The following is a 57,671-nucleotide window of genomic DNA, read 5'->3' on the forward strand; positions in this document are numbered from 1 at the left end:
GTGGTTAATATGAAACGAATTATGGCCTTAATAAATACAAAATAACCGAGGAATTCGCTCAAATTGATGAGTGATTCCTCGGTTTTCATTTCATTAAAAGTAAGAGAGCTCCTTTTTCAGTGGGCTTCTTCCTTTATGGAGGGACTTTCTTCTTGATTCCTTATTTTATTCTTCTGTGTTATACTAGTAGGAGTAAATGCTTTGAAAGAGGAAATTCTATGAAAATCCATAAAACTGTGAACCCCGTTGCTTATGAAAATACCTATTATCTTGAAGGAGACCAACACCTGATTGTTGTTGATCCTGGTAGCCATTGGGAAGCTATTCGCAAGACTATCGAGAACATTAACAAACCGGTCTGTGCGATTCTCCTGACCCACACCCACTACGATCATATTATGAGTCTGGACTTGGTCAGAGATACTTTTGGAAATCCTCCAGTGTATGTAGCGGAAAGCGAAGCCACTTGGCTCTACACTCCAGTCGACAACCTTTCTGGTCTCCCTCGACATGACGATATGGCAGATGTCGTATGTAAACCAGCTGAACATACCTTTGTCTTTCATGAAGAATACCAGATTGAGGAGTTCCGCTTCACTGTATTACCAACTCCAGGCCACTCTATCGGAGGAGTTTCCTTCGTTTTCCCAGATGGACACTTGGTCTTAACGGGTGATGCACTCTTCCGAGAAACTATTGGACGAACAGACCTACCTACAGGTAGTATGGAACAACTCCTTCATAGTATCCAAACCCAGCTCTTTACTCTCCCAAACTACGATGTCTATCCAGGACATGGTCCAGCTACGACCATTCCTCACGAAAAAACCTTTAATCCATTTTTCTAGCAAGCTAAAAACCAAGGACAATCATCCTTGGTTTTTTTGATTACCAAATAATCACACGGTCTTCTGGTGAGCGCCACATACCGTCGCCTTCTTTGACATCGTATGTTGTAAAGAAGTCATCAAAGTTTGGCACTTGGACGTTAACACGAAGTTTAGCCGGCGCGTGTACGTCAACACTGGCCATGAGTTTCATCAACTCTGGGCGGCCTTTCATACGCCAGATACGCGCAAAGTTATGGAAGAATTCTTCGGCTGAGAAGTCTGGTTCTCTCTTAGCAGCTTCTAGCGCTGCAGCAATTCCTCCTAGGTCCGCAACGTTTTCTGATACGGTTAATTTCCCGTTAATGGTTGCTCCGTAAGATTCTTGACCATCAAATTGGTCGATAACCTTCTGAGTTTTCTCTTTGAAAGCTGCATAGTCACTCTCTGTCCACCAGTCTTTGAGGCTACCATTTTCATCAAAGGAAGCTCCGTTGGTATCAAAGGCATGAGAGATTTCATGGGCAATAACCGCTCCAATTCCACCGTAGTTGGCAGAAGATGACTGATGCAAGTCATAGAATGGAGCCTGTAGGATAGCGGCTGGAAAGACAATCAAGTTCTTTTGTGGATTGTAGTAAGCATTGACCATGTGAGCAGGCATGCCCCACTCCTTGTAGTCAACTGGCTGGTTCCACTTGCTCCAACTGTGCTTGATTTCCACGCGCGCAAAGGCAAGAGCATTCTCAAAGAGGCTAGCGTTTTCGTCTACCACCTTATCCTTGTAGCGAGCTGGCAATTCTTCTGGATAACCGATATAAGGCTTGATGACATTGAGTTTGACGATGGCCTTGTCACGAGTTTCAGGAGTCAGCCAGTCATTTTTGGCCAAGCGTTCCTTATAGACATCTATCATGGTTGCCACTTTTTTCTCTACATCCGCCTTTGCTTCTGGAGAGAATTTTTCATGGGCATACCAAAGTCCAAGGGCTTGTTTGAATGGTCCTTGCGCTAAGTGGTAAGCAGCCTTGCGTTTATCTTGGGCTTCTGGAACACCTGAAAGAGCACGACCATAAGCACCTGACAAGATACGAATCTCATCTGTCAAATAGCTCGTTGAAAGGTTGATCACACTCAAGATCAAGCTTGCCTTGAGCAAAGGCCAAGCTTCTTCACTATAGAATTGCTCTGCCGCTTGCCAGAAACGTTCCTCATCTACGATGAGCTTATCAGGTACTTGCCCAATCACAGCTTGGAAGAAGTCGTCGAGAGGTAAAGCTGGTGCAAACTTTTTGAAATCTTCATAAGAGTATGGATGGTAGAGTTTAGCGTATTCTGAACTCTCTTCGTTTGAAAGTACGACCGCTGCGATACGACGGTCTAATTCCAATCGTTTCTCTAGCAAATCTGCGATTTCTTCATCTGAGAAGTTATAGGATTTGAGTAGATTAGCAGTACTTTCTTTCCAAAGGTTCAATAATTCTTCGCGCTGTGGATGGTCTTCAGCATAGTAAGTCGTATCAGGCAAGATTGTTCCTGGAGCACTGGCCCAAAGAACATTGGTTCTAGCATCCATAAAGTCTGGTGATACGCCAAATGGAAGGAAGTTTGGTTTACCAGCTAATTCAAACTCTGCTAATTTGCTTGCGAAATCCGCAAAACTTTCCAAATCTTGGTATTCCTTAAGCATAGGAAGAACTGGTTTGATTCCATCTGCTTCTCGTTTGTCAAAATCTCTGACCATACGATGGTACTTAACAAAATTTGCTAAGATGGCATCTTCTGGCACATCTTCACCTTCCAACCATTTGTCGGTTGTCGTTAGCATCAACTCTTCAATTTCTTCGTCAAGGTCGATAAAACCACCTGTTCTCGATTTATCAGCTGGAATGACGGCAGTCTTTTCCCACTCACCATTTATAGCATCATAAAAATCATCTTGATAACGTGTCATCTTGTTCTCGCTTTCCTAATTTCACTTATTCCTAGCTTAGCAAAATTCCCTTGGGATTGCAATTAAAAATGCCGAGTTGCCCTCTTATTTTAATCATTAATATTTTAAGTTTTTACAAAAATTAACTTGACTTAAAAATAAAATTAAGGTATATTAAAAAATAGGAGGAATATAACTGTATGATACGTATCGAAAACCTCAGTGTCTCCTACAAAGAAACGTTGGCACTTAAGGATATTTCTCTAGTGCTCCATGGACCAACAATCACCGGTATCATTGGTCCAAACGGTGCTGGGAAATCAACATTATTAAAAGGGATGCTGGGAATTATCCCACATCAAGGTCAGGCATTTCTCGATGACAAGGAAGTGAAAAAATCCTTACATCGAATCGCCTATGTCGAACAAAAAATCAATATCGACTACAACTTTCCCATCAAGGTCAAGGAATGTGTCTCTCTAGGACTCTTTCCCTCTATCCCTCTCTTTCGCAGTTTAAATGCTAAACATTGGAAGAAAGTGCAAGAGGCCCTTGAAATCGTCGGTCTAGCTGACTACGCAGAACGGCAAATCAGTCAACTGTCTGGAGGTCAATTCCAGCGGGTCTTGATTGCCAGATGTTTGGTGCAAGAAGCCGACTATATCCTCTTGGATGAGCCCTTTGTTGGGATTGACTCTGTCAGTGAGGAAATCATCATGAATACGCTGAGAGATCTGAAAAAAGCTGGGAAGACGGTTCTGATCGTCCACCACGACCTCAGCAAGGTTCCCCACTACTTCGATCAAGTCTTGCTTGTCAATCGAGAAGTGATTGCCTTTGGTCCAACCAAAGAAACCTTTACCGAAGCCAATCTCAAAGAAGCTTACGGTAATCGACTCTTTTTCAATGGAGGTGACCTATGATTGCAGAATTTATCGATGGATTGCAAAAATTCCATTTCTTACAAAATGCCTTGATAACAGCCATTGTCATCGGGGTCGTAGCTGGAGCTGTAGGATGTTTCATTATTCTACGCGGGATGTCACTCATGGGAGATGCCATTTCACATGCTGTCTTGCCAGGTGTAGCCCTCTCCTTTATCTTGGGCCTTGACTTCTTTATCGGAGCCATTGTCTTTGGATTGCTAGCTGCCATCATCATTACCTACATCAAGGGGAACTCGATTATCAAAAGCGATACCGCCATCGGCATTACCTTTTCTTCTTTCTTAGCCCTCGGTATCATCTTGATTAGTGTCGCTAAAAGTTCAACTGACCTTTTCCATATCCTTTTTGGTAATATCCTAGCCGTCCAAGATACGGATATGTTTATTACCATGGGGGTAGGGGCAGCCATTCTCTTGTTAATCTGGATTTTCTTCAAGCAACTCTTGATAACTTCCTTTGATGAACTCTTGGCTAAAGCCATGGGAATGCCTGTCAATTTCTATCACTACCTTCTCATGGTACTCCTAACTCTTGTGTCTGTGACAGCCATGCAAAGTGTCGGAACTATCCTGATTGTAGCCATGCTGATTACCCCAGCGGCAACTGCTTATCTGTATGCTAATAGCCTGAAAAGTATGATTTTCCTTTCCTCAACCTTTGGAGCGACTGCTTCAGTTTTGGGACTCTTTATCGGTTATAGCTTTAACGTTGCGGCAGGTTCTAGTATCGTGCTTACAGCCGCTAGTTTCTTTCTCATTAGCTTCTTTATCGCTCCAAAACAACGATATTTGAAACTGAAAAATAAACATTTGTTAAAATAAGGGGCAGAACCCCACTAAATTGGAGGATCTAATGAAAAAATTAGGTACATTACTCGTTCTCTTTCTTTCCGCCATTGTTCTTGTAGCATGTGCTAGTGGAAAAAAAGATGCAGCTTCTGGTCAAAAACTAAAAGTTGTTGCTACAAACTCAATCATCGCTGATATTACTAAAAATATTGCTGGTGACAAGATTGATCTTCACAGTATCGTTCCTGTTGGTCAAGACCCACACGAATACGAACCACTTCCTGAAGACGTTAAGAAAACTTCTCAAGCTGATTTGATTTTCTATAACGGTATCAACCTTGAAACAGGTGGCAATGCTTGGTTTACAAAATTGGTAGAAAATGCTAAGAAAACTGAAAACAAAGACTACTTTGCAGTCAGCGAAGGTGTTGATGTTATCTACCTTGAAGGCCAAAATGAAAAAGGAAAAGAAGACCCACACGCTTGGCTCAACCTTGAAAATGGGATCATCTTTGCTAAAAATATCGCAAAACAATTGAGCGCTAAAGACCCTAGCAACAAGGAATTCTACGAAAAAAATCTCAAAGAATATACTGATAAGCTAGACAAACTTGACAAGGAAGCTAAAGAGAAATTTAACAACATCCCTGCTGAGAAAAAACTCATCGTAACCAGCGAAGGATGCTTCAAATACTTCTCTAAAGCCTACGGTGTCCCAAGTGCCTACATCTGGGAAATCAATACTGAAGAAGAAGGAACACCTGACCAAATCAAGACCTTGGTTGAAAAACTTCGCCAAACAAAAACTCCTTCACTCTTTGTAGAATCAAGCGTGGATGACCGTCCAATGAAGACTGTTTCACAAGACACAAACATCCCAATCTATGCTCAAATCTTTACAGATTCTATCGCTGAAGAAGGCAAAGAAGGCGACAGCTACTACAACATGATGAAATACAATCTTGAAAAGATTGCTGAAGGTTTGTCTAAATAAATTTCTAAAAACGTCATTCTCTGAACTGCACCCCAAAAGTTAGACATAAAAATCTAACTTTTGGGGTGTTTTTATTATGAAATTAACTTATGATGATAAAGTTCAGATCTATGAACTTAGAAAACAAGGATATAGCTTAGAGAAGCTTTCAAATAAATTTGGGATAAACAATTCTAATATTAGGTACATGATTAAATTGATTGATCGTTATGGAATAGAGTTCGTCAAAAAAGGAAAAAATCGTTACTATTCTCCTGATTTAAAACAAGAAATGATTAATAAAGTCTTACATGAAGGCTGGACTAAAGATAGAGTTTCTCTTGAATACGGTCTCCCAAGTCGTACGATACTTCTTAATTGGCTAGCACAATACAAGAAAAACGGGTATACTATTGTTGAGAAAACAAGAGGGAGAGTACCTAAAATGGGACGTAAGCCAAAAACGAGACCTGAAGAGAGGACAGAATTAGAACGTCTTCAAGCAGAAAATGAGTACCTGAGAGCGGAGAATGCTATCCTAAAAAAGTTAAGAGAACTCCAATTGAAGGAGGAAAAAGAGAAAGAAGAAAGACAGAAATTGTTCAAGAATTAATGACTGAGTTTTCGTTAGATATTCTTCTAAAAGCCATTAAACTAGCTCGTTCGACCTACTACTATCACTTGAAACAGCTAGACAAACCAGATAAGGACCAAGAGCTTAAAGCTAAAATTCAATCCATTTTTATCGAACATAAGGGAAATTATGGTTATCGTCGGATTCATTTAGAACTAAGAAATCGTGGATATCTGGTAAATCATAAAAGAGTTCAACGCTTGATGAAAGTACTCAATTTACAAGCTAAAATGCGACAGAAACGAAAATATTCTTCTCATAAAGGAGACGTTGGCAAGAAGGCAGATAATCTTATTCAACGCCAATTTGAAGCAACCAAACCAATGGAAAAGTGTTATACGGATGTGACAGAGTTTACCATTCCAAATAGCACTCAGAAACTCTATTTATCGCCCGTTTTAGATGGTTTCAACAGCGAAATCATCGCTTATCATCTTTCTACTTCACCGAACTTGGAACAAGTGAAGAGCATGTTAAAACAGGCCTTCACAGAGAAGTACTATGAGAATACGATTCTCCATAGTGACCAAGGATGGCAATACCAACACGATTTTTATCATCATTTTTTAAAGAATAAGGGAATCCAACCATCTATGTCACGTAAGGGGAATAGCCCAGATAACGGTATGATGGAATCTTTCTTTGGCATTCTTAAGACTGAAATGTTTTATGGTTATGAGAATACGTTTCAGTCACTTGAGCACTTGGAACAAGCTATTGTAGACTATATTGATTACTACAACAACAAACGAATTAAGGTAAAACTAAAAGGACTTAGTCCTGTACAATACAGAACTAAATCCTTTGCTTAAATTAATTGTCTAACTTTTTGGGATCAGTACACTCCTTGAATTGGCGTTTTTGTCTAATCAATTTTCAGTCAAACTATTGGAAAAGTCTGAACATTTAATGTAGAATGAAAGAAAAAAGATTGGAGTAGCTTATGACTACATTCCTTGGAAATCCTGTAACTTTTACAGGAAAACAACTGCAAGTAGGAGACAAGGCTCTTGACTTCTCTCTAACAACAACTGACCTTTCTAAAAAATCACTGGCTGACTTTGATGGTAAGAAAAAGATTTTGAGTGTCATTCCTTCTATCGACACTGGTATCTGTTCTCTTCAGACTCGTCGCTTTAACCAAGAATTGGCTAGCTTGGACAACACTGTTGTCCTTGCTGTTTCTATGGACCTTCCATTTGCTCAAAAACGTTGGTGTGGCGCAGAGGGAATTGAAAATGCCATCATGCTCTCAGACTACTTCGACCACTCTTTTGGACGTGATTACGCGCTCTTAATCAATGAATGGCATCTGCTTGCACGCGCAGTCTTTGTTCTCGATACAGACAATATCATCCGCTATGTCGAATACGTGGATAATATCAATTCCGAGCCAAACTTTGAAGCAGCCATTGAAGCAGCAAAGTCGCTTGACTAAAAGAAAGCCCACTTATAACAAGGCAGAAAGCTAGAGAAATCTAGCTTTTTTTGGTATACTAGATGGAGATAATAAACAAGGAAATGCGAATGACACCAAATAAAGAAGATTACTTAAAATGTATTTATGAGATTGGCATGGAACTTCCTAAGATTACCAATAAGGAAATCGCTGCTCGAATGCAGGTATCTCCTCCTGCGGTAACAGAGATGATCAAACGCATGCAATCCGAAAATCTTATCCTAAAAGATCAGAAAAAAGGCTACTTACTAACGGATATTGGTTTAAAACTTGTATCTGACCTTTACCGAAAGCACCGACTCATTGAAGTTTTTCTGGTTCACCATCTGGACTATACCAGTAACCAGATTCATGACGAAGCTGAGGTATTAGAACATACGGTTTCAGACTTTTTTGTCGAGAGATTAGACAAAATGTTAGGCTTTCCAAAGACCTGCCCTCATGGTGGTACCATTCCTGCCAAGGGAGAACTTTTGGTTGAAATCAATAACTTGCCACTAGCAGAAACCAAAGAAGCTGGAACCTATCTCCTGACTCGCGTTCACGATAGCTTTGACCTTCTCAAATATCTGGAAAAACACAGTATCCATATTGGAGACAAACTCCAAGTCAAGCAGTTTGATGACTTCTCTAATACCTTCACTCTGATTCACAAGAATGAAGAACTCCAAGTCAGCCTAGAAATTGCCAAGCAGCTCTATGTTGAAAAACTGAACTAAATACATTACAAAAAAACCAAGCCCGCGAGCTTGGTTTTTCTTATCTATTTTTAGTATCAAGGATGATGGTTACTGGGCCATCATTGACCAGTTCCACCTGCATATCTGCTCCAAAGACTCCTGTCTCAACAGGAACTTCCTTGGCTAGTTCTTGGTTAAATTCTTGATAGAAAGCTTCCGCCATATCCGGTTTAGCTGCCCCGGTAAAGGCTGGGCGATTGCCTTTTTTGGTATCTGCAAACAGAGTAAACTGAGAGATGGAGAGAATTTGGCCTTGAATATCCTTAACCGATAAGTTCATCTTGCCTTCAGCATCTGAGAAAATTCGCATATTGACAAGTTTTCTCACTGCATACTCCAAATCTTCCTGCTGATCCTCAGGTCCAACACCTACTAAGAGTAAGAGCCCCTGCTGGATTTTCCCATATACTTGCCCCTCAATAGAAACTTGAGCTTTCTTGACACGCTGAACGATAATTTTCATAGCAATCCTTTCTGATGATATCAAGCCAACTTAACCATTGGTACGTTTAACCGAGTAGACTTCTGGTACACTCTTAATCTTATCAACTACGGTGGTCAGCATTGAAAGGTTTGAAATTCCAAAGGAAACATGAATATTGGCAAATTTCATATCCTTGGTTGGTTGGGCATTAACTGTTGAGATATTCTTAGTTGTATTTGACAAGACTTGCAAGATATCATTCAATAGACCAGAACGGTTGAGTCCGTAGATATCGATGTGAGCCATATATTCCTTGTTTGAGAATTGGTCTTCCCATTCAACATCGAGTAGACGTTGTTCGTAGTTTTCCTGTGAACGAAGGTTCATACAGTCTACACGGTGGATGGCAACTCCGCGTCCTTTGGTAATATAGCCGACGATATCATCACCTGGAACAGGGTTACAACATTTGGCAATCCGGATCAAGAGCCCAGAAGCACCTTGGATGACTACTCCACCCTCATGCTTAACCTTAAGCGTGTCCTTGTTCTCTACTTTGACTTCGCCACCCTTAACCAATTCTTCAGCCTCTGCCTTAGCCTTGGCACGCTCTTCTTCACGACGTTCTTTCTCAGTCAAACGGTTAAAGACTGTGATGGCTCCGATTTCTCCAAAACCAATCGCAGCAAAGAGAGCTTCTTCTGTCTTGTAACTGGTTTTTTGAAGGACTTCATCCATGTGGCGTTTGTCCATAAATTTATTGGCCACATAGCCATTTTCTTGGAGCTGACTAATCAGCAATTCACGGCCTTTATTGATGGACAATTCTTTGTCTTGGTTTTTAAAGAACTGACGAATTTTGTTACGAGCCTTGCTGGTCTTGACCATATTGAGCCAGTCACGGCTTGGTCCAAATGAATTTGGATTGGTGATGATTTCAACCTGGTCACCCGTTTTTAACTTGGTCGTCAATGGAACCATGCGACCATTAACCTTGGCACCAGTCGCTTTTTCCCCAATCTTTGTATGAATTTCATAAGCAAAGTCAATCGGACCTGAATCTTTTGGAAGTGAACGAACCGCTCCATCTGGAGTAAAGACATAAATCTCCTCAGCCAGATAGTTTTCTTTGACAGTATCTACAAACTCCTTGGCATCATCTGCTTGATCTTGGAGTTCCATCATCTCCTTGATCCAGTTCATTCCAATAGCAGATTCCTTACTATTAACCTGACCCTTGATTCCTTTTTTGTAAGCCCAGTGAGCCGCAACCCCGTACTCAGCAACCTCATGCATTTCCTTGGTTCGAATCTGGAATTCAATAGGTCCCTTTGGTCCATAAACAGTTGTATGGATGGACTGGTAACCATTGGCCTTACGGTTGGCAATATAGTCTTTAAAACGTCCCGGCATCGGTTTCCAAAGCTCATGAACGTAGCCCAACATCGCATAGACATCACTCTGAGTGTCTAGGATACAACGAATAGCAATCAGGTCGTAGATCTCTTCAAAGCGTTTTTTCTTATCCTGCATCTTACGATAGATAGAGTAGATATGCTTTGGACGACCGTAGATTTTTCCTGTAAGATGGCGCTCAGATGAGTATTCCTCGAGTTTCGTCACAACTTCATCGACCAAGGCTTCACGCTCTTGACGTTTTTCCTTCATCATGTGACTAATCTTGTAAAATTCAGTTGGATTGAGATAGCGGAAAGAGAGATCTTCCAGTTCCCACTTCACACTTGAAATCCCCAAACGGTGAGCAAGTGGTGCATATATTTCCATGGTTTCTCTAGAAATACGTTCCTGCTTGTCCTTACGAAGGTGCTTAAGGGTGCGCATATTATGCAGGCGGTCAGATAGTTTGACCAAGATAACACGGATATCTTCTGACATAGCCATGAGCATCTTGCGATGATTCTCAGCCAGCTGCTCCTCGATAGACTTATACTCAACCTTACCAAGCTTAGTAACACCGTCTACAATCACTCGAACATCGTGACCAAACTCTCTCTCTAAATCATCCAAAGTCGTTTCCGTATCTTCAACCACGTCATGCAAAAAACCACAGGCAACAGTGACAGCGTCTAGCTTGAGCTTAGCCAAAATACCTGCTACCTGAATAGGATGGATAATGTAGGGTTCGCCAGATTTACGATATTGACCACTATGGCATTCTACAGCGTAAACCAAGGCTTTATGTACAAAAGCCACATCTTCTTTCGATAAATATTTCTGTGTTAAAGCGACAACTTCATCGCCTGAATAAATTACTTCTTTGGGCATGCATACTCTCCAGTTCTTCCTACCATTTTAACACTTTTTTGACAATATGAAAACTAGAAAAGCCTAGTTCTGTAAGAGTTTGCTTATCTTAGCAAAAAAGCACTACTAGAAAACTCTAGCAGTGCTAACACATTTAAAATCTATCTTAGTAAACTGTTCTTTCAGTTTCTACATCGAAGAAGTGAGCTTTGTTCAAGTCAAATCCAAGTTCAACTGTTGCACCAGCTTGCAAGTAGTCACGAGCGTCAACTTTTGCAACGAACTCATCTTTACCAACTTGGCAGTATAGGTGAGATTCTGAACCAAGCAACTCTGATACAGAGATCGTTGCTTTCACAACTGATTCTGGGAATGTTTCAAGGAAAGCAGGCTCAGCGTTCACGTCTTCTGGACGGATACCGAAGATCAATTCTTTACCTTCATAGCCTTTTTCACGAAGAACTTTCAAGGCACCTTCTGGAACTTTCAAGTTAAAACCGTCAGCAACGATGTGGTCACTGTTCAATTTAACGTTGATGAAGTTCATAGCTGGGCTTCCGATAAATCCTGCTACAAATTTGTTAACTGGGTTTTTGTAAACTTCTTGAGGAGTACCGATTTGTTCAACACGTCCGATAGTACCAGTACCAGCAGGGTTTTTAGTAGCTGACATGATAACGATACGGTCTGCAAGTGTCATCGCTTCTGTTTGGTCGTGAGTTACGTAGATAGTTGTAGCTCCGATACGACGGTGGATTTTAGCGATTTCAGCACGCATTGATACACGAAGTTTTGCATCCAAGTTTGACAAAGGTTCGTCCATCAAGAATACTTTTGCATCACGGACGATCGCACGACCCATGGCAACACGTTGACGTTGACCACCTGAAAGGTCAGCTGGTTTACGATCCAAGAATTCTTTCAAACCAAGAATTTCAGCTGCTTCTTGTACACGTTTGTCAATGTCTTCTTTGCTGTATTTACGCAATTTCAAACCGAAGGCCATGTTATCGTATACAGTCATGTGTGGGTAAAGAGCGTAGTTTTGGAATACCATGGCAATGTCACGGTCTTTTGGAGCCACGTCGTTGACAACCACGCCATCGATAGATGCAGTACCTTCTGTAATGTCTTCAAGACCTGCAATCATACGAAGAGTAGTTGATTTACCACATCCTGAAGGTCCTACGAAAACGATAAATTCTTTGTCTTTGATGTTCAAGTTGAAATCTTCAACTGAATAGTGTTCGCTATTTGGATATTTTTTGTAAATATTTTTAAGATTTAATTCTACCATTTCGGTGAACTCCTTTTGTCATTTGATAGTTTTATTATAGATGAAAACGCTTTATATTTCTATGGCAAGGTGACCAAAAAAATAAAAAAGTTCTGTGCAACTTGCACAAAACTTTAGAGAATATCTGGTAAAATCAACTGATAACACAAGGTCAAATCTGTCAATTCTTTCAACTGCAGTCCTGTCAGTTCTTCCCACTTATCAATCTTGTATTGGAGAGAATTGCGGTGTAGATAGAGTTGCTGAGCTGTTTTCGTAAGGACTGCACTGTTTTCCCACAGTGAAAGGATGATTTCCTGAATCTGATCCTGGTCTACAATCATCTGATGCAGATATTCTTTGATAACTCGGAGATCCACAATTCTTTCACCCATACTCCAAAGATAGAGTTGAGAAAAAGTATGAAATCCTTGATGTCCTTGTCGCCACCAGTTTTTGAACAAGTCACGTTCTGCTTTGATGAGATCTGACAGAGCCTGATGTCCAGTTTGTGACCAGACCTGACCTAACATGATGGATAAACGTACTCCAAAGTCATATTCTACGGCTTCCAAGGTATCTGTCAGGATTGAGCGAACGGATGTGTACTTATCCTGTTGGAGAACAAAAATGTAATCCTGCGCTCCAACCTGAAGAACTGTTTGACAATTTGGAAAGAGGGTTTTCATCATCTCTAACCAAGACGTTAAATTCTCCTGTTGAAAATAAGATAGGTGGCAGTAGACAAGTTGCAATTTTTTAAAGTTTTGCGGTGCCTGTCCTTTGCCTTCAATGAGATAACTATACCAGGGATTGAGGGAAATGGTTTGCTCCTGTTTGGTTAAGAGAGCCACCAGTTGTTTTTCACGCTCACTAAGACTAGCTTCCTCAAGCAAAAGCCACTGATAATTTGACAGAGGTAGACTTAGATAGCCCTCTCTATCAACTGGCTGATCTAAGATTTTACCATCAGGAAACCAATCCAGTAGTTCTTTTGCAATCATTCCTAGCCCTCCACTTTTTGGATGCACCAAGAAATCAAGGTTTCGAGGCGTTCCACATTTTCAGTCATATGAAGATAGCCCATGACCGCTTCAAAACCAGTAGACATACGATAGGTTACCACATCTGCATTCTTAGCCTTGGTATGGCTGTTGGTGTTGCGACCCCGTTTATAGATTTCTTCTTCTTTTTCCGTTAAGACTTCTTCTTCCAGCATGAGGGAAATCAAGTGTGCCTGAGCCTTGGCCGACACATACTTGGTTGCCTCTTGGTGAAGTTTATTGGGCTTGGTCATGCCTTTGAGAATGAGATGGCGACGAATATACATAGAATAAACTGCATCTCCTTCAAAAGCTAGCGCAATCCCGTTAATGAGATTGACATCAATCACGTGTCCACCTCACTCCATCCTTGGTATCAAGTAGCTTAATCCCTTGTGCAGCTAGTTGGTCACGGATTTGATCCGCTGTCGCAAAGTCTTTATTTGCACGTGCTTCTTGGCGTTTTTGAATCAAGGCTTCAATCTCTTCATCCAAAACTTCTTCGACAAATACCACTCCAAAGACTTCTAACATAGCTGCAAGAGTTTCCTTGACAGCTGCATCATAGTTTCCCGAGTTGATCCATTTAGCCATTTCAAAGACAACTGTGATTCCATTAGCTGTATTGAAATCCTCATCCATAGCCGCTATAAACTTATCTTTAAATGCCTGTAACTCCTGAGCATCTACAGTTCCAGTAAATGGTTGTTCATAGGTGTTCTTCAAATACTTGAGATTAGTCTCCGCATCACGCACTGCTTTTTCCGTAAAATTGATAGGCTTACGGTAGTGCTGAGTCGCAAAGAAGAAACGCAATACTTGACCGTTGATAGTTTTGAGAGCATCGTGTACCGTAATGAAGTTGCCCAAGGACTTGGACATCTTGACATTGTCGATATTGACAAAGCCATTGTGCATCCAGTAGTTGGCGAAGGTCTTGCCTGTTTTAGCTTCTGACTGGGCAATTTCGTTGGTGTGGTGCGGAAACTCAAGGTCAGCTCCACCACCGTGAATATCGATAGTATCACCCAAAATTTCAGTCGACATGACTGAACACTCAATGTGCCATCCTGGGCGACCTGGTCCCCAAGGACTGTCCCAAGAAATCTCACCTGGTTTGGCAGATTTCCAGAGGGCAAAGTCTACAGGATTTTCCTTGCGAGCAGTTTCTTCATCTGTACGACCTGAAGCCCCGAGCTCCAAGTCTTCCAAGGTTTTATTGGCCAACTTAGCATAGTTGTGGGATTTTTCTACACGGAAATAGACATCCCCTTGACTCTCATAGGCATAGCACTTTTCAATCAAGTCTTCTACAAAACGAATAATATCATCCATAAACTCGACTACACGAGGATGACGAGTTGCAGGTTTCACCCCCAAAGCCGTCACATCCTCACGAAAGGCAGCAATGTACTTGTCCGCTACTTCCTGAGGTGTGATGCCTTCTTCCTTGGCACGGTTGATAATCTTATCATCCACATCAGTGAAGTTGGAAATGTAGGCTACTTCATAGCCACGATATTCAAAATAGCGACGAATGGTATCGAAGGCTACTGTTGAGCGGGCATTCCCCACGTGGATATAGTTATAAACTGTCGGCCCACAGACATACATGCGAACCTTGCCCTCTTCAATGGGCACAAATTCTCGCAAATTACGAGACATAGTGTCATAGATTTTAATCATAAAATAATAGTCAGGAAAGCTAAAATTCATAAACAGATATTTTCATAACTAATCTGTTCAACTAAATTTTAGTCCGATTACCTGTCACAAATCGGATTTCCTTGCTCCTTTCTAAACATAAAAGAAGAATACAGTAAAAAGATGAAGGGAGTCACTACGGAAGTTTTATTGCTATGTTTTCCGTTAGGCTCCCTTTCTTGTTTCGAATTTATCGTAAAGACTAGTCTAAACTAACTCTTGAGCAATGACTAGGGCAATCTCAAAGAAAGTTATAGAATCCGCTTTTCTATCCTCGCGTCTAGCATCCCATTCGTGATTGTGATGGTCGACATAGTCAGCTGTGTAGAAAAATTGATAGACATTGGCTTGTCGATATTGGGCCCAGGCCATGATAGCTGAAGCTTCCATATCTACAACTCTAGCTCCTGCTGCTAGTCTTCGTTTGACCTTAGCAGCTGTCTCACGATAGAAGGCATCTGTGGTCCAAGACTTTGTTCGAATATGCTCAATACCAGCTTTATCCAAGGCTTTTTCCATAGTTAAGAGTAGAGATCGCTCATAGGCTATTTCATCACTTGCTGTAGCATAGTGATAACTAGTACCTTCATCACGTAAAGCCGAGCTTGGTAGGATAATCTTATCTGCTTGAATAGACTGGTCCAGAACTCCGCAAGATCCCAAAACAATAAAGTTCTTAAATCCTCTTGCTTTGAGTTCTTCCAAGAGTCCAACAACCATTGGAGCTCCAATCGTAGCCATAGCAACTGCTACCTTACTCCCATCTTTTTCATAGATATACCAGGGCAGTTTGCCATTTAGATTGGTAAGATAGCCACCTTCGTAGACACCATCTATCTGCTTAACTCGTTCAAGGATTTCTCCATTAAAAGACAAAATAATGGTATCACAAACTTCTCCACCACTAAGGAGACTTCGATCAGTTGGCTCGATAACAGCAGGTACATTTTCAAATTCTTCTAATAGCATTTATTACTCTTTCGCATTCAGATAAACCACTTGGGTTTGTTTGACAAAGCCAATCTTTTCATATAAGCGTTGGGCACCTACATTGCTATCTTCCACTGCAATCTGAAATTCCTTGTCGTTTTGCTCAATTAGTTGGTTGACAAGGGATTTTGCTAAGTAACTGCCATAGCCTTTCCCACGTTCAGGTTCAGATATTGCTAACCCGTAGAAGTAATTCGTATTAGTCGATAAATCTACTGTGCAAGTTCCAATAACCTGACTGTCTTTTAACAAAATATATAAGCGACTTTCTGGATCCTTCAGAGCTTCAGCGACATATCTATCCACAATCTCTCTAGACTCATGCTCTTCTGAGAATGCCTGAAATTTTAACTGACTAATTTGCTCCTGATACGAGCTATCTGCTAACAAAACTTCAAGATTAGAAAGGTTTGCTAACGGGTAAGGGTTTCTATCCTTACCTAACCAAGTTTCTGTCTCTTCATCCTCAATTAGTCCCCAGTTGCTGACAAAATCAGGATGACGGTCTAGAAAAATACGTTCTGTCTGAAAAGTCACTGAACGAATAGGGAAAGAAGTCGTTTCTTTCTCAAAGCTAGTAAACAAAGCACGTGCAATTCCCTGACGGCGATGATTGGGATGAACCAGTATCGTCACTTCCACATCTTGGTCATCAGCATAGACAGTTAACAAACCAACCAGTTCGCCTTTTTCGTAAAAAAGGAAAAATGCAGGCATGTTTGGATCAAAATTAAGCATGTTAGAAAGATAAGGATCACGATAAGTTCCATCATAGGCTTGGCAACAGTTAATTAGTTTTTTCGCCTCAAATAACTCCTCTTGGCTTAACTTATTTCTTGCTTGAATCATATAGATATCCTCTACAGCCCAGACGACCTATGACTGGCATCTCTCGCTTGCTCGAGTTTATTGACGTAGTATTCCCGTTTTTCTTCTACTTCATGAATGGTGGGTTCATCCTTTTGCCCATGCACTCGGACAATCTTGGCTGGAATACCGACAACCGTTACATCGCTAGGAACATCTGCCACAACAACTGCTGCAGCACCGACCTTGGCATTTTCACCGATTTCTACAGGCCCGATAACTTGGGCATGTGCAGATATGAGAGCTCCCTTACGCACGGTCGGATGGCGTTTGCCAACATCCTTCCCTGTCCCACCAAGAGTTACCCCGTGGTAGAGAAGAACCCCTTTTTCAACGATAGCCGTCTCCCCAATCACAAGGCCAGAACCATGGTCGATAAAGACACCTGAGTCGATCTGAGCACCCGGATGAATCTCGATTTGTGTCCAAAAACGCCAAAACTGGCTGTGCATACGAGCTAAGAGCTTAAAGCCATTCTTCCAGAGAAAATGAGAGAGACGGTGGGCAGCCAAGGCTTTCACACCAGGATAGGTCAAAAGAACCTCCAATGTGGTGCGAGCCGCTGGATCATTTTCTTTTACGATATCAATGGTTTCACGCCACCATCCCATACAATTCTCCTTTTCTTATTCTGAGTCTTTTGGTGTTTCTGTAGTTTCTTTCTTAGGTTTGTTGTCCTTGTGGTGGTGACGAGGACGATCGCCATGACGATGACCCTTTTCACCTTTTTCTTCTGAATGTTCAGGTTTCGGTGGACGTGGCAAGAGTGCTTTCATCGAAGCATCTACACGACCTTTTTCGTCAATCTTGATAATCTTAACATCCACTTCATCACCAATGGCTACCAAGTCTTCGACACGGTTAGTGCGAGTCCAAGCCATTTCAGAGATATGAACGAGGGCATCTGTCTTGTCAAAGAGGTTGACAAAGGCACCGAATTTCTCGATACGAACCACTTTGGCATGGTAAACTTCATCCACTTTCGCTTCACGAACCAAACCAGCAATGATTTCTTTAGCGCGGTTAATGGCAGCTTGGTCACTAGAGTAGATAGACACGTTTCCTTCTTCGTCGATATCAATCTTAACGCCTGTTTCAGCGATGATCTTATCGATGGTTTCCCCACCCTTACCGATAACAATCTTAATCTTATCCACATCGATCTTGATGGTATCAATTTTCGGAGCAGTTGGAGCTAATTCTGGACGAACTTCTGGAATGGTAGCTTCGATGACGTCAAGGATTTCAAAACGAGCTTTCTTGGCTTGAGCAAGAGCTTCTGTCAAGATTTCTGCAGTAATCCCTTGAATCTTGATATCCATTTGAAGGGCTGTAATCCCATCACGAGTACCTGCAACCTTGAAGTCCATGTCTCCAAAGTGGTCTTCCAAACCTTGGATATCTGTCAATACTGTATAGTTGTTTCCATCTGAGATAAGACCCATAGCAATACCAGCTACTGGCGCCTTGATTGGCACACCACCAGCCATAAGGGCAAGTGTTCCCGCACAGATAGAGGCTTGAGAAGAAGAACCGTTTGATTCCAATACTTCTGCTACTAGACGAATCGCATATGGGAATTCTTCCAAGCTTGGCAAGACTTGAGCAAGGGCACGCTCACCGAGAGCACCGTGACCAATTTCACGACGACCAGGTGCACCGTAACGACCAGTTTCCCCTACAGAGTATTGTGGGAAGTTATAGTGGTGCATAAAGCGTTTCTTGTACTCTGGATCCAAACCATCGATGATTTGCGTTTCACCCATTGGCGCCAAAGTCAAGATAGAAAGAGCCTGAGTTTGTCCACGAGTGAAGAGACCAGAACCGTGTACGCGAGGAAGGAAATCAACAACTGCATCCAAAGGACGGATTTCATCAACCTTACGGCCGTCAGGACGAACCTTGTCTTCAGTGATCAAACGGCGCACTTCAGCATGTTCCATTTGTTCCAAGATTTCAGCCACATCACGCATGATACGGTCAAATTCTTCGTGGTCTGCATATTTTTCTTCGTAAACTGCTGTGACTTGGTCTTTTACTGCTTGTGTTGCAGCTTCACGAGCCAATTTTTCTTCAACTTGAACAGCTTTTTGAAGGTCACTGTTGTAGGCTGCGATGATTTCAGCTTGCAATTCAGCATCTACATGAAGCAATTCTACTTCTGCTTTTTCTTTACCAACTGCCGCAACGATTTCTTCCTGGAAGGCAATCAATTCTTTGACAGCTTCGTGCCCTTTCAGAAGAGCTTCTAACATGATTTCTTCTGACAATTCTTTGGCACCAGACTCTACCATGTTAATAGCGTGCTTAGTACCAGCTACTGTCAATTCAAGAAGCGATTGCTCTGCTTGTTCTTGACTTGGGTTGATGATAATTTCTCCATCAACATAGCCTACTTGTACCCCAGCTATTGGTCCGTCAAATGGAATGTCTGAGATAGACAAGGCCAATGATGAACCGAACATCGCTGCCATTGGTGCAGATGCATTTTCATCGTAAGAAAGGACTGTGTTGATAACTTGCACTTCATTACGGAAACCTTCCGCAAACATTGGACGGATTGGACGGTCAATCAAACGCGCTGTCAAGGTCGCATCTGTTGAAGGACGTCCTTCACGTTTCATAAAGCCACCAGGAAATTTCCCAGCTGCATACATTTTTTCTTCGTAGTTGACTTGAAGTGGGAAGAAATCTCCAGTTGCCATCTTCTTAGACATAACGGCAGCAGTCAAGACAGTTGACTCACCGTAACGCACGACAACAGAGCCATTTGCTTGCTTAGCAACCTGACCAGTCTCTACGATCAACTCACGACCCGCAAAAGTCGTTTGAAACACTTGTTTTGTCATTGTAATCCCCTTTGGATTGATAAAATTATACGCCTTGCCTACAAAAATCAGGATACAAAGGGCGTTAAGAATCCCGTATGAAAATAGGAGATTGACGCAGTGTGCGATGCACACCAGGAAATCTATCTTTTTCACTAGGGATTTAGCCCGTGTTCAACTCCGAAATTACTTTAGTTCTGATTCTTTAACTTACATCTCTTTGACATAAGATTAAGACTGCTTAAATATCGTTTATACCCTCATCTTTGTATCAAGTACGTACAGAGTCTATTTTATCATATTTTTCTTAAAAAGTGCTGGCTTTTCTATTAAAAAGGAACCATTCCTCCATGAAAAGAAGAATGGTTTGCTTTTTATTATCCTAAAGATTGGTGATTAAACAAGGCATGGGTTGCTTGATGAATGTACTGAGCAGTATCTGCATTGTTCATGGTGTAGAGGTGCACGCCTGCTACGTCTTGCGTTACCAAGTCCACGATTTGATCCACGGCATAGGCAAGTCCTGCTGCTCTGAGTGACTCAGGGTCATTCTCATACTTGTCTAAGATAGCTTTAAACTTACGTGGGAGATGGATATTCTCACAAGTCTTCAAGAGACGAAGCGCTTGGTTACGATTGAGGATTGGCATGATACCCGCATGAATCGGTACATCAATACCAGCCAAGGTGCACTTATCCTGAAAATCGTAGAAACGCTCATTGTCAAAGAAAAGCTGAGTGACAAGGCTTGAACAGCCTGCATCTACTTTTTTCTTGAGATTTTGAATATCTGAGATTTGGTTTGGTGAATCAGGGTGCCCTTCTGGGTAACAAGCTCCAATAATTTCAAAGTGTGGCGCCTGCTCCTTGATGAATTCAATCAGGTCTGTCGCATAACGGAAGTCCTTTTGTGGTTCCACATCAGGGATGAGATCTCCACGAAGAGCCAAGATTTTCTGAACCCCAACCTTATCCAAATCTGCAATGGTCTCAGCCACCTTATCCTTAGTCAGATAAATAGCTGGCAAGTGAGCAATGGTTGGAATCTCCAAGTCATTTTGGATATAGTCTGCCAAACGAACCGTCGTCTCTTTGATATTAAATTTATTATTGCTGGCAGTCACACTGATAAAGTGTGGGGCCAAGTCCTGCATATCTTTCAGGGCCGCAATAATTTTGTCATTGCCTACTGCTGGGTTTGGAGGGAAAACTTCAAATGAGAGGGACGGTGTTTGACGTGACATATTTATGAACCTTTTCTAGTTGATTTCTTACTGATCAACCATGTATGGAGAACTGTCTTTTCTTACAATTTCTCACGCGCAGCTTTCGCAGCTTCTACAAGGCGGATCAAGCTTTCTTTTGTTTCTGGAATACCACGTGTTTTCAAACCACAGTCAGGATTGATCCATACTTTCTTGCTTGGTACTTTCGCAAGGATAGCTTCGATTGTGTGGTCGATTTCGCCTTCGTTAGGCACACGAGGTGAGTGGATATCGTAAACCCCAGGTCCAACTTCTGTTTGGAAGTTTTTCGCTTTGAGTTCATCCAAGATTTCAAGGTTTGAACGGCTAGCTTCAAATGAGATAACGTCCGCATCCATGTTGTCGATAGCTGGAATGATATCTGTAAATTCTGAGTAACACATGTGAGTGTGAATTTGAGTATCTGGTGCTACTGTTGAGTGTACCAAGCGGAAGGCTGGAATAGCCCAGTCAAGGTAGTCTTCATACCAGTCGCTACGACGAAGTGGCAATTTCTCGCGAAGAGCAGCCTCGTCGATTTGGATGATCTTCACGCCTGCAGCTTCAAGGTCAAGAACTTCATCCTTGATTGCAAGAGCGATTTGAAGAGTAGAATCCTTGATAGAGATGTCTTCACGTGGGAATGACCAGTTAAGAATCGTAACAGGTCCAGTCAACATACCTTTAACAGGTTTGTCCGTACGGCTTTGTGCGTAGCTAGACCATTTAACAGTGATTGGGTTGAGACGAGTTACATCACCCCAGATGATTGGTGGTTTAACCCCACGCATACCGTATGATTGTACCCAACCGTTCTTAGAGAAGAGGTAACCTGACAAGTTTTGACCGAAGTACTCAACCATGTCGTTACGCTCAAATTCACCGTGAACAAGGACATCAAAGTCGATATCTTCTTGCCATTTGATCCATTCGTCAATTGTTTCAGCAAGGAAAGCGTCGTACTCTTCTTGAGACAATTCACCTTTACGGTAAGCCAAACGTTTAGCACGAACTTCTTTTGTTTGAGGGAATGAACCGATAGTTGTTGTTGGAAGAGCTGGAAGTTTGAATGCTTCTTCTTGAATAGCTTCACGTTCTGCAAAGGCTGGCAAACGAGTGTAGTCTGCGTCTGTCAAACCAGCGATACGCGCACGAAGTTCAGCATTTTCACCCACACGCTCAGTCGCAAAGAGTTCTTTGTTGGCTACAAGTGCTTCTTCACCTTGACCATTGCGGATAGCATCCAAATCACGAATCTCATCCAATTTTTCAACTGCAAAGGCAAAGTGGTTCAAGATTGCTGGTTCAAATTCTTCATTAGCAGTTGTAAATGGCACATGAAGAAGTGAGCATGAGCTTGTCAAGACAATGTTTTCAGCTGGAATTTGCTCAAGAACAGCCAAGCTCTTTTCGTAGTTGTTGCGCCAGATGTTTTTACCATTGACAATACCTGCATAAAGAGTCTTGTCAGCTGGGAAACCACCTTTAACCAATTCAAGAGTTTTCTTACCTTCAACGAAATCAAGACCGATAGCATCTACTGGCAATTTCACAAGGTCAGCGTAAACGTCACGAACATCACCGAAGTAAGTTTGAAGCAAGACTTCAAGACCTTTTTTGTCAGCCAAGAGTTTGTTGTAGAGGTTCAAGAAGAGAGCTTTTTCTTCGGCAGTCAAATCTTTCACAAGAGCCGCTTCATCCAATTGGATGCGAGTCGCACCAAGTTCAGCCAATTTTGCAAAAACTTCTTGGTAAGCAGCCACTAAGCTGTCTACGAAGTCTTCTGCTTTCACACCTTCTTCAAAGTCTGATAATTGAAGGAAAGTGAATGGACCTACAAGGACTGGACGAGTGTTCAATCCAAGTTCTTTGGCTTCTTGGAATTCATCAAAAATCTTGTGACCTGCAAGTTTAACTTGAGTGTCTTTTTCAAATTTAGGAACGATGTAGTGATAGTTGGTGTTGAACCATTTCTTCATTGGAAGGGCGCGAACGTCTCCTTTTTCTCCTTGGTAACCACGACCCAAAGCAAAGTAGCGCTCAAGGTCAGACAAGTCCAAGTTTTGAACTGAAGCAGGTACCACGTTGAAAAGGAAAGCTGCATCTAGGAAGTTGTCATAGTGAGAAAAGTCATTTGATGGGATTTCAGTGATGCCTTTTTCTTTGACGATGTTCCAGTGTTTTGCGCGCAAGTCTTTTGCTGCAGCAAGGAGTTCTTCTTCTGAGATTTCTTTTCTAAAGTATTTTTCAGTTGTAAATTTTAATTCGCGGAATTCGCCCAAACGAGGGAAACCGATGATTGTAGTTGACATGATGTGTCCTCCAAAATTTGTTGTTGAAACTATCTTAACAGAAAAGGAATCATCTGTATAATTGTAAAAAATTAGGATTTGATATAGTTTGAAACTATATCTCCGTTTTAGACAAAAGAAAAAGACCTGAGACAAATGCCTCAAATCCTTTGTGTAGCTTGTTTTTAGCTGTATTTTAGTTAGACTGGTAAAACGCGTTATTAGTAACTCTTATAAGTGACTATGGCTTGTTATTAGAAAAGACTATAGGTTGATTTTTCTTTTGTAATTCTGATATTTCCCTGAAAAGTGCGGACGGGAGCAACTTACTTCGTAATTTCATCCCTAATTTTTGAGCCAGAATGTCTCAAAAATTCCGTTCTAGATAATAAATTATTATCTAGAATACCACTATAGCGGGAAATATCCGCTAAAAGCTCACTTCGTTCGCACTTGATATAAATAAAGCATAATTTTTCTATATTATACACTTGAGGCACTATAACTGTTAAATTTGTTAAAGTTTTCCAACTTCTTCCTATCAACTCTTTCCCTGTTCGAGGGGGATGACTGCTAGTGTCTTTCCTAAACTGGCTAGGACTTTTAAGACTGTGTCCAACTGGGGGCTAGTCTTACCTGTTTCCATCCTAGCTATAACAGGCTGGCTTACTCCACTAAGTTCTTCTAGCTTTTTCTGACTGATTCCTTGCTCATGTCTGGCCTCAATCAACTCGCTCATGATAGCCACTCGCATATCACTTTCAAGTATTTCCTCCTTGGTAAAGAGTTCTGACCGGACATCCTTCCAGTTACTCCCAATAGCACTATTCTTCATCACTTAACCTTCTTTCTTTTAAGTCCTTTAGTTCACGCTTGGCTTTTTCAATTTCTCTTCTAGGAGTTTTCTGAGTCTTTTTGACAAAATGATGTAAAAGAACAAAACTACCATCAACCCATGCTACAAATAAAATTCGATCTCTCAGAGGTCTTAGTTCCCAAATCTCATCTTCCAAATGTTTGATGTAGGGTTCCCCAGCTCTCGTCCCATGGTGACTAAGCAACTCGATATAGTCATTTAGTTTATTGAGTTTGATGCGACTATCCTTACTTTTCTGACTAGCCAATTCTCTCATATAATCCAAAACTGGCTCGTTTCCATTTTTGTCCTTATAGAAGTAAATCGTATGCACCAAGCAACCTCTTTCTAATTAAATTATAACTCAAAAGTTATTAAAAGTAAATCTGAACACTCATAAAAAGAAGACCTTAGAAAAACTCTAAAGGTCTCATCTTTATTATTCGAAAAAATTACGAAAAGAGTTACAAATCGAAGACAATCCTTACTATTATTCCAGCTCGATCCCCTTCTCTCGAAGATTAGTCAGACACTCCTCATAGTAGGCATCGTCATGTTCGCTGTATATAGGACTAGTCAACTTCTCCTCTGCTAAATCTTGATAAAGAGGGCAGGTCTTACCTCGGTAGTTCTTGTCCAGCCACTCTGGACTAACCTTATAGTCTCGGTTAGCCATCTCCTTCATGATCAAGTCATGATAGGCATAGAGACGATAGGGCGAGTGGGTAAAGACATAGTCAACCGTCGCATGCTTTCTGCCCCAGCCATTGCCACGGAGGCCACAGCACTCTCGATGCTGCCCCAAGAGTTGAGGACGGGGAAGTTGTGAAATCAAAGCCTCATGCCAAAGTCTCATGGGAGTCTCCTTTCAGTAAAGTCGAATGTTGCAAATAGGTATTTGGATAGCGATCAAGCAAGTCTCGAGTCTTAGTGATCAAATCTTCCTTAGAAGCCTGACCAAAGCGGTAGCTATCCAGCAATAGCATATAATCTTTGCGCTCATTATCTGTTGCTTGCTTTTTAAAATAGCCCCAAATATGCTGAAAGGCATTGCAAACCTGACCCCTGTGTTCTGGGATTTGACAGGCACGGTCAATGAGGTTTTGAACATAGCTGACTTCCACCTCTTCATTCTTCAAATATTGGCGAATTTCATTGTAAATATTGCTGGAATGACTCAAAACAAGGTATTTGTTTCTAGCCCAGAGTTGCTGGCAAAGGGCACATTGATTGTTATTATTCATATTTGAGATTATACCATGTTTACTCTATGATTTCCGCAATTTTTACATCGTAGGCATTTTGAAGATTGAGCCAAGTTATTATCGAAATATTAGTAATCTTTGCTAACTTCCGAGCAATATCATTACTAATTGATTCCTCACCATTCACTAATTTATAGAGCTTAATTTCAGAAATTCCTAAACGCTCCGCAAATTCTTTCTGCGTTACGTTATAATCTTCAATCAACTCTTCAACGTACTGACCTGGATGAAAAGCAATCAGGTCTTTGTATTCCACAATTTTATTACTCATAGTGATTGCTGACCTCCTCTATTTTTAGGATTTCGATTTCTATTGGACTCTAGGATACCTTCTCCATATCCTCGTTACAAATTCTACGATCAAACGATAAGAAACATAATCTATTAATTAACAAATTGCTTTCTAGATTATATTATCAACAATATTGAGATTTTCAAGTACTATAAACATTATCAATAGAAAAATTTTGAGCAGTTTCATTAATAACAATTCTCTTATTGACACATGGATTTATACTAACACAATCTATACTTTCATGATATACATACTCCAAGATAAATTGAACAAAATCATTTGGAAAAAAAATTCTCTTAACTGGCAATCTAATTTCATTTATAAAAGTTTCTAAATCTGATTGTCCCGAGTAACTATCATCTGTTCCATTGTTTTTATTCCTTATATTTAAACCTTTGTGCATATGTTGTAGCTCATGTACTCTTTCTTCATATCCTGTTTCATCAAAATCGATTCTTATATAATTCATGAAACAATATAGTAAAGCTTCATATCTATCTGACTTAGAAGGTCTACCTGCTAATACATCGTCATTAATAGATGGAATATAGGATAAACTACATTTTACAACACTACCCTGACTATCAAAACAATAATAAAAGCTAATAAATGAATCATCTAACAATTTCAACTGCCAGTTTCCATTGTTTTTTATCTCTCTATACATTTCATCATAATTTTCATAAGTAAATTTACCCGTTTTTTTCCCAATTATATAATTATGATTTATTAGAGTCTGACGATTAATATTTTCATACTTTTGAAATTCTAAAATATAAGGAGAAACAAGTTTTAGATTAGATAAACATTCTAATTGTTGCCTAATTAATTCCAATTCAGTCATTTTTTTGAACCTAATTTTTGTTTTAATAATTGTTCTAGAATTTCAATCGGAAGTTCTTGAGCAGCAATAATATTATTTTCTAATTTCTCATCACTATCTCCCATAATTCTAATTGACTCTTTTTGTTGCTCTGTAGGATAAATAAATTCAAGCTTATAATCATGTTCTCTAGTTGCTTCAATCTCATCTTTCAAAAAATCAACTGTTTCTCCATATAGCCAAACTTTAACTTTAGCTCGAGTCATTGCTGTAAAAATTTCATTTCTATATGTACTATTTCTATTTGAAGTTTGAATTTTATTACAATTTATTAAAAACACTAAATTCGCTTCATTACCTTTTGCTCTAAAAACAGTGGTATAAATAATAGAAGTTTCTGATTTTGTCATCGAAGGCGTTTTTCCACTTACAAGTTTTATATGGACATTTTTATTTAATTCAGTATTATATAACATTTTGTCAAATATTAAGCTAAATTGATTGTAGTTCTTCGTTAAATTATTTCCATCCATATCAATTAACATAATATCACTTGGCTTTACATCTTCTTCTTTTAACAATCGAAGCACTTCCGCGGCAACGATATTATTTTGTAATGACTTACCAATCACATGAATGGGGGCATCTATCTCTATTCCAGTATTATTCTCTTTAGTTCTTTCCAACGTAATATAATTTCCTGCTTTGAAATCTTGTCCCATATTTTTATATCCCATATCCAATAGTGTAGTTTCATCTACAAAATTTACCAAGGGTGTTTCTGACGAATCATCAACCTTCCTATAAACACCTAAACCTATCGCATGAGCTGTAGTAAGTATTTCTTTAGGCGCTCTATAACTAATATTCAGATTAATATCCTTACATCTAGAACTTTCTCCAAATATATCAACTTTCGAAGGTATAGAAACTTGTGCTCTCAGTGATTGTAGTTCGTCATAAGCATAAATTAAGTACCCCGTACGAACATCCCTTTTAAGTGTTTCTAACGCCAAATGAAAAAAATTAATCCCAAAATCTTGTGCCTCATCAATAAAAATATAATCGTAAGTTCCCTTATAATCCATCTGTTTCTTTAGTTCTTCATGTAAATTTTTACATACAAACTCAAAAGGATCCTCTCCACCAGACTTTTCTACAGCTTCACCATAATTAAAATACTCACTATCAGTTTGTTCACAAATATCAGAATAAAATCCTCTACTTCCTTTCCCTCCCCAAGAATGAAAAATTTTAATATTTTCAAAATTTGGCTCGTTATACCTATCATAATCTTTATAAAAATCGGTAAACATTTTTATCATACTACTTCGTAAAGAAGTTGTATAGAAAATAAAAGCAATCTTTAAATCTGGCTCTTGAAAATGTAAATAAGCCATTTTTTTTAGCATGAGAATAGTTTTCCCACTTCCAGCAAGTCCTCTAATTCTCTGATGAGAATCAATTGTACTATGAACCATATTGAATTGTGTTTCATCATATTTTCCAATATAATTATTTCTTTTTTTTATTAAACTACCTAAAGTAGTTTCTGAACTTGTTTCTCGCTTATCAGTCTTTGTTAAATTAAAGGATTGCTGAATAGCCCGATTAATTTTTAATAACGTTTCGTCAGATAAAATATCATTACCTTCAAATGTATCGACACTTAATTCTGTAGAGGTATTTAGCAACTTCACATATTCTTTAAAGTTTAAAGTAATGTCTACTAAGCTAGAATCCTGCGCCAGATAATAGATAAGACTATTTGAAAATACTTTTTCTTCAATATCATTCTCATAGAGGAGATAAATTCCAGATCTTAACAATATAATTGCTTTTAAAAAATCTTTTCTACCATTTTCATTTATAATCGGATAACCGCAATATATATCCCCACAATATCCATTGCTTTCTAAGATTATTATGATATTTTCTATCACTGACTGAGTTTTTTACTCAATCTTTCAGTTTCACCAAATTTACTAATCATTTTTTCCCTCTATTCTTTTCTAAAACCTGTCCATTCATCAGCATTGGCAAGAGCCAATCGCGAAGTTGGGTGAGTTCTTGGTTTTCAAAAATGTTATTCCTAATCTTTTTATAAATCACATCTGCTTTATTTGCGAATTGTAATGATATTTTTTTGTCAGGAACTATAACTAATTTCTCTTTTAAAAATTTAAAATGTCTAGCATACCCATAATTCGATAAATCAAAATCTTCAATCATGTGATAAAGTAATATATTAGAAATATTCTCATTATTAGAAATCAATACCTGAGTCCCATCTGCCCCTCTAGCATAATCAAAATTTATAAATTTTACTACTCTGGTGTGATCGCCAAAAATGACATGTCCATTTTGAGGCTGTATTAAAGAGCTCTGGTTATTCGTAAAACCTGCAATATATTTTTGACTCTGATCGATAACAGGTATTCTCCCTACAAATTCAATCGAATTATTTTCAATTTTTTCAGCTTTAGTAACTTTATCTAATAAATTACCAACACTCTCCACTCCCCACCCCTCTGGGATTTCGCGTTTGAGTTCAGGGTTATAGACCATCTTTCCGCCTGATGATTTGTAGGGTTTGCCATTCTGGTCTGGGAAATCAAACTGGACAAACCAGTAGTCATAGAGGGTCTTAGCCATGGCTTCCAACTCTTGGTTGATTTGGTTGTTGATTTGTATTTTATCATCAATTGCTGAGAGAATATTTGCAATTTTTCTTTGTTCTTCTAAATCTGGAATCAAAAAATCTGAGATTTTCAAAGCATTTTCATTTACTCTTTTTCGACCTGAAGTTCCTTCCATCAGACTAATCGCTTGTTTTCTGAACTCCGGGCTAATTGATAGATAGTACAAAAAACGCTCATCAATATTTTCTTTAGCTCTTAAAACAATAAATTCTGTGGACCCAAAGCCTATTTCATCCTCTTGAAGACAATTGACGAATGCTGTTTTCCCATTTTCTAAACATGGGGTAATTTTTGCTAAAAGGGTATCACCATTTCTAAACTTAGTTCCACCCCTAAATTCACCATAATCAATTTTTACAACATCTCTCTGAAATTCTTTAATGTTTGCCATCGGTATGTTGGGAGCAATATCCCCTTTTTTTAGATTTTCCGTTGGTTTTAAAAAAGCAATTTCTTGTAGTTGTTTTTTTCTCCACTTACTCATACTTCAACCCCTTCATCTGCTCTTCAATCTCCTGCTCCAAGGCATGTGATTGCTGGAAGAGATCTGTGAGTCTATTTTGAAAGGCGGTCATCTTAGCTTCAAACTCTTCTTCTGTAATATCGACATAGTCGATCTTGATGTCAAAGTATTGACCTGCGCTGAGAGAGTAGTTTTTCTCCTTGATTTCCTCATAAGAGACAGTGACTGAAAAGTCCTCAACGGCTTCTTTCTTGATAAAAGTCTCGACGATTTTCTGCTCTTCCTCTGGAGAAAGCACGGTCTTTTGGTTCTTACCTTCCTTAACCTTGGTTCCGAGATTTGATGCATCGATAAGGACGACATCACTCTTGTTTTTCTTATCGATAAAGAGGATGGAAACGTTGGTACCTGTCGTCGCAAAGATATTAGACGGCATGGAAACGACACCAGCAAGCATTTGATTATCCACCAAGTGTTGGCGGATAGACTTGTCAATCCCTGACTGGGCCGTGATAAAGCCTGTCGGTAGGACTACGGCTGCTTGACCGTCTGGCTTCAAGGAGTAGATGATATGCTGGACAAAGAGCTCATAGATAGCCATCTTATCCTTAGACTTAGCTGGAACCTTGGGCACACCTGCAAAGAAACGCTCACTGGCTTCTGGCAAACTTTCCACTCGATCACGCCACTCTGAAAAGTCCAGCTTGAAAGGAGGGTTAGAGACGATATAGTCCATCTTTTCAGGATGACGGTTAGCGATAATGGTATTCCCCTGTACGATATTATGTATAGAATGTTGCAATCCGTTCAAGATGAGGTTGAGACGAAGGAGATTGGATGACTTTTGCGAAATATCCTGACTGTAAACAGTGGTCTTATCCACACCGATACGACTAGCCAGGTTCATCAGCAAGGTTCCAGAACCAGCAGAAGGGTCATAGATGCGCACGTTTGATGGTTGGTCATTCCCCACAAGAATATCAGCAATAATCTTAGCAACTGAGTGAGGCGTGTAGTACTCGGCATACTTGCCACCACCGTCTTTGTTGTAGTCCTTGATCATGTACTCAAAGAGAGTAGAGAAAAAGTCAAAGCCTTGTGAAAAAATGGTCTCATCAAACTTGACGCGTGCAAGGAGATTGATGATGGCTTTTGCCACTTCGTTACGCTTACTGCTATCTGATATTGTGTCGGTAATCAAGCGTTCATCAAATAGACGAATAGCTGTGTCGCCGTCTGTGTGCACAGAGAAAATATCGTTATTGTCAATAGCTATCTGATTAAGAGTATTTTCAAAACTCTCGTAAAAAGTCGCTTCATTTTGCTGACGGTGAAGCGTTTCGATCAACTGGTCTGGCTTGAGCCAAGCCGTACTTGTACCGATATCCTCCAAGAGCCAGTCATAATCATCTTCACCCATTACCAACAAGTTTTCATAAGTGTTGGATTCATCCAGCACCTTGGCTTGATATAAAAACTTATCATTTAAAAACTTGTAGAGGAAAGACTGGGTGAGGAGTTTGTACTCACCCGCTTCTCCTCCTAGTCCCGCATGGGTAAAGACCGCTTTCAAATCATCTACCAAGTCTTGGACTTGGACTTTATATGTTTCATTCATTAGTGTTGGTATTCCTCTTCATATCCTTCAAATAAAGACTCGACGATATAATTAAAATCCTGTCTTGTCAAACTACTTGCAGATTGGTTGGTTTTCATTTCAATCCGAGCTTCTTCTCGAATCATCTTCTTAAGAAAGTCCTCGTTATCGAGCACTCCTTGATTTTGACCGATTTTACGGTCTAGTCTAACTTTAGAACCCTTGATGACATGGTAGATAGCAGGAAACTCACTGACCGTGGTTGAGTTGGTCACGTGCTTGTAGGAACGAGCTGCCATCTCATCTCCGTTAAAGTTCATGGTTAAGCGTCTCATACGAGTATGATAGTCCTCCACGGACTTAAAGAGTTCTTCATAGTCTTTTTGGGTTTCTTTGATATTGTCCATGGTGAAGCCTTCTTGGCCATGGATCAGGTGTTTTTTCATGATGCGCTGGAATTCTTCGTAGAGAGAGACCCACTCAGGATCCTTTTCATCACGTTGTTTTTTAATGCCACTTGCAACTCGACGTTTCAAATCTTCCAAGTCATTGGCTGCTAGACGGAGTTCTTCCTCTGCAATCTTGACAAAGCTAAAGCTAGTCTCAGACATGGCAAGATTTAAGAGAGTCCTACTGGAGAAATCGTCTGGTTTATCGATCAGAGACAGTGTCAGCATCCTTCTAGAGAGGACATTGAGCAGGGTTGCAATCTGGGCAATGTCAATCTGCTGGAACAGGTGTTGGTAGCCAAGGAGACGGGCGATATTGTAGTACTGCTTGATAGACTCCAAGGCCTTACGAAGATCGATTAACTGCTTCTTATCCTTGATATCATTGATAGCTTGGGAGAAGTATTCTAGATTGTCCGTTGGATAGTCGATGAGGATATGCTCGGTCTTGCTCAACTCTTGAGAAATCTCATCTGCTGACACAAAGAGCGAGCCAAAAACATCCTCACCATTTTCCCCAGTCAGGGTCGAATCATACTCTTGGTTGAGCTCTTCCAGATAGGCACGATTGGTCTTGTCAAACTCCTTGGAAATATCTGCAAAGTCAATGACATAGCCAAAGAGGTAGTCCTTGTAAGGACGATTAACACGGGTTAGTGTTTGCAAAAGATTGTGAGCCTTGATCTTGCGCCCTAGATAGAGTCGTTTGAGACGAGGCGCATCAAAACCTGTCAGGAGCATGGAGTAGACAATGATAAGGTCAATCTTGCCTTCCTTGTAGGCGTCTACCTTGTCCTTCTTCTCTTCCTTGTCTCCCTCGTCATGGAGGATAAGAGCCGAAGTCAACTTGGTTGAGCCGGCTTGACGACGTTCTTCCAATTGCTTTTCAAGCTCACGCGCCTGCTTGGACGAATCACAGACAATCATGCCACCAATAGTCTGGTCATCAAATACCAAATCACGAGCACGATTGAAGTCCTCGATGATAAAGTCTAGCATAGGCTCCACATAGTGAGGATGGGCAAAGATATCTTCCTTGGACAGGTCACCTCGTTGGATCTCTTCGTTGATGGATCTGAGATTGTCCCTATAGGAGGTCTCGATATCCTCTCGCATCAGGCGTAGGGTAAAGCCATCATCGATAGACTGGTTGTAGTAATATTTATGGATATAGTCCCCAAAGATATCACGCGTGGTCGCATGACTTTCCTTGGTCTTGCCATCTTTCTTATAGGTGATGAGGGGCGTTCCTGTCAAGGCAATCTTAATTGCCTTGGTATCTGCCTGATAGAGATTTGGCAGGTAGGAACCTCGTTCATTGTAAGAACGGTGGGCTTCATCGATAAAGTAGACATTTTGACGATTGAGGTCATAACCAGAGCGGTCTGTCAGATCTGAATCATCCTTAAACTTCTGGATATTAACCACAGCGACATCATAGCCGTCTTGTTTTTGATTGAGTTCTTGTGGGTTATTGATGCGCTTAACCTTGAGGCCTCGTTTGGTGAATTCCTTAAAGGCCTGGTCTGCCAAGTCCAAACGATCGACGACAAAGTAAAACTGAGGAACGATTCCCTCTTTTGAGAAATAGTTGGTTAGATAGCGGATATTAAAGAAAGCCAAGGCAGTCTTACCTGAACCTTGGGTATGCCAGATAACCCCTTTCTTGACACCTTTTGCAATTGTTTCTTCGATAGCACGTGTCGCAAAATACTGAGGATAGCGCATGACGTGCTTCTGCAACTGCATCTGACCGTCCTTGCTTTCTTCTTCGACATAGACCAGACCAAAACGAAGCATAAAGAGCAAGCGTTCCTTCTGATACAAAGAAGACAAGAAGGCATTGCAAGGTGTATCAGGATTTAGGTTTGTTGTAAATTCTGGCTGAGATTTGAGGACAAAACGCTTCATGTCTTCTAGGACGAAGTCAATTTGGTTCTCCGTTAGCGTGGCAAAGGAATGAAGGAAATCTTCTTCTCTTTCTTCCTTGAAGGCATTAAACTTGGTTTTTGAATAGGCGTTCGAACCGTAATAAGAACCCTGTTTTTGCTGACCTTGGCCACTGATGTAAGGCAAGTTATCAGAGAGGGCTATCAACTGGGTGATATTGTTGAAGCGACGGAACTTACGATTTTCAAAACGGTATCTGGTTCTGTCTTGCTCAGACTGGATTCCAGTCTTCCCATCTCGGACAGCATTTGGCTGTTTGACTTCGATATAAGAAAGAGGCAAACCATTGATAAAAATAACAATATCTGGGCGGAATTCATCCTGACCATTTTGGCAAGTAACTTCAAGGGCTAGATGGAAGGTATTAGCTTCAGGATTTTCCCAGTCAATATAGGTCGTGCTTGTTTCTCCACTGATTCGTTTGTAAAAAGCCCGTCCCAAATCATTTTGATCCAACTCTAGCTTGATGTTAGCAAGTTCTCTCTCGAAGTCTTCCTCTGTCAAGTAGTTATTAAATTTTAGAAATTGCTCCCTAAAAACAGATACAAGGATGTTGGTATCTGGATCTCTTTCTGCAATCTCCTTCCCATTCCGAGAAAGATAAGTATAGCCCAAGCGTATAAGGTGCAGGGCTGCTGGGATTTGGACCCTGGTTAGTTCAGAAAAATCTTTTCTTTTTGCCATCGAAAACCTTCCTTCTTCTGTATACAGAACCATCTATTCATACAGGTATTTTCAGATTATCTGTCATCACTATCAACTATTCCCTTTTCATAAAAGGTTACTATCTCTATTATTATATCATATTCCAAGTGAAATAAACTTCTTCTCCCTCCCTACTTCAAGGCACTTTTGACCTTCTTCTTGGTGAGGAGGCGGTCGTTTTTGTTGGCTAGGGATTTGAGCCGGGCTTCGAGTAAGATTTTTCTACCCGCTTCATTACGGGTGTAGACCAGCTGATAATCACCTAGCTGTGGTGCGACGGCATTTTGAAAGAGCTGGGCATCTTCCTTGCGTTTTTCAAAGAGGCTAGGAACTACAAAATACTTGGATTGACCTGCTGGTGCTTTTTTTGCTACTAAGAGGTAGCGTTGATTGTCCACTGGCGCAAAGAATTCACCCAAGGTCTGAGAGAAGAGCTCCTTATCTCTCAAACTGCCCCCCTTAAGATAGGCAAAAATGCTATAACTTTCCTTATCTTCCTCTACCTGCACGCGCGACTGGTCATCGGACAAATGCCCCATCTTTAGCATGGCATTACGAATACCTTCACCCGCCTGCCGTAGGCGTACATAAGGACTCTTGTAAAAGAAATAGCGAATCACAGTGTAGGCTAGAAAGAGGATGCTCAGTCCAAACAACCAGCGAATACTAGTTCCACGGACCCTAAAGATATAAAAGAGGAGATTGAGAGTCGTTAGCATAAAGGAATAACGGAGCCATTTTTCAGCATCAACAAGAGTGAGCAGAGGGATCTGCTTGCGATCTGTTGCTACCTCATTGACAATCTCTAGCTTATCCGCAACTACCAACGCCTCCTGCCATTTTTTGCGAAGGGTGGTACGGTCCTTGGACAATTCCTTGATTTTCTGATTATAGGCTTGAATCTTATTTTTCTTAAAGGGTGGTTTAGGGAAGTCCAAGCGATCCAGACCTGTCTCGATGGTATCCTCCTTATAGGACAAGCCAAGGAAGTGGTCCATACGACGGGCAAGAGTTTGCAGGTCCTGATATGGATTGAGGTCTTGTTCTTCTTGATCCTCCTTAGAAAAGGCTGGATTTTTGTATGGTTTGATAGCTACAAGGTGCCAGATATTGCTGGTCTTATCTGGATGTCCTGGCCAGATACGGATAGCACGGCCTCGCATCTGATTACTGAGCATAAAGCTTCCGACAAAACTTCCTAGGATGAGAGAGTTGACGCAAGGCGCATCCCATCCTTCTCCCAAGAGTGACTTAGTTCCGACCAAGACCTGGATGGCACCCCTCTGAAAGAGTTCAGTTACAGCCCCTACCATACCTTTACAGGTTGAGGGGAAACCTACCTGAAGATAGGCATCTGGATCTAGTTGACCAATAGCTGAGAAGGTCAAAGCGACTGTTGGCAAGAGTGCTTGGAGTTCCTCCCTAACACTAGTTGGCACGATAACCACACTTCCCGAAAGCACTGCTAGGGGAACAGAAATCCCCTGTTTCTGAGCACTGCGGCGAATAGTTTCAAAGTAAGGGAGGACACCTAATTGCGTGATTGGTGCTTGGTCATCTCCCAGATAACTAGCAAAATCCTTGCGGATATAGTCCGCCAAGACTAACTGTCTCAAGTCCTGACCTAGACTAGCATACTCGGTTTCAAAGATAGATGCGATGCCAGCCAGTTTTCCTAGAGATTGATTGAGAATTTGGTCATTGGCCTTGGATTTGACCAAGAAGACCTGACGTTTTTCAATCAATCCTCTTGATTTCAACTCAGCTTCTATCTTTTTCTTTGTCTCCTGTGGATCCTCATACCAGTCGGGTGTCTGATAGAGAAGGCCTTGCAAGAGGACTTCGAGCCAGTAGTAATTAAGAGCAGGTAAGCCTTCAGCACCTAATAAATCTCGTAAGTGCTTAGGAATTTCTAGCTTTTGAGCCTGTAGATAAATGAGTAGCGCTGAAAGATACTTGGGATCTTCGAGGAGCATATCCGCAGAGATTTCCCCTTTGAGAACCTTGGAACTCTTAATCAACTCTTGAAAATCAGAATCAACGACTAGTTGGCTGACATACTGCCACTTGGTATCCTCAAATTCTTCCAGTTTCTTGTCTTCTTCCTTGGTCGGAAAACAGATATAGACAAAGTCCTGGTGAGGGCAGAGGGTGTCTTCCTTGACTAGTTCTGGCACCGTGATTTCTTGGTCGATTTCGCCACACATTTGGAGATAGCGATCCCAGAGTTCTGGCTCACTATCATAAGGAGGTGTTGCTGTGAGAGAGATAATTTGCAGTTGTTGGTAATTTTTACGGAAGTCTTCTAGGCTTTTCCACCATTCATTTCTCAAGTGATGGCATTCGTCCAGACAGAGGGTTTCAACACCCCTTTCCTTGAGGTTGGCAATTAGGTCAAATCCGACAAAGTCCTCAACCTCTCCATTATCTTCTTGCGATTGTACTTGTTGCATGGCACTGTGAAAGGCTTGATAGGTGGCGATGGTGATTTGCTTCATGTCCTTGAGATTTTGAGATACGAGACTTGTGATCTGGTCCTCATCCTCTAAAAAGGCCAGGCGAATCCTATCTACCCATTGTTCCCGAATGGTAACAGTCGGCACCAAAACCAGAGCTGGCTTATCAAAGCGAGCAATCAACTCGATACCAATGGTTGTTTTACCAGAACCTGGTGCTGCCACCAAGTGGACATGGCCATCTGTTTGATATTCCTGAAAGTTATCCAAGACCTGTCTTTGGTAGTTGCGCCAAGTGCCATTAAACTTCAATCCTAACATGATTTTCCTCATTCTAAGCTGCCATTTTCTTACTCCCATTTTACCATACTTGAGGCAAAGTCACATGAAGTACCCCATATAGTCTTTCTCCTTAAAATATGGTATAGTAGAATCATACTACTCAAGAGGAGTTTACATGTCACACGATAAACAAATGAAAGCTGTTTCTCCCCTTCTACAGCAAGCAATTAATATTTCCTCCATCATCGGTGGAGTTGGTACTTTGATTTTCTGTATCTGGGCCTATCAGGCTGGAGTCTTGCATTCCAAGGAAACCCTATCTGCCTTTATCCAACAGGCCGGTATCTGGGGGCCACCACTCTTTATCTTTTTACAGATTTTGCAGACGGTTGTTCCTATCATCCCAGGTGCTCTGACCTCTGTTGCAGGTGTCTTTATCTACGGGCATATCGTTGGGACGATCTACAACTATTTCGGTATTGTTATTGGTTGCGCCATTATCTTTTACCTGGTTCGCCTCTACGGAGCACCCTTCGTTCAGTCTGTCGTCAGCAAGCGCACCTATGATAAGTACATCGGTTGGTTAGACAAGGGTAATCGCTTTGATCGATTCTTTATCTTTATGATGATTTGGCCGGTTAGTCCAGCGGACTTTCTCTGTATGTTGGCTGCTTTGACCAAGATGAGCTTCAAGCGTTACATGACTATTATCGTCTTGACCAAGCCCTTTACCCTGGTCGTTTACACATACGGCTTGACCTATATCATTGATTACTTTTGGCAAATGTTCGCCTGATCACTAAAAAAAGTTGATCAAAAACTCAATTTTATACTCAATGAAAATCAAAGAGCAAACTAGGAAACTAGCCGCAGGTTGCTCAAAGCACTGCTTTGAGGTTGTGGATAGAACTGACGAAGTCAGTAACATATATACGGCAAGGCGACGTTGACGCAGTTTGAATTTGATTTTCGAAGAGTATTATCAGAAAATGAAAAAAATAAAACGCATAGTATTGAACTGAACCCCAAAAGTTAGACAGAAAAAATCTAACTTTTGGGGTGTTTTTATTATGAAATTGACTTATAAAGATAAAGTTCAGATCTATGAACTTAGAAAACAAGGATATAGCTTAGAGCAGCTTTCAAATAAATTTGGGATAAACAATTCTAATCTTAGGTACATGATTAAATTGATTGATTGTTACGGAATAGAGTTCGTCAAAAAAGGAAAAAATCGTTACTACTCTCCCGAATTAAAACAAGAAATGATTGATAAAGTTCTACATGAAAACTGGTCTCAAGATAGAGTTTCTCTCGAATATGCTCTCCCAAATCGTGGTATGCTTCCAAATTGGATGGCACAATACAAGAAAAACGGGTATACTATTGTTGAAAAGACAAGAGGGAGAGTACCTAAAATGGGGCGTAAACGTAAGAAAACTTGGGAAGAAATGACAGAACTAGAGCGACTCCAAGAAGAGAATGAACGCTTACGTACTGAGGTGGCTTACTTAAAAAAGTTAAAAGAGCTAGAAGACAGGGACGAAGACATACAACGAGAAAGGCAGAGACAATTAGAGAAATGGCTTCAGGAGGATTTCGACTAGATTTACTTCTTGAAGCGGCTCGTTTACCTCGCTCAACTTACTACTATCAGTTGAAGCAACTGGATAGGCTTGACAAAGATAAAAATCTTAAAGCTGAAATTCAAGTTATTTTTACTGAGCACAGAGGAAATTATGGCTATCGCCGAATGACTCTTGAATTGAGAAATCGTGGTTATATGGTCAATCACAAAAGAGTCCAACGCCTGATGAATGTCCTTGGTTTAAGTGCTCGAATTCGTCGTAAACGGAAGTATTCTTCTTACCAAGGAGAGATTGGTAAGAAAGCAGATAATCTTATTCAACGCCAATTTGAAGCAACCAAACCAATGGAAAAGTGCTATACAGATGTGACAGAATTTGCCATTCCAGCAAGCAGTCAAAAACTCTACTTATCACCAGTTTTAGATGGCTTTAATAGCGAAATTATCGCCTATAATCTTTCAACTTCACCAAACTTAGATCAAGTGGAAGCTATGTTAAACCAGGCCTTCAGTGAGGATCATTACACAAATACTATTCTCCATAGTGATCAAGGATGGCAGTATCAACATCAGTATTATCATCATTTTTTAGAGGGTAAAGGAATCCAACCGTCCATGTCACGTAAAGGAAATAGTCCAGATAATGGCATGATGGAGTCCTTCTTTGGCATTCTTAAGTCTGAGATGTTTTATGGTTATGAGAAGACCTTTCACTCACTTGAGCAATTGGAGCAAGCTATTGTAGACTATATTGATTATTACAACAACAAACGAATTAAGGTAAAACTAAAAGGACTCAGTCCTGTGCAATACAGAACTAAATCCTTTGGATAAATTAATTGTCTAACTTTTTGGGGTCAGTACAGTATCAAGGCTTTTCAAGACCTGATATTATGCGTTTTTCTGATTGTAATAACTTTTTGCCCAGCCTCTTTTTGTTAACCTTCTTTTTTCAATAGGAGAGAAACAAGGACTGATGTGACAATCATCCATGCTCCTAGAATGATAAAGGTCATTCGACCATTCGTTGTTACTAAGCCAATTCCTGAAAGAACAAAGGGTGTTAATGACGCACCAAAACTACATCCCAAAACAGTATAGGAAGTTGCTTTGTTGAGGAGTTTTGCTGGGATTCTTTCAGATATCAATTGAAAGACTGTCGTAAGAGCGATGCTGTAGGCAAATCCTCCTAAGACCGAACCTGCAACGACTACCCAGAGAGAAGGTGAGAGAGCAATGATGATTTGCCCGATACCAAAGGTTACACCCGCAACCAATAAAAGTTTTTCCTTAAAGGCAGAGATGAGGAAAGAAAAGCTAATTCCCGCCAGAATCCCAACCAACTGCATGGCACTGAGTACCAGGCTTGACAATTGAGCATCTCCAAAGCCTGCCTCAATCATAAGACTAGGAATACGGAAGGTAATGGCTGTATTGGTACATACAATGACTGCAGCCCCAATGGCTAGAAAGAAAATCAACTGTTTCATAGAGCGAGTCAATCTTACTACTTCTTCTGGCTTTTGCTTGGACTCATGAACTTCTTCTTTGTTATAAGGGACAAAGAGAAGGAAGAGTACAAGAACCACTAGACCTGCTGCATAGGCTAGGAAGGTGGCGGTCCACCCAAAGGCCAAAAGTTGACCGACTGCCAAGGTCAAGATAGAGGCTCCTACCACCTCAGCTGAGCCACGAAAACCAAGCATCTGAATACGAGTTTTGCCGTGGTATCGTTCACTGATGATAGAGATAGCCTTGGCGTTTAGCATCCCCACACCAATCCCAAATAGCAAGCGTGTCGCAAAAACAAAGTAATAACCCTGATACCAGAAAGGAGCTGTTCCACTGATTGATAAAATCAAGAGTCCCAAGGTTAATTGGAGACGTTCTGGAAAAAGTCGTTCTAAAACTCCATTTAAGAGGAGCATGGCCATAATTCCAAAGGAAGGGAGGCTGACCAAGAGCTCGACCTGACCGGTCGAGTAACCCTGATAATAGTCAAACATGGCTGGTAGGGCACTTGATATTGAAAATGATGTGATCAATACTAACGACAGGGAAAGTATACTCACTTTTTCCAAAAATTGTTTCATTTTATCCTCATTCATTATTTATGTTAAGTCAAAAGAGCTAGATATTACTGTAGAGATAAAAGTTATCTTTTATCTAGTCCCTATCACTCTTTTATCAAAAAGTTCCTTTCCTATCATACACTGTTTCCCAAAAATTGGCAAGCAACTGATACTCAATGAACATCAAAGAGCAAACTAGGAAGCGAGCCGCAGGTTGCTCAAAACACTGTTTTGAGGTTGTGGATAGAACTGACGAAGTCAGTAACAAATATACGCCTAGACGAAGCTGATGTGGTTTGAAGAGATTTTTGAAGAGTATGCTTTATAAGTTCAACATAAAAAGTAGGACCATCTGACTCGGTCAAGCCTGATGGTATCCTACTTTTATAGATTTTAGTAAACTATCTTACTTAGATTTTCAAGAATCGACGCATGGAGATTCCTGAACCAAGTGAACCGATACAGATTCCGATGACAAACAAGAGACCGATCATCAATGGAATAAAAGCATCTGGGGTAATCAAGGATAGGTTTTGTCCAACCAAAGATGGGTTAACTGATTGGTAGACTCTGTTGTAGATAAAGTAAACCATGATTGATGGAATAGTTGCTCCTAATAGCCCAATGAAGGCACCTTCTAGCAAGAATGGCCCACGAATGTAGCTATTTTTAGCACCAACCAAACGCATGATTTGAATTTCACGACTACGTGAAATGATAGTGATACGAATGGTATTTGAAATCAAGAAGACTGCGATGAAAATCAAGAGTCCTGCAATGACCAATCCCCAAACACGGATAAAGGAAGCCAACTTGAAGAGACGCTCCGTATTGGCACCACCGTCTTGAACCTCCGAAACTCCTTCGATTTTCTTAGCTTCTTCAGCGACTGGTTTCACATCACTTGGTGAATTGGTATCGACAATGTAGGCATCATGAAGAGGATTGGCATCTCCTTCAAAAACCTTCCACTCGTCACCCATGGTTTCAGTCAACTTTTGGTACTGCTCTTCTTTACTTGAGAAGGTTACATTTTTAACGGCTGGCATAGCCTTTAGGGCATCATAAACCTTGTGGTAGTCATTGTTAGTGACTGTCTGGCCTTCTTTTACGATGGTTTCACTATTGTCTTCAACGTCTTTACGGACATAAACCATGACACGTACGTTGTTTTCGATATCCGTTGCCAATTTTGCAGTATTAAAGATAACTGAAGCAAAAATAGCAACTAAGGTCAAGGTAATCATTACTGAACTGACAGCAGCAATGGTCATCCACCCATTACGCTTTAAACTCTTTAAAGCTTCGAATAGATGGCGGAAAAATCTACTAATCATCGTATCCGTACTCTCCTTTCGCTTCGTCACGAACCACACGACCATTCTCGATGGCAATGACACGGTGGCGCAAGGTATTTACGATTTGACTGTTGTGAGTGGCCATCAAAACAGTTGTCCCTTGAAGATTGATACGTTCCAAAAGGTTCATGATTTCCCATGAATTATCTGGGTCCAAGTTACCTGTTGGTTCATCTGCAATCAAAACTTTAGGATTGTTTACGATAGCGCGAGCAATGGCGATACGTTGCTGCTCACCACCTGATAATTCATTAGGGAATGAACGAACCTTGTGTTTTAAACCGACAAGATCCAAGACTTCCATAACACGTTTTTTGATATTACGACGACTTTCACCGACAACCTCCATGGCATAAGCAATGTTCTCATAAACGGTTTTCTTTGGCAAAAGTTTGTAATCCTGAAAGACAACTCCAACACTACGACGAAGGAGCGGAATATCTTTCTTTTTAATCTTCACGAGGTTAAAACCTGCAACCTGCAAACTTCCTTTTTCAACTTTAACCTCACGATACAAGGCACGGATAAAGGTTGACTTACCTGCACCTGAAGGACCTACGATATAGGCAAACTCTCCTGGTTCAATATTCACAGAGACGCCACGTAGGGCTGTTGTCCCGTTGTCGTATTTTTTGACAACATCTCTCATTTCAATGATCGACATGTGACTTCCTTTCTATTAACTAATACGCCATTTCAGATAGGCATCAATGAATCCATCTAAGTCTCCATCCATAACCTTATCTACCTGCGCAACTTCAAAACTGGTACGGTGATCCTTCACCATGGTATAAGGGGTAAAGACATAGGAGCGGATTTGGCTTCCCCATGTGATTTCTTTCTTATCCCCCTTAAGGGCATCTACCTCAGCAGCTTTCTTTTCCTGCTCCATCTGATAAAGTTTTGCCTGAAGCATCTTCATCGCACGATCACGGTTTCCATACTGAGTACGGTCAACGGTTGATGCAACGACAATCCCTGTCGGAATGTGGGTCAAACGGACACCTGTTGAAACCTTGTTGACGTTTTGTCCACCTGCTCCACCCGAGCGGAAAGTATCCATCTTGATATCATCTTCTCGGATGTCAACTTCAATAGTATCATCCAACTCTGGCATAACTTCTACAGAAGTAAACGAGGTGTGACGACGCTTAGCTGAGTCAAATGGTGAGATACGTACCAAACGGTGAACTCCCATTTCTGATTTGAGAAGTCCATAAGCATTTGGTCCTTCAAAAGACAAAGTCACCGACTTAATTCCTGCTTCATCACCCGCTTGATAGTCCAAGACTTCAACCTTAAAGCCTTTAGCGTTACCATAACGAGTGTACATACGAAGGAGCATATCGCCCCAGTCTTGGGCTTCTGTTCCACCAGATCCTGGGTGAATCTCTAAAATAGCATTATTATGATCATAAGGCTCTGACAAGAGCAGAGTCATCTCGTAGCTAGTCATCATCTGATCTAGTTCAACTAGCTTCTCAACCAACTCATCCTTGACAGATTCATCTTCTGCTAAAAAGTCTAGTAAGATTTCAGCCTCATCCTGCAACTCTTCCATGGTATGGAGGGTATTGTAGGTATTTTTTAGTTCATTTAATTCTTGCGACGTTTTTTGGGCCGCAATATTATCGTTCCAAAAATCAGGTTCTGTCATTTTGTTTTCCAAAATGGCAATTTCTTCTTCTAACCCTTCGAGGTCAAAGAGACCCCCTAAAAGAAGCTAATTTTTCACGATTGGCGTCAATTTTTTGACGAATTTCTGAAATGTCCATATATACTCCTTTTTCGTATCGTTTTATTATACCATAATTTTTCTTATTTATCTAATCAGTCGGTTTTAAAATTTCTTATCAAAATATTTCTATTTGAAGACAAAGAGGATGTTTTCAACAATATAGGGGGTAAAGAATCAAAAAACATCCCAAAGTTGATCAATATTCTCATTCTAAAAACATTGATCGATTCTTTGAGATGTATATAAATACTATTTCATGAGAAAGCTAGGTAATGACTGAAATACTAGCACATAGGGAACTTTCTCAAAAACTTAGTATGAGGTAGAAAGCACTTATTCTTTATCTGCCTTCAAAGTCGAAGTTTCTTGGGCATCTGCTGATTTTTCTTCCTTATCTACCGGCTTATCAGAATCCTTCTTAGGATCTGCTTGATTTCCCTGAACTTCGTCCTCTTTTACAGGATTTAAGCTCCAAATACCATCTTGATTGACATTGTAGCCATCAGGTGTTGTTCCATTTCTTAGAAGTGAACCATCTGCTTGGAAATAGTACCAGTTGCCATTCAACTGTTTCCAACCAGTTTGCATAGCGCCACTAGTATTGAGATAATAACGAGAGCCATCAATCTCTTGAAGACCTGTTAGCATGATGCCTTCCTTGTCTAGATAGTACCATGTGTCCTTATCTTTGAACCAGCCTGTCTTCATTGCTCCGCTAGTTGCAAAGTAGTAGTAATGATTATCAAGCCATTTCCAACCAGTTTGCATAGCTCCACTTGCATTTAGATAGTAGCGAGTACCTTCGATTTCTTGAAGGCCAGTTTGCATGATACCTTCTTTATCTAGATAATACCAAAGATCGTTTTCTTTGAGCCAGCCTGTCTTCATTGCTCCACTACTTGTGAAGTAACTATAATGATTATCAAACCATTTCCAACCTGTTTGCATAGCCCCACTTGCATTTAGATAATAGCGAGCACCTTCAATTTCTTGTAGGCCAGTTTGCATGATACCTTCTTTATCTAAATAGTACCAAAGTTCCTTGTCTTTTAACCAGCCTGTCTTCATCGCTCCACTACTTGTGAAGTAGCTATAATGATTATCGAACCATTTCCAGCCAGTTTGCATAGCCCCACTTGCATTGAGATAATAGCGAGTACCTTCGATCTCTTGGAGTCCAGTTAGCATGACACCTTCTTTATCCAAGTAATACCAAGTATCTTTATCCTTGATCCAACCTGTTTTCATCGCTCCGGAACTTGCAAAATAGTTCCACTGACCTTCAATCAAGGCCCAACCTGTTTGCATAACTCCCTTATTATCAAAGTAGTAGGTTACTCCATTGATTTCCTTTTTACCAACTATTTGTTTTCCTTCTTCATTAAAGTAGTACCAGTTTGATTCAATTTTTTGCCATCCAGAGCCTGTCTCATCTGACTGTAATTCCCCACTACTTGCAAAGAACATTTTCTTACCATTAAAGACTTGTGAGCCAGTAAGCATTTTACCATCTTTATCAAATAGGTACTTTTTGCCACCTATTTCAGCTAGTTCATTGTATGTTCTAGCACCAGACCATGTGATATAGTACCAAGTCCCATCATGCTTAAACCAACCTGATACCTGCATACTTCCATCGTTGTTGAGATAATACCAGTTTCCATCTATTTTTTCTTTAGAATCTTTCAGATGAAGCCATCTATCAGCCTGCATTTGGCCTTGTCCATTAAAGAAATAGTAAACCCCATTAATTTTTTTCCAACCAATAGCCATTTGATCATCAGATAGACGATATTTCCAGTAGCCATCTTCCTTATACCACTTTTCTGATACTGTAGGAATATCAGGGAAAGAGTCTGATACATTTGAAAAACCACTATCGCTGATATCAAATACTGTCGCATCTTTGATTTTACTATAAGCCTTGATAATTTGTATATTTTTTTCTCGAAGCAAATTAGTTGTTGATTGACGATTAATATCTGCTCCACTTGTTTGAACAACTATGCTAGGTGACAAATTTTCAATAAAGTTAACTGTGTTTGAAATCGTGGCATCATAATGATGATTCCATTTCATCATATCTACTTTACCAATTACAGGACCTAATCTATCTTCAGCCCCCTGATCATTATCTAAGTCTCCACCTAGATAGATTTTCTTACCAGCTACATTCACCACAGCAACAATTGAGTTAGAGTTATCATCATAGACTCTTTTTAAATTCCCATCAGGACCATACTCATTTTTATAATTGTATAGTTGGATATCCATATCACCCAATTTAAAATGACTATCCTGATCAGAAATATCTTGAATAAGAGTTACACCACGTTCTAGAGCTGTTCTCACTGCATTATCATAATTATAGAGATTATCCCACAATCTCCACTGTGTTGTAATACGTTCGTCTGAATATTTTTTGAGATAAAATCTGTCAACAGAGTAACGTTTTAAAACTTCATCTGCAGTACCAATATGATCACTATGAACATGGGTTCCTAAAACAAAATCTAATTTTTTAACACCAACTTGTTTTAAATGGCGGAAAAGTCTGTCCTCAATTGTATCTTCATTCTCCCTACTAATTCCCCAACGATCTGGATAGAGTGGATTACTTCCATCTGGAAAATCATAGTCTTCACCCATATCAATTAAACCAAAATGTCCATTGCTTTCCAAGAGGATAGCATCACTTCCTGACTTTGATTTCAAATTAATAAAATGGATCCTATTACCTCCACCAGTAGAAATAGTATCAGCAAAAGCTGGTTTCGATAAAGATAGTATCACTAAGGTATATAGAAGACAACTGTATAATAGTATATTTTTTATTTTTAAATTTTTCATATAAATTATATTTCCCTTTATTTAATTGAATATTCTGTTAACTTTTCTATTTGTAAAAGTTTAAACTCTTACTTTCGATAAGCCTTTATACTATGGCTATACCACTCCTGCATTTCTATTGATGGCGGAGTCATGTAATCCCCATACATCTGGGTTAAAAAGATATCGTAATTCTTTGGAATAGGTACCATTCGACCTTCAAACTCTGTTAAAATCAGTTCTTTAAGGGTTCCTGCTGGAAAGACTTCTTTCATTTTTTCTTTTCCAACTCCAATGGCTCCTTCATAAGTAGGATTGTCTGTCACACTATTTTTCACTAACTCATCTATTTTCTTATAGAAATATCTCGGATTAACCAGTCTGAGAGGATACCAAGTACACAAGCGAAGGAAATCTTTTAATTTGCTATCTCCGTGAACCGCACGTTCTTTCTTGATATAGGCAAGCTGACGCAAAGCAACATATTTATAGCTCTTATCAACAATACTTAAATCTGAAAATTGATCAATCGGAAAGACATCAATGAACAAACTAGTATCATGGCGCTTATATTTTACGTTATCTTCAATTACAGTTGATGTATCTAAAATAGCTGCAAAATTATGGAAATACCAAGAAGAGGTATCGTAAGAAAGAACACGATAAACAGGATGTTGGTCCTCCTCAATTGCTTTTAATAGACGCTCATAGTCTTTTCTATACAGTGAGATATCGATATCATCATCCCAGGGAATCATTCCCTTATGACGAACAGCTCCCAGCATGGTTCCATAGCTGAGGAAATAAGGAATATCATTTTTCTTACAAATTTCATCAACATAGTCCAAAATACCTAGTTGAATTTCTTTAATCTCATTTTTTTCTAAGTACTGCATTTAATCCTCCAATTTATAGGCTTCAAATTCGTGACTATAAAACTGTTTTTCTTTTGGTGGGAGAGTCATATAATCACCATAATACTGCTTCAAAATAGCATCGTATTGTTTCGGTGCTGAAAGCATCAGATGTTCAAAAGGAACTTCAATTAAATCTTCAAAAACTTCTTTGGCAAAGACTTCTTTTTCCTTAAACTTGGAAGGAATAAAAGCAAGATATTGTCCATCTTCTACCCTATACTTTTGAATTTGCTGTTCAATTTGACTTGCAAAATAACGGGGAGAAATCGGACGAAAGATAAACCAGAAGAAGGAACGAATTAAGTCTTTTAACTTACTATCTCCATAAACAATATTCTTATGCTTACTGAAGGACAATAACTTAAAGCTTTCCAACTTATAGCAAACATCGATAACCTTAGTATCGTTGAAAGAATCCATTGGAAAAATATCAATGAAAATTCCAGAATCATAAGTTTTTGTATTTCTTGTATCCACTATTCTCGTTGTCGTATCTACAACCTTTATAAAATTATTATAGTAGTGATCATCGGTTTCCAAAGCTAAAATCTTATATTTCGATTGTTCTTGATGAAATAACTGGATAAAACGTTCGTAGTTTTCACGGGTCATAGAGAGGTCTATATCATCATCCCAGGGGATAAAACCCTTGTGACGAATAGCTCCTATCAAAGTACCATAATTGATAAAATAATCAATATCATGCTTTTTACAAAACGAGTCAATAAAAGCTAAAATATCAAGTTCAATTTGTTTAGCCTCTTCGATACTTAATCTTCTCATCTATTCCTCCTAAGATTTTTTAATACGTTTTTTGAGCGAGATGACATGACCTAAAAATTCATAAAAGATACTATCTTTGGTCCAAACCAGTAAACCAATATAGCTAAGAGCTGATAAGACCATGATAATCAACATATTGATTAAGAAAGGTAGGTTGATCACCATTTTGACCGGATAAACAAGATTAACTAAAAAGTAGATCGGAACAAATGTCAATGCGAAAAGAGAATAACGCACCGTATATTTGAAGATATGTCCTAGATTAATGAGCTTGGTCTTATGAATAAAGATAACGTAGAGTACTAGGAGAAAACTTTCCGATAACATCGTCGTAATCAAATAGTACTCCGGTGTAATAATATTATTAAAGTAGAGGAGACTATCAAGAACTAGGTTCAGTCCACCAGCAAATAAGGTATAGACTGTAATTCTTTTTTCAAATCCATTTGTAAAGAGAATTTGAGAGCCTAGAATAGTATCTAGGGCAAGAATAATGGTACGAAAAGCAAAGAGGGATGTTAAGATGCCACCACCAATATACTTCTCACTACCATACAAAAGGATTGCATTTGGCCCTAAAATCATCAATCCAAAACTAAGTGGAATGATGAAGAAGTTGAAAATGCGACTTCCTCGATTCACCAAATTTACATACTCTTCTTTTTTTCCAATACCTAGATAGTAGCTCAAGCGAGGAACACTGACTCCAATCGCACCCGTAACAACACCAGCGATGACCGTTACAATTCGTTGTGCCATTGTATAATAACTGACGTTCACATCAACTCCAGTTTTTACCAAAAAGAGACGATCCAGGAAGGTAAATAGCATATTGGCATTGGCAAAGATCAGCATGGCTGTCAAAGGTAGGAAAAGAGGTTTAAATTCTTCTAATGTAACCTTAACAAACTGAATATCTCTTTTAATCCAAAAATAACTAATGAGATAATTGATGAGAGTTGAAAGACTCATAATCAGTGTATAGATAACAATATCATGCTCATTTTTCACAAATAAAAAGATGGATACCAGCATGAGAATGCGAATAAATGCTGTTTTATAAAATAAAAAGCTATAATTCTCAAGCGCTTCATTCACCCATTCGATTGAGAAAATCTGAGCTATGAGTTGAACCCCCATTACCAAGAAGATTTTCTTAATAACAGGATTACTATTAAAGAACAAAGGATACGATAAAAGATAGACGGCACTTGTAATAATCGTACAAGCTACACACAAATAAAAAAGACTTGAAAAGACTTTATTTAATTCCTTCTTATTATCTTTTACATTACTAATAGCTCGAAGTCCGTAATTATAGACTCCATAGGTTGCAAAGGGCAAGAAAAAAGACAGAATGGTATCAACAGAGTTGAAATAACCATAGTCTGTTCGATCTAGAACACGCGCAACATAGGTACCCGTCAAAATTGGGAAAATAATATTTAAAACACGAATCCCCATATAAGCCAGGGCATTTAATTTTATACTTTTCATTCAATTTACCTCGTTGATTTATTATATCATAAACTTAGTTAAAAAACCTATTTGACTGGGAAATCTGTTCCTCAAGCCACGTTTATCCTCCCTGACGAAACCTTATCCAAATCCTCTAGGAAATCTTTTCTACAGTATTCTTTTAAATCTGAATTTTTCCCAAAGACAAAGGAGGACCATTCGAGTCCTCCTTTGTCTTGGATGATTTTTAATTCTTTATGTAAATCATATCATTAGAGTGCAAAAGTAATCACACCTAAAACTGAACGGTTTAGATTTCTCACTTCTTGCATACTTTCTTCAAATTTCTTATAGCGAGTAACACCATATTCTTCTACGAAAAGTACATTCTCAAATGCTAAAAGATCTTTGACATTTTGCAAGTTAACAAACTGAACACCCTCAAGATTCAATTTGTATTCTACTTGTAATTTATTCAAAATACGATTATCTGAACTTACGATTGCTAGTGGTTGACCTTGACACTTGTAACTCAATAGTTCAGAAAGATTTTCAAGAGTTGTAATAGTTGAAACGAAGTCTACTTGATAAGCAGAGAAATCGCCTGCACGATTGATAGTTGGGTTGAAGAGGTAAACTAGAACATTCGCCATGATCACTAGGATGACACAGAGAATACCAATAATCACTAAGCGCAAAATAAGATTTTTCAAGTTAAAGCCAAGAGCAACTTCTCCATTCGGAGTCAATTCTTTAGAGTTAACTGTTTCAAGTTTTTCAATCTTAACGTCTGTATAGGTAGACTTGAACTTGTCAATCAATGAATCAAACTTGCTTTCAAGGAAATCATTTACTTCCTTACTTGGAGTTAAAATTTTAACAGTTACACCTGCATCATCAATCAATGGGTTAATCGTTAATTTTTTTGTCCAATAGTCACTTGCAGAATTCTTCAATGCTGTTTCTGTGGTATCTAAATCTTTTGCGATTTCCTTCATCTTATCAGAATCAACATCATTGAAAAGAAAGGCACCATTGAGATTACCATCAATTAGTTTTGCATAGAAGTCACTATAACCACCAACTTGATGATTCAAAATTGTTTTTGATGATGTTTCTGGAGCAGTTATCTTATAAGTGATATAAGTAGAATAACTAGTAGAATCTTTGACTGTATTTTTATTTTTAACAGCTTTTAAAGTAAATGGTACAGCTATGAGAGCAAATAAGGCTAGTAAAGCTAGCAAATTCACTTTACGTTTTTTATAAAGATTTGCGAACAAATCAACTACAGAATAATGTTCAAACATGTATTTCCCCTTTTTTGATTAAGTGATGATTTTCTTTTGTAAGCATTTTTGCCACGAAAATGATAATAAGAACAATTCCCCAGAATTGCATTGTAAAAAGATTAAAGAAACTTTCTGAGAAGCTACTTCTAGGCATAAAGAATAAATTATTCAGGATTAGCAAAGATAATGCAAATAAGATTGTTCTTGAGCGATAAGCTACTTGTAGCATGGCTATAAAGAGCATACCAAGTAAGATACTTAGTAGAAATAGTCCCAACATACCATAATCAGTATACAATTCCATGATATAACTACTTCCAATACCATGGCCTCTTAGATATTCTTTATTTAGAACAAGATAAGATAAATTGTGGGCATAACTATTACTATCGATCGCTAGTTCAATACTATTTGTCGTATGTTCAAATGGTTTGGCGCCAAATATGATTCCGATACTACCTCTCGCAAAATAGTCAACAACCGGACCAAAAGTGAAATTTCGGAAGTCTCTATACGGAAGACTACTATTGTACAAGAATCCTCTCGCTAAAACTCCAAAACTAGTTCCTTGTTTATAAATGAAATCGAGTAATAAATCAAAAACTCCACTATGAGATACTTGGGCGTTATCACGAACATAGTTTAGTGCTCCCATCGCAAGCATGAGAACAGGTGTTCCAAGATAAATAGCTAATTTTTCTTTGAAACCAATCCATTTCCCTTTCTCCGTTTGTTCACGCATAAAGTAGTAAACAAAGGCGAAAATCAAACTCAGAATAAAGGGATTTCTGGTACCAATTACTAAGTGAATCAAGTTAGCCGCGATATAGGCAACTAAAACCATTGTCGCATGTGACTTTTTAGGTTTGGTTGCTAAGTAAACACACATGGCATAAACCGTGAAAGTCGATAAGATATAGGTAAAGTAAGGCAATTGACTTTCAAAATTTGCATAATAATTGTAATAAGAAGTTTGCAAACGGTATAGCAGGCGCTCAAACAGTCTAAGGAAATAAAATGGATAGGTGAGTAGAAATACACTCAATGAAACAAAACGTAATTTTTTTATATAATTGACATTCACTGTTTTTTCTACTTTTATAGGAGCTTTGCTTTTTCGAGCAAGATAATAATTGGCTATAAAACCACCTATTGTCAGTCCTAAAATAGAAACAATGACAACTAGGAAAGCAAATCGATAGGCAATTGGTTGGTAGGTGTCTAGCGCTCCATCTCTAAAATAATCGATGGTGGGTCTGGATACCAAAAATATAAAAATTGTGATAAAGAATATAAAGTGAATCAAATAGTATTTGATATTATTCCAGCAAAGTAGCAGACTGCTAATTAAGAGTAAAAGCAAAGTTGTCAGAAGTCCTACGTTGTTACTGGTAAACAAATAAGTGATTCCGCTTATTATGGTTACGATATAGCTTAGAATCGTAACCGTTAGCAACATTCGTTTGCCATCAACCATCTCAGCCCTCCTTTTCTAATTAATTTTTTTCGATTGCTCAATATTTTTAAACAATAATATTCTATACAATCTTACATTTACAAATAAGGCTAAAGCACTAATACGTCTTCCTTTTCTAAAAATGGTATTTTTGACAATAGCAAAGGCATGTTTTTTCAAGTAGCCATAAATCCTTGGATAGTCTTTAAACTCTTTGAAATTCTCATCTAGAAGCATTTTATCCAAGATAAAGAAATGTGCATATGCCAGTCTAAAGAAAGCTACTTCTGTTAAGTTTGGATATTCCTTAACGACTTCAGTATAAAATTTTTGATAAATATCAATGTAAGCTAAGTCTTTTTCCGCATATGGTTTGGTAGTAATACTATCTCCTCGGTGGAAATAATAATAGTATGGTTTAGTATTCACAACATACTTTTTAGCTACTTTAATGAGATCAAAATGATAATAGGCATCTTCATAAATCAAGCCTTTTGGAAAAGTTAACTGTGCTGCAATCTCCTTTTTGATGAGTTTGTTACAAATAGTACCAGGTATTTTCTCACCAATTAAATATTCTCTAAGGAATGTTTCTGTATCACATATAAAATAATCATCCTGGTTTTCAGTCTGCGGACTCTCACTATTGGCATAGACATTCATAACACCACAGCTGGAAACATCTGCATCTTCTTTGACTAATTGTTGATATAAGCTAGCAATCATTTCAGGATGTATATAATCATCCGAATCTATAAAAATAACATAGTCTCCGTGTGCTTGCTTCAATCCATCATTTCGAGCTTGAGACAAGCCTTCGTTTTCCTTGTGATAAACCAAAACTCGTTCATCTTGTTCAGCAATTTGTTCACACAAGCGACCACTTTCGTCTGTTGCTCCATCATCAACGAGAATGATTTCGAGATTTTGATAGGTTTGTTGCTGAATGGATGCTATGGATTTTTCAAGGTATTGCGCTACATTATAAACTGGAACGATGACACTAATTAATGCAGTTTCCATGCTACTCCTCTATTAGTTTTTCTACTTGTTCAATTTGTTTAGCAATCGTAAATTGCTGAATAAATTGACTGGCTTCATTGACATTAAAGCTTGATGCAGCTGCCATGTAGTTATCAATTGCTTGAGCTGCTTCTTGATTGCTTTTAATGATTTTACCAAATCGTCCTTCCTGAGATAATTCTTCTGCTCCCCCAACTTCAGTAGATACAAAGGGAACTCCCAGACTCAAGGCCTCAACATAGACTCCAGGAAAACCTTCCTGTTTGGACATAGATAAAAGAACTTTCATCTTAGAAAGATACTGATACGGATTTTTTTGATACCCAAGGAAATGAACGTAATCCTCAAGTTGATACTCTTTGACTCGTTTTTTCAGCTCCTCTTCCATATCACCAGCCCCTATAAAGTAGAGGTGATATTTCTTGTCTTGCAGGTGCAGTAGTCGCAATACTTCCACAACTCGATCAGAACCCTTATTCTCTTCAATACGTCCAATAGTACAGATGCTCTGAGTAGCTATCTCGATAGCCACCTTCTCTTTTGATTTTTCCAAAATGCTTTCAAAATCATAACCATTATAGACTGTTACTAATTTCTGTGAGTAATCTGGATAAACTTCTTTGATAGAATTGCTGGTTTTTTTTGAAATTCCTACTATCCTATCAGCATCATCCAATTGTCGTCTATGAGAATCACGCTTAGAACTATCTGTTAAAAATTCTTCAATACTTCCATGAATCCAAGAAATCTTCTTCACTTCCTTGCGTTTAGAAAATAAAAGAGGAGGATTCATAATGGTAAAGGAAACCTCTACATCATATTGATCTTTTACTAGTAAACGTCTGGTGAGTCTTGGGAAATAAATTCTCAATCTCCATAAAAGCGCTCTTAACCATCTTGGTTGACGGTAGTCTTGAAAAGCTTTTAAAATTCTCACATTTTCAGGCACAGGTTCGTATCCTTTATCAAAATGTTCCATTTCAAGGATATCAATATCATACTTTTCCGGATCCAAGTTTGAAACAATCGTAGAAAGGATTTTTTCTGCACCTCCGCCTAGAGAGAAGGACCACATAAAAAATAAAATTTTCTTCTTATCCACCATATTCTCCCTTATATTCAGTGTAACTCTTATCCATATCTGCTATAAGGGCATCGTGGTGAGGCACTTGCTTGTCAGCTGGTGGTGGTGTCATGTAATCACCAAAAGCTGTGCTTAGATAGGCATCATAACCAACTGGAATAGGCATTTCTGTCCCTTCGAATGGTAAGAAAATGCTATCTTCAAAGGCCTGAATTGGATACTTCTTCTTCATGTAGCCTGGACCTGAGCATAATTCTGTGATGCCATCACTTTCAGCTGGTCCATATTTGGTCATTTCTTTCTCAGCCTTTTTCCAGATACGATAACGAAGGGCTTTAGGAGTTAATCCTAATAAAATCGTGCTTCCCCATTTCATGAGAGCTCCATGATTTTCTGGAATGGTTTGGGCACAAAAGAGAGAGTAAATCAAAGCCCAACGTACCTGTTTCTTACGTTCAGCTGGATTTTTAGGGTAGTAGTCCAAGGGAAGAACATCCAAGGCCAAGCCATGTGGGAGGTCCAAATCTTGTTGGTAAGGCTTGATGCAAGTTGTTGCCTTGTCTCGAATAGTGATAAAGAGGTTGCGATCAACAAAGTCTCTATCACTTTTTGATAGGAAGTAACGCTCATCCGCATAACGAGGCCATAACTCTGCTAATTTTTCATAATCCTTGCGGGGCATAAAGAAGTCTAAATCATCATCCCAAGGGATAAAACCTTTATTTCGTAGAGCACCAATAGCTCCTCCACCACACAAATAACAGAGTAAATCGTGTTCTTTACAAAAGGCGACAAAATATTCAGCCATCTCTAGGCTACGAGCTTGAATTGCCTTTAAATCACTCATCTTATTCTCTTCCTCTTCTATAGAATACATCATTCTATTATACCATAAAAATAGTTTATAAATCCATCTGACCATGTGAAAAATCAAAGCCTGAGATACCTATTTTCATAGGTATCTTAAGCTCTGATTCATTTTACATTTTATCTAAATCCCATCTGGGACAGTTTATTTTGGTAAGCTTTTTGATCTACTCGAAGTGATTGACCACCGTATACGTCAAAGTCGTCTACCCAGTCTCCAAGTTCTGGAACTGTCAATCTTTCAATACCATTCTGACCTCCTTCAAGGACTGATAAGCCATTGGTCAATAAGAAAGTATATGGAAGGTTTGTAGAGGTCATGGCGAATACTTTACCAAGAGCTTCCGAACCAGTGAAAAGTTTTGTCGGATCTTTAATTTGCTGTAAAACAGCTGTCATGACCTGCTGTTGTCGACGAGTACGACCATAGTCCCCTTCATCATCATCACGGAAACGTGCATAGTTGAGAAGAGTCGAACCATTCATCTGTTGTTTCCCAGCTCGAATGGTTTGAGTCGGTGACTCAGTTTCCGTTGCGTGCAAGTCATCGCCTACAGTCGCTTCTGTAACTGGAACCCCATTGAGAGTTGAAAACTGAGCATCAATGGTCACACCATCAGGGAAGAGCGTATCAATGGCAGTCGCAAAGGCTTGGAAATCGACAAGGGCATAATATTTGATGTCTAGATCAAAATTATCCTTGAGGACCTTGCGGACCATTTCGGCTCCTTGTTTACCTTCTTGTTCTCCCAATTCATAGGCCAAGTTTAATTTATGGTCGGTCTGTTTTTGACCATTGATGACTTGGCTATACCCATCAATATAGACCAAGTTATCACGCATAAAGCTAACGAGCTTCAATTTTTTATCTTTGCCACTTACATTCAGAACCATAATGGAATCTGTCCGTGTTTCTGCACTATTCTGTCCGATACGTCCATCCGTACCCAAAATAAGAATATTAACCCCATCACGCGTATCTTGTCCATTGAAAACTTCAACCTGAGCAGCTTTGGCATCTTTGGGCCCATTTGAGCTATTAGGATTCGCCGATTGGAATCCCTTTAAGAACATGACGATCATTCCAACTGCTACACAAAGGAATAACATCCCTAACCAAGCAAATAAGCGTTTAAAACGAAAACCTCTTTTTTTCTTTTGCTTCTTAGCTTTTGGAACCTTCGTTTCCTGTTGAGCCCCACCACTACGGCGGTTAGAGCGACTACGATTAGCATAGGTTGGCAGGTCGATACCAGAGTCTGAAAGAAGTTGTTCCTTGGCTTCTGGATTGAAAACTTCCGCTGAACCTTTTTGACCTTCTAACTTAGCATGTAAAAAGTCAAATTCTCTCTTTTCTTTCTCATTCAAATAATGAATATTTTTCAAAAGATAGTCATATCTCAGTTTTTCGTGGTGTGTCAAAGGATTCTCTCTAGTCATTCCTTCTCCTTTCCTTTATCCTGTATGGTATAGATAGGATAAGCACCTAGTACTTTATACTGGATTCCAATCGTTTCTAGTTCTTTTTGAGCAAAATGGACCAGTTCTTTATCAGTATAAGCGACATCAATGATAAAAAAGTATTCGCCCAAGGCTGTTTTTAGGGGACGACTCTCAATTTTAGTCAAGTCAATCCCGCGCCATGCAAAGGTAGAAAGTGCTTTGTATAATGCACCTGGAAGATTATCTGGCAAGGTCAAAGCTAGACTCATCTTTTCAGAACTTGGACTCAAGGGGATTTGTGGTAATTTAAGTCCCAAAACCCAAAAACGAGTAAAATTGGCTTCCATTTCTTGAATATCTTGAGCGATCAGCTTTAAACCATATTCCTCTGCAGAACTTCTTGGGGCAATCGCCGCAAATGGTTGATCAGGATGCTCAGAAACATAGCACGCAGCGTAGGCTGTACTGGCAGTGACTTCCAGTTGCGCATCTGGATAATGCTCGTCAATAAATTTCTTCCCTTGTGCCAATGCTTGTGGGTGAGAAAAGATTTTCTCAATTTTAGATTGCCTTGGCACTGCCATCAATTGTTGGTGGATTGGCTGAACAATCTCTGCCACAGCTTGAATGCGAGCTTGATGGAAAAGATAGTCCAGTGTCTCATGAACACTACCTTCAATGGAATTT

At 39.5% G+C, this 57,671-nt stretch carries 47 protein-coding genes and 2 pseudogenes (1 of these 49 running past the window's edge); 9 read left to right on the forward strand and 40 right to left on the reverse strand.

The genetic code is table 11. The features are described from left to right. Positions 1-218: 218 nt before the first annotated feature. Positions 219-848, forward strand: coding sequence for an MBL fold metallo-hydrolase (locus QM374_RS03520; protein ID WP_414310881.1), 630 nt, complete (start codon positions 219-221; stop codon positions 846-848). Positions 849-888: 40 nt separating this feature from the next. Here QM374_RS03520 and QM374_RS03525 read toward each other — a convergent pair whose 3' ends face one another. Continuing rightward, positions 889-2,781 carry a M13 family metallopeptidase gene (locus tag QM374_RS03525; RefSeq protein ID WP_414310882.1) on the reverse strand — a complete coding sequence of 631 codons (1,893 nt, stop codon included), beginning with the start codon at positions 2,779-2,781 and terminating at the stop codon, positions 889-891. A 179-nt stretch (positions 2,782-2,960) separates the two neighbouring features. On the opposite strand from QM374_RS03525, the gene QM374_RS03530 reads away from it, so the two are divergent. The 6 genes from QM374_RS03530 to QM374_RS03555 all read left to right on the forward strand — a co-directional run bounded on the left by QM374_RS03530 (position 2,961) and on the right by QM374_RS03555 (position 8,280). Then, positions 2,961-3,683 (forward strand): metal ABC transporter ATP-binding protein, encoded by a 723-nt coding sequence (locus tag QM374_RS03530; protein ID WP_000619150.1) that lies wholly within the window; start codon positions 2,961-2,963, stop codon positions 3,681-3,683. Then, positions 3,680-4,528, forward strand: a complete 849-nt coding sequence (locus tag QM374_RS03535; protein ID WP_000559776.1) for a metal ABC transporter permease — start codon at positions 3,680-3,682, stop codon at positions 4,526-4,528. The genes QM374_RS03530 and QM374_RS03535 overlap by 4 nt, the downstream gene beginning before the upstream one ends. Before the next feature lie 31 nt (positions 4,529-4,559). Then, the gene (psaA, locus tag QM374_RS03540) at positions 4,560-5,489 is read left to right on the forward strand and encodes a metal ABC transporter substrate-binding lipoprotein/adhesin PsaA (protein WP_414310883.1); all 930 of its coding nucleotides are present in this window, start codon (positions 4,560-4,562) and stop codon (positions 5,487-5,489) included. A 76-nt stretch (positions 5,490-5,565) separates the two neighbouring features. Beyond that, a protein-coding gene (locus tag QM374_RS03545) for an IS3 family transposase (RefSeq protein ID WP_414310884.1) occupies positions 5,566-6,914 on the forward strand; the annotation gives its coding sequence in 2 pieces (ribosomal slippage) (positions 5,566-6,016 and positions 6,016-6,914; 1,350 coding nt in all). A gap of 131 nt (positions 6,915-7,045) precedes the next feature. Then, a complete protein-coding gene (gene tpx, locus QM374_RS03550) occupies positions 7,046-7,540 on the forward strand; it encodes a thiol peroxidase (RefSeq protein ID WP_414310885.1) in 495 nt (164 codons plus the stop codon). Between the two features lie 89 nt (positions 7,541-7,629). After that, positions 7,630-8,280 (forward strand): metal-dependent transcriptional regulator, encoded by a 651-nt coding sequence (locus tag QM374_RS03555; RefSeq protein WP_414310886.1) that lies wholly within the window; start codon positions 7,630-7,632, stop codon positions 8,278-8,280. A gap of 40 nt (positions 8,281-8,320) precedes the next feature. On the opposite strand, the gene dtd is transcribed toward QM374_RS03555, so the two are convergent. The 24 genes and pseudogenes from dtd to QM374_RS03675 form a co-directional block, all read right to left on the reverse strand. Further along, complete coding sequence (gene dtd / locus QM374_RS03560; RefSeq protein ID WP_371560400.1) at positions 8,321-8,764, reverse strand: D-aminoacyl-tRNA deacylase; 444 nt, start codon at positions 8,762-8,764, stop codon at positions 8,321-8,323. A 30-nt stretch (positions 8,765-8,794) separates the two neighbouring features. Further along, positions 8,795-11,011 carry a RelA/SpoT family protein gene (locus tag QM374_RS03565; protein WP_414310887.1) on the reverse strand — a complete coding sequence of 739 codons (2,217 nt, stop codon included), beginning with the start codon at positions 11,009-11,011 and terminating at the stop codon, positions 8,795-8,797. Between the two features lie 145 nt (positions 11,012-11,156). After that, complete coding sequence (locus QM374_RS03570) at positions 11,157-12,287, reverse strand: ABC transporter ATP-binding protein (RefSeq protein ID WP_414310888.1); 1,131 nt, start codon at positions 12,285-12,287, stop codon at positions 11,157-11,159. 113 nt (positions 12,288-12,400) lie between these two features. Next, positions 12,401-13,270, reverse strand: coding sequence for a helix-turn-helix domain-containing protein (locus tag QM374_RS03575; protein ID WP_414310889.1), 870 nt, complete (start codon positions 13,268-13,270; stop codon positions 12,401-12,403). 2 nt (positions 13,271-13,272) lie between these two features. After that, the gene (locus QM374_RS03580; RefSeq protein ID WP_045763483.1) at positions 13,273-13,659 is read right to left on the reverse strand and encodes a Mini-ribonuclease 3; all 387 of its coding nucleotides are present in this window, start codon (positions 13,657-13,659) and stop codon (positions 13,273-13,275) included. Then, entirely contained in the window at positions 13,652-14,995 is a 1,344-nt protein-coding gene (gene cysS / locus QM374_RS03585; protein ID WP_281334703.1) for a cysteine--tRNA ligase, read from the reverse strand. The genes QM374_RS03580 and cysS overlap by 8 nt, the downstream gene beginning before the upstream one ends. A 225-nt stretch (positions 14,996-15,220) precedes the next feature. Next, entirely contained in the window at positions 15,221-15,982 is a 762-nt protein-coding gene (locus tag QM374_RS03590) for a nucleoside phosphorylase (protein WP_414310890.1), read from the reverse strand. Positions 15,983-15,985: 3 nt separating this feature from the next. Further along, positions 15,986-16,852, reverse strand: a complete 867-nt coding sequence (locus tag QM374_RS03595) for a GNAT family N-acetyltransferase (protein ID WP_414310891.1) — start codon at positions 16,850-16,852, stop codon at positions 15,986-15,988. An 11-nt stretch (positions 16,853-16,863) separates the two neighbouring features. Further along, a complete protein-coding gene (gene cysE / locus QM374_RS03600; protein WP_248035959.1) occupies positions 16,864-17,481 on the reverse strand; it encodes a serine O-acetyltransferase in 618 nt (205 codons plus the stop codon). A 15-nt stretch (positions 17,482-17,496) separates the two neighbouring features. Continuing rightward, complete coding sequence (gene pnp, locus QM374_RS03605; RefSeq protein ID WP_414310892.1) at positions 17,497-19,719, reverse strand: polyribonucleotide nucleotidyltransferase; 2,223 nt, start codon at positions 19,717-19,719, stop codon at positions 17,497-17,499. 356 nt (positions 19,720-20,075) lie between these two features. Continuing rightward, on the reverse strand, positions 20,076-20,942 hold the full coding sequence (metF, locus tag QM374_RS03610; RefSeq protein WP_414310893.1) for a methylenetetrahydrofolate reductase [NAD(P)H]: 867 nt from the start codon (positions 20,940-20,942) through the stop codon (positions 20,076-20,078). A gap of 62 nt (positions 20,943-21,004) precedes the next feature. Further along, positions 21,005-23,254, reverse strand: coding sequence for a 5-methyltetrahydropteroyltriglutamate--homocysteine S-methyltransferase (gene metE, locus QM374_RS03615; RefSeq protein ID WP_414310894.1), 2,250 nt, complete (start codon positions 23,252-23,254; stop codon positions 21,005-21,007). A gap of 520 nt (positions 23,255-23,774) precedes the next feature. Continuing rightward, the gene (locus tag QM374_RS03620) at positions 23,775-24,068 is read right to left on the reverse strand and encodes a helix-turn-helix domain-containing protein (RefSeq protein WP_414310895.1); all 294 of its coding nucleotides are present in this window, start codon (positions 24,066-24,068) and stop codon (positions 23,775-23,777) included. Next, complete coding sequence (locus QM374_RS03625) at positions 24,058-24,423, reverse strand: type II toxin-antitoxin system RelE/ParE family toxin (protein ID WP_033682197.1); 366 nt, start codon at positions 24,421-24,423, stop codon at positions 24,058-24,060. Before QM374_RS03625 ends, QM374_RS03620 begins: the two co-directional genes overlap by 11 nt. A 156-nt stretch (positions 24,424-24,579) precedes the next feature. Next, positions 24,580-24,945 carry a TIGR02328 family protein gene (locus tag QM374_RS03630; protein WP_414310896.1) on the reverse strand — a complete coding sequence of 122 codons (366 nt, stop codon included), beginning with the start codon at positions 24,943-24,945 and terminating at the stop codon, positions 24,580-24,582. Next, positions 24,929-25,333 (reverse strand): YbgA family protein, encoded by a 405-nt coding sequence (locus tag QM374_RS03635; RefSeq protein WP_414310897.1) that lies wholly within the window; start codon positions 25,331-25,333, stop codon positions 24,929-24,931. Before QM374_RS03635 ends, QM374_RS03630 begins: the two co-directional genes overlap by 17 nt. 22 nt (positions 25,334-25,355) lie before the next feature. Continuing rightward, positions 25,356-25,625, reverse strand: a pseudogene (locus tag QM374_RS03640) (HigA family addiction module antitoxin); the annotation flags it as partial. Further along, positions 25,618-25,727 (reverse strand): annotated as a pseudogene (locus tag QM374_RS03645) (addiction module toxin RelE); the annotation flags it as partial. The pseudogenes QM374_RS03640 and QM374_RS03645, both read right to left, overlap by 8 nt. A gap of 61 nt (positions 25,728-25,788) precedes the next feature. Further along, on the reverse strand, positions 25,789-26,493 hold the full coding sequence (locus tag QM374_RS03650) for a hypothetical protein (RefSeq protein WP_414310898.1): 705 nt from the start codon (positions 26,491-26,493) through the stop codon (positions 25,789-25,791). Continuing rightward, positions 26,490-28,415: a DEAD/DEAH box helicase gene (locus tag QM374_RS03655; RefSeq protein WP_414310899.1), complete on the reverse strand. Its 1,926-nt coding sequence runs from the start codon at positions 28,413-28,415 to the stop codon at positions 26,490-26,492. Before QM374_RS03655 ends, QM374_RS03650 begins: the two co-directional genes overlap by 4 nt. A 46-nt stretch (positions 28,416-28,461) precedes the next feature. After that, complete coding sequence (locus QM374_RS03660) at positions 28,462-29,658, reverse strand: restriction endonuclease subunit S (RefSeq protein WP_414310900.1); 1,197 nt, start codon at positions 29,656-29,658, stop codon at positions 28,462-28,464. After that, positions 29,651-31,255 (reverse strand): HsdM family class I SAM-dependent methyltransferase, encoded by a 1,605-nt coding sequence (locus tag QM374_RS03665; RefSeq protein ID WP_414310901.1) that lies wholly within the window; start codon positions 31,253-31,255, stop codon positions 29,651-29,653. Before QM374_RS03665 ends, QM374_RS03660 begins: the two co-directional genes overlap by 8 nt. Beyond that, the gene (locus QM374_RS03670) at positions 31,255-34,317 is read right to left on the reverse strand and encodes a type I restriction endonuclease subunit R (protein WP_414310902.1); all 3,063 of its coding nucleotides are present in this window, start codon (positions 34,315-34,317) and stop codon (positions 31,255-31,257) included. Before QM374_RS03670 ends, QM374_RS03665 begins: the two co-directional genes overlap by 1 nt. A 152-nt stretch (positions 34,318-34,469) precedes the next feature. Next, complete coding sequence (locus QM374_RS03675; protein ID WP_414310903.1) at positions 34,470-37,115, reverse strand: DEAD/DEAH box helicase family protein; 2,646 nt, start codon at positions 37,113-37,115, stop codon at positions 34,470-34,472. A 136-nt stretch (positions 37,116-37,251) separates the two neighbouring features. On the opposite strand from QM374_RS03675, the gene QM374_RS03680 reads away from it, so the two are divergent. Both QM374_RS03680 and QM374_RS03685 read left to right on the forward strand, forming a co-directional pair. Further along, complete coding sequence (locus tag QM374_RS03680; protein WP_371560368.1) at positions 37,252-37,872, forward strand: TVP38/TMEM64 family protein; 621 nt, start codon at positions 37,252-37,254, stop codon at positions 37,870-37,872. A gap of 274 nt (positions 37,873-38,146) precedes the next feature. After that, positions 38,147-39,498, forward strand: a protein-coding gene (locus QM374_RS03685; RefSeq protein ID WP_414310904.1) for an IS3 family transposase whose coding sequence is annotated in 2 segments (ribosomal slippage) — positions 38,147-38,588 and positions 38,588-39,498 — 1,353 coding nt in all. Because the reading frame shifts where the segments join, the coding sequence is not laid out codon by codon here. A gap of 104 nt (positions 39,499-39,602) precedes the next feature. On the opposite strand, the gene QM374_RS03690 is transcribed toward QM374_RS03685, so the two are convergent. The 15 genes from QM374_RS03690 to pheA all read right to left on the reverse strand — a co-directional run. Then, positions 39,603-40,757: an MFS transporter gene (locus QM374_RS03690; protein ID WP_414310905.1), complete on the reverse strand. Its 1,155-nt coding sequence runs from the start codon at positions 40,755-40,757 to the stop codon at positions 39,603-39,605. A 389-nt stretch (positions 40,758-41,146) separates the two neighbouring features. After that, positions 41,147-42,073 (reverse strand): permease-like cell division protein FtsX, encoded by a 927-nt coding sequence (gene ftsX, locus QM374_RS03695; protein WP_070459836.1) that lies wholly within the window; start codon positions 42,071-42,073, stop codon positions 41,147-41,149. Then, positions 42,066-42,758: a cell division ATP-binding protein FtsE gene (gene ftsE, locus QM374_RS03700; protein ID WP_223338957.1), complete on the reverse strand. Its 693-nt coding sequence runs from the start codon at positions 42,756-42,758 to the stop codon at positions 42,066-42,068. The genes ftsX and ftsE overlap by 8 nt, the downstream gene beginning before the upstream one ends. 15 nt (positions 42,759-42,773) lie before the next feature. Then, positions 42,774-43,869, reverse strand: a protein-coding gene (prfB, locus tag QM374_RS03705; protein WP_371607479.1) for a peptide chain release factor 2 whose coding sequence is annotated in 2 segments (ribosomal slippage) — positions 42,774-43,796 and positions 43,798-43,869 — 1,095 coding nt in all. Because the reading frame shifts where the segments join, the coding sequence is not laid out codon by codon here. Between the two features lie 296 nt (positions 43,870-44,165). After that, positions 44,166-46,682: an MBL fold metallo-hydrolase gene (locus tag QM374_RS03710; protein ID WP_414310906.1), complete on the reverse strand. Its 2,517-nt coding sequence runs from the start codon at positions 46,680-46,682 to the stop codon at positions 44,166-44,168. 68 nt (positions 46,683-46,750) lie between these two features. Further along, positions 46,751-47,557, reverse strand: coding sequence for a LicD family protein (locus QM374_RS03715; protein WP_414310907.1), 807 nt, complete (start codon positions 47,555-47,557; stop codon positions 46,751-46,753). Then, positions 47,558-48,361, reverse strand: coding sequence for a LicD family protein (locus tag QM374_RS03720; RefSeq protein WP_414310908.1), 804 nt, complete (start codon positions 48,359-48,361; stop codon positions 47,558-47,560). A 9-nt stretch (positions 48,362-48,370) separates the two neighbouring features. After that, positions 48,371-49,858, reverse strand: coding sequence for an oligosaccharide flippase family protein (locus QM374_RS03725; RefSeq protein ID WP_045763506.1), 1,488 nt, complete (start codon positions 49,856-49,858; stop codon positions 48,371-48,373). Positions 49,859-50,091: 233 nt separating this feature from the next. Then, entirely contained in the window at positions 50,092-51,129 is a 1,038-nt protein-coding gene (locus QM374_RS03730; RefSeq protein ID WP_371559776.1) for a prephenate dehydratase, read from the reverse strand. Beyond that, complete coding sequence (locus QM374_RS03735; RefSeq protein WP_414310909.1) at positions 51,122-52,588, reverse strand: O-antigen polysaccharide polymerase Wzy family protein; 1,467 nt, start codon at positions 52,586-52,588, stop codon at positions 51,122-51,124. The genes QM374_RS03730 and QM374_RS03735 overlap by 8 nt, the downstream gene beginning before the upstream one ends. Positions 52,589-52,603: 15 nt before the next feature. Beyond that, entirely contained in the window at positions 52,604-53,590 is a 987-nt protein-coding gene (locus QM374_RS03740; protein WP_414310910.1) for a glycosyltransferase family 2 protein, read from the reverse strand. Position 53,591: 1 nt separating this feature from the next. Continuing rightward, positions 53,592-54,695 (reverse strand): glycosyltransferase, encoded by a 1,104-nt coding sequence (locus QM374_RS03745; protein ID WP_414310911.1) that lies wholly within the window; start codon positions 54,693-54,695, stop codon positions 53,592-53,594. Beyond that, a complete protein-coding gene (locus QM374_RS03750) occupies positions 54,685-55,521 on the reverse strand; it encodes a LicD family protein (RefSeq protein WP_045763510.1) in 837 nt (278 codons plus the stop codon). The genes QM374_RS03745 and QM374_RS03750 overlap by 11 nt, the downstream gene beginning before the upstream one ends. A gap of 140 nt (positions 55,522-55,661) precedes the next feature. Next, a complete protein-coding gene (locus tag QM374_RS03755; protein ID WP_414310912.1) occupies positions 55,662-56,981 on the reverse strand; it encodes an LCP family protein in 1,320 nt (439 codons plus the stop codon). After that, positions 56,978-57,671, reverse strand: the 3' portion of a protein-coding gene (pheA, locus tag QM374_RS03760; RefSeq protein ID WP_414310913.1) for a prephenate dehydratase. The gene runs 155 nt beyond the window's last position; 694 of the gene's 849 nt are visible here — the last part of the coding sequence; its start codon lies beyond the right edge, outside the window; its stop codon occupies positions 56,978-56,980. The genes QM374_RS03755 and pheA overlap by 4 nt, the downstream gene beginning before the upstream one ends.

The sequence above is a fragment of the Streptococcus infantis genome (genome assembly GCF_047465525.1).
GTDB classification, from domain to species: Bacteria; Bacillota; Bacilli; order Lactobacillales; family Streptococcaceae; genus Streptococcus; species Streptococcus infantis_R.

Coding starts and splice junctions, on each gene's coding strand:
- QM374_RS03565 (WP_414310887.1), bottom strand. CDS start 11,011: ATGCCCAAAGAAGTAATTTATTCAGGCGATGAAGTTGTCGCTTTAACA.
- QM374_RS03665 (WP_414310901.1), bottom strand. CDS start 31,255: ATGAATGAAACATATAAAGTCCAAGTCCAAGACTTGGTAGATGATTTG.
- metE (WP_414310894.1), bottom strand. CDS start 23,254: ATGTCAACTACAATCATCGGTTTCCCTCGTTTGGGCGAATTCCGCGAA.
- QM374_RS03595 (WP_414310891.1), bottom strand. CDS start 16,852: ATGATTCAAGCAAGAAATAAGTTAAGCCAAGAGGAGTTATTTGAGGCG.
- QM374_RS03635 (WP_414310897.1), bottom strand. CDS start 25,333: ATGAATAATAACAATCAATGTGCCCTTTGCCAGCAACTCTGGGCTAGA.
- QM374_RS03720 (WP_414310908.1), bottom strand. CDS start 48,361: ATGAGAAGATTAAGTATCGAAGAGGCTAAACAAATTGAACTTGATATT.
- QM374_RS03715 (WP_414310907.1), bottom strand. CDS start 47,557: ATGCAGTACTTAGAAAAAAATGAGATTAAAGAAATTCAACTAGGTATT.
- QM374_RS03725 (WP_045763506.1), bottom strand. CDS start 49,858: ATGAAAAGTATAAAATTAAATGCCCTGGCTTATATGGGGATTCGTGTT.
- QM374_RS03750 (WP_045763510.1), bottom strand. CDS start 55,521: ATGAGTGATTTAAAGGCAATTCAAGCTCGTAGCCTAGAGATGGCTGAA.
- QM374_RS03650 (WP_414310898.1), bottom strand. CDS start 26,493: ATGACTGAATTGGAATTAATTAGGCAACAATTAGAATGTTTATCTAAT.
- QM374_RS03530 (WP_000619150.1), top strand. CDS start 2,961: ATGATACGTATCGAAAACCTCAGTGTCTCCTACAAAGAAACGTTGGCA.
- QM374_RS03755 (WP_414310912.1), bottom strand. CDS start 56,981: ATGACTAGAGAGAATCCTTTGACACACCACGAAAAACTGAGATATGAC.
- QM374_RS03525 (WP_414310882.1), bottom strand. CDS start 2,781: ATGACACGTTATCAAGATGATTTTTATGATGCTATAAATGGTGAGTGG.
- QM374_RS03630 (WP_414310896.1), bottom strand. CDS start 24,945: ATGAGACTTTGGCATGAGGCTTTGATTTCACAACTTCCCCGTCCTCAA.
- QM374_RS03740 (WP_414310910.1), bottom strand. CDS start 53,590: ATGGAAACTGCATTAATTAGTGTCATCGTTCCAGTTTATAATGTAGCG.
- QM374_RS03690 (WP_414310905.1), bottom strand. CDS start 40,757: ATGAAACAATTTTTGGAAAAAGTGAGTATACTTTCCCTGTCGTTAGTA.
- QM374_RS03745 (WP_414310911.1), bottom strand. CDS start 54,695: ATGGTGGATAAGAAGAAAATTTTATTTTTTATGTGGTCCTTCTCTCTA.
- pnp (WP_414310892.1), bottom strand. CDS start 19,719: ATGACAAAACAAGTGTTTCAAACGACTTTTGCGGGTCGTGAGTTGATC.
- QM374_RS03520 (WP_414310881.1), top strand. CDS start 219: ATGAAAATCCATAAAACTGTGAACCCCGTTGCTTATGAAAATACCTAT.
- ftsE (WP_223338957.1), bottom strand. CDS start 42,758: ATGTCGATCATTGAAATGAGAGATGTTGTCAAAAAATACGACAACGGG.
- QM374_RS03535 (WP_000559776.1), top strand. CDS start 3,680: ATGATTGCAGAATTTATCGATGGATTGCAAAAATTCCATTTCTTACAA.
- QM374_RS03735 (WP_414310909.1), bottom strand. CDS start 52,588: ATGGTTGATGGCAAACGAATGTTGCTAACGGTTACGATTCTAAGCTAT.
- QM374_RS03590 (WP_414310890.1), bottom strand. CDS start 15,982: ATGCTATTAGAAGAATTTGAAAATGTACCTGCTGTTATCGAGCCAACT.
- QM374_RS03555 (WP_414310886.1), top strand. CDS start 7,630: ATGACACCAAATAAAGAAGATTACTTAAAATGTATTTATGAGATTGGC.
- dtd (WP_371560400.1), bottom strand. CDS start 8,764: ATGAAAATTATCGTTCAGCGTGTCAAGAAAGCTCAAGTTTCTATTGAG.
- QM374_RS03575 (WP_414310889.1), bottom strand. CDS start 13,270: ATGATTGCAAAAGAACTACTGGATTGGTTTCCTGATGGTAAAATCTTA.
- QM374_RS03675 (WP_414310903.1), bottom strand. CDS start 37,115: ATGTTAGGATTGAAGTTTAATGGCACTTGGCGCAACTACCAAAGACAG.
- QM374_RS03670 (WP_414310902.1), bottom strand. CDS start 34,317: ATGGCAAAAAGAAAAGATTTTTCTGAACTAACCAGGGTCCAAATCCCA.
- tpx (WP_414310885.1), top strand. CDS start 7,046: ATGACTACATTCCTTGGAAATCCTGTAACTTTTACAGGAAAACAACTG.
- cysS (WP_281334703.1), bottom strand. CDS start 14,995: ATGATTAAAATCTATGACACTATGTCTCGTAATTTGCGAGAATTTGTG.
- QM374_RS03660 (WP_414310900.1), bottom strand. CDS start 29,658: ATGAGTAAGTGGAGAAAAAAACAACTACAAGAAATTGCTTTTTTAAAA.
- metF (WP_414310893.1), bottom strand. CDS start 20,942: ATGTCACGTCAAACACCGTCCCTCTCATTTGAAGTTTTCCCTCCAAAC.
- QM374_RS03710 (WP_414310906.1), bottom strand. CDS start 46,682: ATGAAAAATTTAAAAATAAAAAATATACTATTATACAGTTGTCTTCTA.
- ftsX (WP_070459836.1), bottom strand. CDS start 42,073: ATGATTAGTAGATTTTTCCGCCATCTATTCGAAGCTTTAAAGAGTTTA.
- QM374_RS03680 (WP_371560368.1), top strand. CDS start 37,252: ATGTCACACGATAAACAAATGAAAGCTGTTTCTCCCCTTCTACAGCAA.
- cysE (WP_248035959.1), bottom strand. CDS start 17,481: ATGGGATGGTGGCGTGAAACCATTGATATCGTAAAAGAAAATGATCCA.
- QM374_RS03570 (WP_414310888.1), bottom strand. CDS start 12,287: ATGGTAGAATTAAATCTTAAAAATATTTACAAAAAATATCCAAATAGC.
- psaA (WP_414310883.1), top strand. CDS start 4,560: ATGAAAAAATTAGGTACATTACTCGTTCTCTTTCTTTCCGCCATTGTT.
- QM374_RS03730 (WP_371559776.1), bottom strand. CDS start 51,129: ATGTTTGAACATTATTCTGTAGTTGATTTGTTCGCAAATCTTTATAAA.
- QM374_RS03620 (WP_414310895.1), bottom strand. CDS start 24,068: ATGAAGAATAGTGCTATTGGGAGTAACTGGAAGGATGTCCGGTCAGAA.